This window comes from Serratia sp. 14-2641, from assembly GCF_001692375.1.
GTDB classification, from domain to species: Bacteria; Pseudomonadota; Gammaproteobacteria; order Enterobacterales; family Enterobacteriaceae; genus Chania; species Chania fonticola_C.
This window is the reverse complement of sequence record NZ_LXKR01000028.1, coordinates 57858-115528: the sequence shown is the minus strand read 5'-3', so window position 1 is coordinate 115528 and position 57671 is coordinate 57858. Positions and strand designations below refer to the sequence as shown.

The 57671-nt window shown below is 54.6% G+C and carries 51 protein-coding genes and 1 pseudogene (2 of these 52 cut by a window edge); 43 read left to right on the top strand and 9 right to left on the bottom strand.

From position 1 onward, the window contains the following. The 7 genes from mrcB to A6U95_RS10995 form a co-directional block, all read left to right on the top strand. Positions 1 to 2472 carry the 3' portion of a bifunctional glycosyl transferase/transpeptidase gene (mrcB, locus tag A6U95_RS11025; protein WP_065684522.1) on the top strand. Its footprint begins 30 nt before the window's first position, so 2472 of the gene's 2502 nt are visible here — the last part of the coding sequence; its start codon lies off the left edge, out of view; its stop codon occupies positions 2470 to 2472. A gap of 256 nt (positions 2473 to 2728) precedes the next feature. Beyond that, positions 2729 to 4930 (top strand): ferrichrome porin FhuA, encoded by a 2202-nt coding sequence (fhuA, locus tag A6U95_RS11020; RefSeq protein WP_065684521.1) that lies wholly within the window; start codon positions 2729 to 2731, stop codon positions 4928 to 4930. 47 nt (positions 4931 to 4977) lie between these two features. Next, positions 4978 to 5775 carry a Fe3+-hydroxamate ABC transporter ATP-binding protein FhuC gene (fhuC, locus tag A6U95_RS11015; protein WP_024484359.1) on the top strand — a complete coding sequence of 266 codons (798 nt, stop codon included), beginning with the start codon at positions 4978 to 4980 and terminating at the stop codon, positions 5773 to 5775. Continuing rightward, a complete protein-coding gene (gene fhuD / locus A6U95_RS11010) occupies positions 5775 to 6680 on the top strand; it encodes a Fe(3+)-hydroxamate ABC transporter substrate-binding protein FhuD (RefSeq protein WP_065684520.1) in 906 nt (301 codons plus the stop codon). The genes fhuC and fhuD overlap by 1 nt, the downstream gene beginning before the upstream one ends. Further along, the gene (fhuB, locus tag A6U95_RS11005; RefSeq protein ID WP_065684519.1) at positions 6677 to 8665 is read left to right on the top strand and encodes a Fe(3+)-hydroxamate ABC transporter permease FhuB; all 1989 of its coding nucleotides are present in this window, start codon (positions 6677 to 6679) and stop codon (positions 8663 to 8665) included. Before fhuD ends, fhuB begins: the two co-directional genes overlap by 4 nt. Before the next feature lie 305 nt (positions 8666 to 8970). Beyond that, positions 8971 to 9123, top strand: coding sequence for a Hok/Gef family protein (locus A6U95_RS11000; RefSeq protein ID WP_024484362.1), 153 nt, complete (start codon positions 8971 to 8973; stop codon positions 9121 to 9123). Positions 9124 to 9569: 446 nt separating this feature from the next. After that, positions 9570 to 9686, top strand: a complete 117-nt coding sequence (locus tag A6U95_RS10995) for a Hok/Gef family protein (RefSeq protein WP_198927298.1) — start codon at positions 9570 to 9572, stop codon at positions 9684 to 9686. Between the two features lie 156 nt (positions 9687 to 9842). Here A6U95_RS10995 and A6U95_RS10990 read toward each other — a convergent pair whose 3' ends face one another. The 3 genes from A6U95_RS10990 to metK all read right to left on the bottom strand — a co-directional run bounded on the left by A6U95_RS10990 (position 9843) and on the right by metK (position 12475). Further along, positions 9843 to 10040, bottom strand: a complete 198-nt coding sequence (locus A6U95_RS10990; RefSeq protein WP_065684517.1) for a 4-oxalocrotonate tautomerase family protein — start codon at positions 10038 to 10040, stop codon at positions 9843 to 9845. Positions 10041 to 10162: 122 nt separating this feature from the next. Continuing rightward, entirely contained in the window at positions 10163 to 11083 is a 921-nt protein-coding gene (locus tag A6U95_RS10985; RefSeq protein ID WP_065684516.1) for a LysR family transcriptional regulator, read from the bottom strand. A 237-nt stretch (positions 11084 to 11320) separates the two neighbouring features. Further along, a complete protein-coding gene (gene metK, locus A6U95_RS10980) occupies positions 11321 to 12475 on the bottom strand; it encodes a methionine adenosyltransferase (protein WP_021179751.1) in 1155 nt (384 codons plus the stop codon). On the opposite strand from metK, the gene A6U95_RS31020 reads away from it, so the two are divergent. The 22 genes and pseudogenes from A6U95_RS31020 to A6U95_RS10875 all read left to right on the top strand — a co-directional run bounded on the left by A6U95_RS31020 (position 12474) and on the right by A6U95_RS10875 (position 35890). After that, a complete protein-coding gene (locus A6U95_RS31020; protein ID WP_158006211.1) occupies positions 12474 to 12620 on the top strand; it encodes a hypothetical protein in 147 nt (48 codons plus the stop codon). The two genes, metK and A6U95_RS31020, sit on opposite strands and share 2 nt — an antisense overlap. Positions 12621 to 13369: 749 nt before the next feature. Beyond that, a complete protein-coding gene (gene speA / locus A6U95_RS10975; protein WP_024484363.1) occupies positions 13370 to 15346 on the top strand; it encodes a biosynthetic arginine decarboxylase in 1977 nt (658 codons plus the stop codon). Positions 15347 to 15573: 227 nt separating this feature from the next. Beyond that, positions 15574 to 16074 carry a peptide-methionine (R)-S-oxide reductase MsrB gene (gene msrB / locus A6U95_RS10970; protein ID WP_241810642.1) on the top strand — a complete coding sequence of 167 codons (501 nt, stop codon included), beginning with the start codon at positions 15574 to 15576 and terminating at the stop codon, positions 16072 to 16074. Positions 16075 to 16094: 20 nt separating this feature from the next. Further along, on the top strand, positions 16095 to 16817 hold the full coding sequence (msrA, locus tag A6U95_RS10965) for a peptide-methionine (S)-S-oxide reductase MsrA (protein WP_065684515.1): 723 nt from the start codon (positions 16095 to 16097) through the stop codon (positions 16815 to 16817). Between the two features lie 357 nt (positions 16818 to 17174). Then, entirely contained in the window at positions 17175 to 18431 is a 1257-nt protein-coding gene (locus tag A6U95_RS10960; protein ID WP_065684514.1) for an HlyD family efflux transporter periplasmic adaptor subunit, read from the top strand. Between the two features lie 2 nt (positions 18432 to 18433). After that, positions 18434 to 20596 (top strand): peptidase domain-containing ABC transporter, encoded by a 2163-nt coding sequence (locus A6U95_RS10955; protein ID WP_065684513.1) that lies wholly within the window; start codon positions 18434 to 18436, stop codon positions 20594 to 20596. A gap of 142 nt (positions 20597 to 20738) precedes the next feature. Beyond that, a complete protein-coding gene (speB, locus tag A6U95_RS10950; protein WP_065684512.1) occupies positions 20739 to 21659 on the top strand; it encodes an agmatinase in 921 nt (306 codons plus the stop codon). A gap of 148 nt (positions 21660 to 21807) precedes the next feature. Beyond that, the gene (gene rluF / locus A6U95_RS10945) at positions 21808 to 22680 is read left to right on the top strand and encodes a 23S rRNA pseudouridine(2604) synthase RluF (protein WP_065684511.1); all 873 of its coding nucleotides are present in this window, start codon (positions 21808 to 21810) and stop codon (positions 22678 to 22680) included. Between the two features lie 236 nt (positions 22681 to 22916). Continuing rightward, on the top strand, positions 22917 to 23234 hold the full coding sequence (locus A6U95_RS10940; RefSeq protein WP_021179759.1) for a non-heme iron oxygenase ferredoxin subunit: 318 nt from the start codon (positions 22917 to 22919) through the stop codon (positions 23232 to 23234). Between the two features lie 2 nt (positions 23235 to 23236). Then, on the top strand, positions 23237 to 23545 hold the full coding sequence (locus A6U95_RS10935; protein ID WP_024484370.1) for a recombinase-like helix-turn-helix domain-containing protein: 309 nt from the start codon (positions 23237 to 23239) through the stop codon (positions 23543 to 23545). A gap of 20 nt (positions 23546 to 23565) precedes the next feature. Continuing rightward, the gene (locus A6U95_RS10930) at positions 23566 to 24609 is read left to right on the top strand and encodes an aromatic ring-hydroxylating dioxygenase subunit alpha (RefSeq protein WP_024484371.1); all 1044 of its coding nucleotides are present in this window, start codon (positions 23566 to 23568) and stop codon (positions 24607 to 24609) included. Then, positions 24606 to 25361 carry an SDR family oxidoreductase gene (locus A6U95_RS10925; protein WP_059201723.1) on the top strand — a complete coding sequence of 252 codons (756 nt, stop codon included), beginning with the start codon at positions 24606 to 24608 and terminating at the stop codon, positions 25359 to 25361. Before A6U95_RS10930 ends, A6U95_RS10925 begins: the two co-directional genes overlap by 4 nt. A gap of 37 nt (positions 25362 to 25398) precedes the next feature. After that, positions 25399 to 26193, top strand: a complete 795-nt coding sequence (locus A6U95_RS10920) for an IclR family transcriptional regulator (protein WP_021806232.1) — start codon at positions 25399 to 25401, stop codon at positions 26191 to 26193. 138 nt (positions 26194 to 26331) lie between these two features. Continuing rightward, a complete protein-coding gene (locus tag A6U95_RS10915) occupies positions 26332 to 27273 on the top strand; it encodes a VOC family protein (protein ID WP_065684510.1) in 942 nt (313 codons plus the stop codon). Next, positions 27270 to 28481, top strand: a complete 1212-nt coding sequence (locus A6U95_RS10910) for an FAD-dependent oxidoreductase (protein WP_065684509.1) — start codon at positions 27270 to 27272, stop codon at positions 28479 to 28481. The genes A6U95_RS10915 and A6U95_RS10910 overlap by 4 nt, the downstream gene beginning before the upstream one ends. Positions 28482 to 28574: 93 nt before the next feature. Next, positions 28575 to 29768 (top strand): annotated as a pseudogene (locus A6U95_RS10905) (MFS transporter); the annotation flags it as partial. Between the two features lie 20 nt (positions 29769 to 29788). Next, entirely contained in the window at positions 29789 to 30313 is a 525-nt protein-coding gene (locus A6U95_RS10900; protein ID WP_021179767.1) for a cupin domain-containing protein, read from the top strand. Then, a complete protein-coding gene (locus A6U95_RS10895) occupies positions 30313 to 31131 on the top strand; it encodes an alpha/beta hydrolase (protein WP_065684508.1) in 819 nt (272 codons plus the stop codon). The genes A6U95_RS10900 and A6U95_RS10895 overlap by 1 nt, the downstream gene beginning before the upstream one ends. Beyond that, positions 31128 to 31922 (top strand): SDR family oxidoreductase, encoded by a 795-nt coding sequence (locus tag A6U95_RS10890; RefSeq protein WP_024528296.1) that lies wholly within the window; start codon positions 31128 to 31130, stop codon positions 31920 to 31922. Before A6U95_RS10895 ends, A6U95_RS10890 begins: the two co-directional genes overlap by 4 nt. Positions 31923 to 31935: 13 nt before the next feature. Next, positions 31936 to 32730, top strand: coding sequence for an aspartate dehydrogenase (locus A6U95_RS10885; protein WP_024528295.1), 795 nt, complete (start codon positions 31936 to 31938; stop codon positions 32728 to 32730). Positions 32731 to 32746: 16 nt separating this feature from the next. Further along, entirely contained in the window at positions 32747 to 34216 is a 1470-nt protein-coding gene (locus A6U95_RS10880) for an aldehyde dehydrogenase (protein ID WP_065684507.1), read from the top strand. A gap of 36 nt (positions 34217 to 34252) precedes the next feature. Next, on the top strand, positions 34253 to 35890 hold the full coding sequence (locus A6U95_RS10875; RefSeq protein WP_065684506.1) for a thiamine pyrophosphate-binding protein: 1638 nt from the start codon (positions 34253 to 34255) through the stop codon (positions 35888 to 35890). Positions 35891 to 35946: 56 nt separating this feature from the next. On the opposite strand, the gene A6U95_RS10870 is transcribed toward A6U95_RS10875, so the two are convergent. Next, positions 35947 to 36699, bottom strand: coding sequence for a M48 family metallopeptidase (locus tag A6U95_RS10870; protein ID WP_065684505.1), 753 nt, complete (start codon positions 36697 to 36699; stop codon positions 35947 to 35949). A gap of 235 nt (positions 36700 to 36934) precedes the next feature. Between A6U95_RS10870 and tkt the strand changes: the two genes are divergently transcribed. The 4 genes from tkt to A6U95_RS10850 all read left to right on the top strand — a co-directional run bounded on the left by tkt (position 36935) and on the right by A6U95_RS10850 (position 43486). Continuing rightward, positions 36935 to 38929 carry a transketolase gene (gene tkt, locus A6U95_RS10865; protein ID WP_024528291.1) on the top strand — a complete coding sequence of 665 codons (1995 nt, stop codon included), beginning with the start codon at positions 36935 to 36937 and terminating at the stop codon, positions 38927 to 38929. 252 nt (positions 38930 to 39181) lie between these two features. Beyond that, on the top strand, positions 39182 to 40270 hold the full coding sequence (locus tag A6U95_RS10860; protein WP_065684504.1) for an ABC transporter substrate-binding protein: 1089 nt from the start codon (positions 39182 to 39184) through the stop codon (positions 40268 to 40270). 383 nt (positions 40271 to 40653) lie between these two features. Continuing rightward, positions 40654 to 42423 carry an iron ABC transporter permease gene (locus A6U95_RS10855; protein WP_065684503.1) on the top strand — a complete coding sequence of 590 codons (1770 nt, stop codon included), beginning with the start codon at positions 40654 to 40656 and terminating at the stop codon, positions 42421 to 42423. After that, positions 42416 to 43486: an ABC transporter ATP-binding protein gene (locus tag A6U95_RS10850; RefSeq protein WP_065684502.1), complete on the top strand. Its 1071-nt coding sequence runs from the start codon at positions 42416 to 42418 to the stop codon at positions 43484 to 43486. The genes A6U95_RS10855 and A6U95_RS10850 overlap by 8 nt, the downstream gene beginning before the upstream one ends. Positions 43487 to 43567: 81 nt before the next feature. On the opposite strand, the gene A6U95_RS10845 is transcribed toward A6U95_RS10850, so the two are convergent. The 3 genes from A6U95_RS10845 to A6U95_RS10835 all read right to left on the bottom strand — a co-directional run bounded on the left by A6U95_RS10845 (position 43568) and on the right by A6U95_RS10835 (position 45762). Beyond that, entirely contained in the window at positions 43568 to 44173 is a 606-nt protein-coding gene (locus A6U95_RS10845; protein ID WP_065684501.1) for a LuxR family transcriptional regulator, read from the bottom strand. Between the two features lie 302 nt (positions 44174 to 44475). Further along, positions 44476 to 44955, bottom strand: coding sequence for a hypothetical protein (locus A6U95_RS10840; RefSeq protein ID WP_065684500.1), 480 nt, complete (start codon positions 44953 to 44955; stop codon positions 44476 to 44478). Between the two features lie 6 nt (positions 44956 to 44961). Further along, positions 44962 to 45762, bottom strand: a complete 801-nt coding sequence (locus A6U95_RS10835) for a winged helix family transcriptional regulator (protein ID WP_065684499.1) — start codon at positions 45760 to 45762, stop codon at positions 44962 to 44964. 432 nt (positions 45763 to 46194) lie between these two features. Here A6U95_RS10835 and A6U95_RS10830 point away from each other — a divergent pair, with 432 nt between their 5' ends. The 6 genes from A6U95_RS10830 to A6U95_RS10805 all read left to right on the top strand — a co-directional run bounded on the left by A6U95_RS10830 (position 46195) and on the right by A6U95_RS10805 (position 52308). Beyond that, positions 46195 to 46704: a fimbrial protein gene (locus tag A6U95_RS10830; RefSeq protein ID WP_065684498.1), complete on the top strand. Its 510-nt coding sequence runs from the start codon at positions 46195 to 46197 to the stop codon at positions 46702 to 46704. 280 nt (positions 46705 to 46984) lie between these two features. Then, positions 46985 to 49501, top strand: a complete 2517-nt coding sequence (locus A6U95_RS10825) for a fimbria/pilus outer membrane usher protein (RefSeq protein WP_065684497.1) — start codon at positions 46985 to 46987, stop codon at positions 49499 to 49501. A 31-nt stretch (positions 49502 to 49532) separates the two neighbouring features. Then, complete coding sequence (locus A6U95_RS10820) at positions 49533 to 50243, top strand: fimbria/pilus periplasmic chaperone (protein WP_065684496.1); 711 nt, start codon at positions 49533 to 49535, stop codon at positions 50241 to 50243. A gap of 17 nt (positions 50244 to 50260) precedes the next feature. Next, entirely contained in the window at positions 50261 to 50788 is a 528-nt protein-coding gene (locus A6U95_RS10815) for a fimbrial protein (RefSeq protein WP_083196359.1), read from the top strand. 8 nt (positions 50789 to 50796) lie between these two features. Beyond that, on the top strand, positions 50797 to 51306 hold the full coding sequence (locus A6U95_RS10810; protein ID WP_065684494.1) for a fimbrial protein: 510 nt from the start codon (positions 50797 to 50799) through the stop codon (positions 51304 to 51306). A 42-nt stretch (positions 51307 to 51348) separates the two neighbouring features. Then, positions 51349 to 52308: a hypothetical protein gene (locus A6U95_RS10805; RefSeq protein WP_139102361.1), complete on the top strand. Its 960-nt coding sequence runs from the start codon at positions 51349 to 51351 to the stop codon at positions 52306 to 52308. Between the two features lie 86 nt (positions 52309 to 52394). Here the strand turns inward: A6U95_RS10805 and A6U95_RS10800 are convergent, their stop codons facing one another. Beyond that, positions 52395 to 52682, bottom strand: a complete 288-nt coding sequence (locus tag A6U95_RS10800) for a putative quinol monooxygenase (RefSeq protein ID WP_021806219.1) — start codon at positions 52680 to 52682, stop codon at positions 52395 to 52397. A 459-nt stretch (positions 52683 to 53141) separates the two neighbouring features. On the opposite strand from A6U95_RS10800, the gene epd reads away from it, so the two are divergent. The 3 genes from epd to fbaA all read left to right on the top strand — a co-directional run bounded on the left by epd (position 53142) and on the right by fbaA (position 56629). Beyond that, entirely contained in the window at positions 53142 to 54158 is a 1017-nt protein-coding gene (epd, locus tag A6U95_RS10795) for an erythrose-4-phosphate dehydrogenase (RefSeq protein ID WP_065684492.1), read from the top strand. Positions 54159 to 54230: 72 nt separating this feature from the next. Further along, positions 54231 to 55394: a phosphoglycerate kinase gene (pgk, locus tag A6U95_RS10790; protein ID WP_024485678.1), complete on the top strand. Its 1164-nt coding sequence runs from the start codon at positions 54231 to 54233 to the stop codon at positions 55392 to 55394. 155 nt (positions 55395 to 55549) lie between these two features. Beyond that, complete coding sequence (gene fbaA / locus A6U95_RS10785) at positions 55550 to 56629, top strand: class II fructose-bisphosphate aldolase (protein ID WP_021179781.1); 1080 nt, start codon at positions 55550 to 55552, stop codon at positions 56627 to 56629. An 84-nt stretch (positions 56630 to 56713) separates the two neighbouring features. Here fbaA and A6U95_RS10780 read toward each other — a convergent pair whose 3' ends face one another. Then, the gene (locus tag A6U95_RS10780) at positions 56714 to 57382 is read right to left on the bottom strand and encodes a DUF1345 domain-containing protein (protein WP_065684797.1); all 669 of its coding nucleotides are present in this window, start codon (positions 57380 to 57382) and stop codon (positions 56714 to 56716) included. Positions 57383 to 57612: 230 nt separating this feature from the next. Here A6U95_RS10780 and mscS point away from each other — a divergent pair, with 230 nt between their 5' ends. Continuing rightward, positions 57613 to 57671: the 5' end (the start) of a small-conductance mechanosensitive channel MscS gene (gene mscS / locus A6U95_RS10775; protein ID WP_024531362.1), read on the top strand. It continues 808 nt past the right edge of the window; 59 of the gene's 867 nt are visible here — the first part of the coding sequence; the start codon lies at positions 57613 to 57615; its stop codon lies beyond the right edge, outside the window.

The following is a 57671-nucleotide window of genomic DNA, read 5'->3' as shown; positions in this document are numbered from 1 at the left end:
CGCAAAGGCAAACAACCAAAACGTAATGTGCCGCGTAAACCGGCGCGTCGTCAGCGTGACGACGATTATGAAGAAGACGAGTATCAGGATGAGTATGACGATGATGAGTACGATGACGACGAAGAGGAACAACGCATGCCGCCCAAGGTAAAAGCGAAGTCGCCGCGTAAAAAGCGCCGTTGGCTCGGCCTGCTGATAAAACTGTTCCTGGTGATTGCGGTGCTGCTGGCGATCTACGGAGTTTATCTGGATTCCCAGATCCGTAGCCGCATCGATGGCAAAGTCTGGCAGCTACCGGCGGCGGTGTATGGCCGCATGGTCAACCTTGAGCCGGGTATGCCTTACAGCAAGAAAGAAATGATTGCCCTGCTGGAAGGGATGCAATATCGCCAGGTCAGCCGCATGACCCGGCCTGGAGAGTTTACCGTGCAGGCCAACAGCATCGAGATGCTGCGCCGCCCGTTTGATTTCCCGGATGGCAAAGAAGGCCAGATCCACGCTCGCCTCGATTTCCAAAACAATGGCCTGGCGAAAATCGTCAACATGGAAAATCAGCGTAACTTTGGCTTCTTCCGCCTCGATCCGCGCCTGATCACCATGCTGCAATCGCCGAATGGCGAGCAACGCCTGTTTGTGCCGCGCTCTGGTTTCCCTGATCTGCTGGTCGACACGCTAATCGCTACCGAAGACCGCCATTTCTACGAGCATGATGGTATCAGCTTTTACTCCATTGGCCGTGCCGTGGTGGCCAACCTGACAGCCGGGCGTGCGGTGCAGGGCGGCAGTACCTTGACTCAGCAACTGGTAAAAAACCTGTTCCTGACCAACGAGCGTTCGCTGTGGCGTAAGGTCAACGAAGCCTACATGGCTTTGCTGGTGGATTACCGTTATAGCAAAGACCGTATTCTGGAGCTGTATCTGAACGAGGTGTATCTCGGCCAGAGCGGTAGCGATCAGATCCGTGGTTTCCCGTTGGCCAGCCTGTACTACTTTGGTCGCCCGGTCGATGAACTGAGTCTGGATCAGCAGGCGCTGCTGGTGGGCATGGTGAAAGGGGCCTCGCTGTACAACCCTTGGCGTAACCCAAAGTTGGCGCTGGAGCGTCGTAACCTGGTGCTCAAGCTGTTACAGAACCAGGGGGTGATCGACGCTGAGCTGTACAACATGCTGAGTGCTCGCCCGCTGGGCGTACAGCCGAAAGGTGGGGTGATTTCACCGCAGCCTGCGTTTATGCAACTGGTGCGTCAGGAGTTGCAGGCCAAGCTGGGTGACAAGGTTAACGATCTTTCCGGGGTGAAGATCTTCACTACGTTGGATCCGGTTTCACAGGATGCGGCCGAGAAGGCGGTGGAAGACGGTATCCCGGCGCTGCGTGCTGCGCGTCACCTGAACGATCTGGAAGCGGCGATGGTGATTGTCGACCGCTTTACCGGAGAGGTTCGTGCCATGGTGGGCGGTGCCGATCCTCAGTTTGCCGGCTTTAACCGTGCGCTGCAGGCGCGCCGTCTGGTAGGGTCACTGGCCAAGCCGCCAACCTATCTGACCGCGCTGTCGGAACCGGATAAGTATCGGCTCAATACCTGGCTGGCCGATCAGCCGCTGTCAATCAAACTGCCGAATGGCAGTTCGTGGCAGCCGAATAACTACGATCGCCAGTTCCGTGGCCGGGTGATGCTGGTGGATGCGTTGGCCAACTCGCTCAACGTGCCAACGGTCAACCTGGGGATGTCGGTGGGGCTGGATCAGATCAGCGCTACCCTGCAAAAGTTGGGTATTCCTAAATCGGCGATCACTCCGGTGCCTTCCATATTGCTGGGGGCCATCGGCCTGACGCCGATGGAAGTGGCGCAGGAATACCAGACCATCGCCAGCGGAGGTAACCGTGCGCCACTGTCTGCCGTGCGTTCGGTGATTGCGGAAGATGGTACCGCGTTGTATCAGAGCTTCCCGCAGGCGGAACGCATGGTGCCTGCACAGGCGGCTTACCTGACGCTGTATGCTATGCAGCAGGGTGTGGCACGCGGGACTTCCCGTTCGCTGTCGGTCAAGTTCCCTAATTACAACCTGGCCGCTAAAACCGGTACCACTAACGATCTGCGAGACAGCTGGTTTGCCGGTATCGACGGCAAGGAAGTGGCGATTGCCTGGGTAGGGCGTGACAATAACGGCCCGGCCAAACTGACCGGTGCCAACGGTGCCTTGACGCTGTATCGTCGCTATCTGGAAAACCAGACGCCGCTGGTACTGAAGCTGCAACAACCTGAAGGTATTAGCCAGATGGGTATTGATTCTGCCGGTAACTTTATCTGTGGTGGCAGCAGTTGGCGCACCATCCCGGTTTGGACTGAAAACCCGCAAGGGCTATGCCAGGCAAGCCAGGCCGAGCAGCAACAAACTCAGCAACAACAAGCCGGAGAACAGAAAGATGCCGACGGCGTTGCTGGCTGGATAAAAGATATGTTTGGCAAATAACCCCCAATCGTTATGTTAAGCATATTTATCATTTGATTTTACTGTGTTATCAAGCCCGTAGCGTTCTGTTACGGGCTTTCCTTTCTTTGTTGTTGGTTTTATTTCCACCCTGTTAATGCGGTTACCGCGCCAATCCCATAGCTTTTTTACGGCCGAAATACGCTTGCAGTTCCATTAGCCTTCTGCATAAAATGCCGCGCTTATAATAATTATTATCGTTCACATTCGTTATCAAACCACATCAGAGAAACCAGACATGCCGACCAAGCGTTATTCCCCATCACCGGCCAAATCAGGCTTGTTCCCCGTAAGCGTTTTGGCTGCCACGATCGCGGCTACGCTAACCTTACCTGCGGTTGCAGCCCAGACGACGGCTGCCGCGGATGCCGATACTATTACGGTGGTAGGGGGCGGCAACGGCGGTGCTTCACAGGAAAGCGCCTGGGGCCCAGTTGGCACCATCGTGGCGAAACGCAGCGCGACCGGCACCAAAACGGATACGCCGCTAGTGAAGACCCCTCAATCGGTATCGGTGGTCACGCGTGAACAAATGGACGTTATGCAGCCTTCCTCGGTGAAAGAAGCGTTAGGCTTCACCCCCGGTGTGATGGTGGGCAGCCGCGGCAGCTCCAACGTCTATGATGCGGTTTATATTCGTGGTTTTGGCTCGGTCAACCAGAATATCTATCTGGATGGTTTGAAGCTGCAAGGCGACTATTTTAACGAGGCCGTAATCGATCCTTATTTCCTTGAGCGGGCCGAAGTGCTGCGCGGGCCTTCTTCCGTGCTTTACGGTAAAAGCAGCCCAGGTGGGATTATCTCGCTGATCAGCAAGCGCCCAACCACGGAACCGCTGAAAGAAATCCAATTTAAAATGGGTACAGATAACCTGTTCCAGACTGGCTTTGATTTCAGTAATGCATTGGATGATGACGGCAAGTATTCCTTCCGCCTGACCGGGTTGGCCAAAGACGCTGACGCTCAGCAGGAGATGGCCAAGGAAAAACGCTATACCATTGCGCCTTCATTCAGTTGGCAGCCCGATGAGCATACCAACCTGACGCTGTATTCTTACCTGCAAAACGATCCTAACCTCGGCTACTACGGCTGGTTGCCGATGCAGGGAACGGTGGTCAACGCGCCTTATGGCAAGCTGCCAACCAGCTTCAACGAAGGTGAAAAGAGTAACTTCTATTCGCGCCAGACGCGCATGTTTGGTTACAGCTTCTCCCATGATTTCGATGATACCTGGACCGTACGCCAGAACCTGCGTTATATGCAGTTGCATACCAACCAGAACAATATCTATGGCACCGGCGTAAACGCCGACAACACGACTCTGAACCGTAACTATATCGCTTCGGATGAGCGTCTGAATAACTTCAGCGTTGATACCCAGGGCCAGGCCAAGTTTGCTACTGGCCGCGTCGATCATACGTTGCTGGCTGGCGTAGATTTTATGCGCATGAGTAACGATATTCAGGGCGGCTGGGGTGTGGCGAGTCCACTGGATCTGGCTAACCCGCAGTTTGGTCATTATACCAAGGGAACGTTAAACCCAACCAGTAAGGTCAATGGCCAACGGCAGGTGGGTATTTACCTGCAGGAACAGGCCGAGTGGAACCAGTGGATCCTGACAGCCGGTACGCGTTATGACTGGGCTAAGAGCACCGTTGAGGATCGCACCGACATGGCTACGATCCCCTACAGTGAGCAGAAAGACCACCAGTCTACCAATCGCATCGGCCTGAACTATCTGTTCGACAACGGCATCTCGCCATATGTCAGCTACGCGCAATCCTTTGAGCCGAACGTGGGCGCAGGGTATGACGGCAAGGCCTTTGTGCCTTCCAAAGGCGAACAGTATGAGGCTGGCGTGAAATACATGCCAAAAGATCGTCCTGTCTCAGCCACCATTGCCATCTATCAACTGACCAAGTCAAATAACCTGGTCACGGATGTTGAGCATGCCGATAAAGGTTGGTTCCAGCAGCAAACCGGGGAGATCCGCTCTCGCGGCGTAGAGTTGGAAGGCAAAGCGGCGCTGACGGCTAACGTCAACCTGCTGGCGTCCTATACCTATACCGATGCAGAATACACCGAAGACACCACCAACCAGGGCAATACGCCAGCGATCATTCCTAAGCATATGGCCTCTTTGTGGGGGGATTATACCTTCCACGAAACCGCATTGAGTGGCCTGACGCTGGGCGCAGGTGTACGTTATACCGGCTCAACCTATGGTGACGAAGCCAACACCTTCAAAGTGCCGGACTACACCGTGTGGAATACCGTGATCAAGTATGATTTGGCGCGCTTCAACCTGCCAGGTTCTTCCGTAGCGCTTAACGTTAACAACCTGTTTGATAAAGAGTACGTCTCTAGCTGTTTCGCCACCTATGGCTGTTTCTGGGGGGCAGAACGTCAAGTGGTCGCCACGGCAACCTTCAGTTTCTAATCGGCTAACGGGAGCGGCCTTTGGTCGCTCCCCGCCAAGCAGGGCCTATGCAGGATAAACACCTTAATCGCGATGCTACGTTCCAGCTCGACCGCGTGAGCTTTGCCGTGCCAGGGCGGGTGCTGTTACAGCCGCTGTCATTGGCCTTTCCTCAAGGCAAAGTGTGTGGATTGATTGGTCATAATGGCTCCGGCAAATCCACGCTGCTGAAAATCCTTGGTCGTCACCAAAATCCTACCTCTGGCCAGGCATTGCTTAATGGGCAACCGCTGGGTCAATGGGATAGCAAAGCCTTTGCTCGCCAAGTGGCCTATCTGCCGCAGCAATTGCCTGCAGCGGAAGGGATGACGGTGCGCGAATTGGTCGCCATCGGCCGCTACCCGTGGCACGGCGCGTTAGGCCGTTTCAAGGCTGGCGATCGCGAGCTGGTAGAAGAGGCGATCGGGCTGGTAGGTTTAAAACCCTTTGCCAACCGCCTGGTAGACAGCCTCTCCGGCGGCGAGCGTCAACGGGCCTGGCTGGCGATGATGGTCGCGCAGGATAGCCGTTGTTTGTTGCTGGATGAACCGACCTCTGCGTTGGATATTGCCCATCAGGTTGAAGTGCTGGCGTTGATCCAACGCCTGAGCCATGAGCGTGGCCTGACGGTGATTGCAGTGCTGCATGACATCAACATGGCGGCTCGTTATTGCGATCATCTGGTGGCGTTACGCGGCGGCGAAATGATTGCCCAAGGGTCATCGCTCGAACTGATGCAAGGGCCGGTGCTGGAACAGATCTACGGCATCCCGATGGGCATATTGCCGCATCCAAGTGGCGGTGCACCAGTGAGCTTCGTGTATTAATGCCTACCTCTGCCGATTTTCATCATGACCCGCTGCGCCGGCGTTTATTAACGGCGATGGCATTATCGCCTCTGTTGTTCTCTTTACCGTCGCGTGCGACAGGTTTGCCCGATATCACACGTATCGCGGCATTGGAGTGGCTACCGGTCGAGCTGCTGATCGCACTGGGCGTGATGCCGCAAGCGGTTGCCGATATCCACAACTACAACCTGTGGGTGCAAGATCCTCGGTTGCCGGATTCGGTGATCGACGTCGGTCAACGTACCGAACCCAATCTGGAGCTGTTGCAACAGATCAAACCTTCTCTGATCCTGCTTTCCAAAGGCTATGGCCCTTCGCCACAAAAACTGCAGCCTATCGGCCCGACCATGGAGTTTGGTTTTAACGACGGCAGCGGTAAACCGCTCACCGTGGGCAAAAACTCGTTGCTGCAATTGGCACAGCGGATAGGTCTGGAAGCACGGGCTACCCAGCATCTGCAACAGTTTGATGCTTTCATGCTGGAGGCGCGTAACCGCCTGGCGGGGTATCGGCAACAGCCGCTGCTGCTGTTTTCTTTGCTCGATCCTCGGCACGTGTTGGTGATTGGTCAGAAGAGCCTGTTTCAGGAAGTGATGGATCAGCTAGGCATTGAGAATGCCTGGCAGGGGGAAACCAACTTCTGGGGGACCTCGGTGGTGGGGATCGAACGCCTGGCGACAATAAAAAATGCGCGAGCGATTTATCTCGATCACGGTAATCAAGCCATGATGGATAAGGTCAGCAAGACGCCGCTGTGGCAGGCCTTGCCGTTTATCCGCCAGGGCCAACTGCGGCAGGTGCCAGCGGTGTGGTTCTACGGGGCTACGCTTTCGGCCATGCGTTTTTGCCGATTGCTGGAGCAGGCGCAGGAGACCCGCTCATGAGTGCACGCCTGCGTATCTTGCCGATAGCGCTGATTCTGTTACTGCTGGCCGCGGCGGGGGGCCTGACGCTCTTCAACCTGCTGCATCAACTGCCGTGGGAGCAGTGGTCACAGGCGTTGGTACAGCCAGACATCGACAATGTCGATCAGATGTTGTTCCACTACAGCCTGTTGCCACGCCTGTCAGTCTCGTTGCTGGTGGGAGCCGGGTTGGGATTGGTCGGCGTACTGTTCCAGCAGGTATTACGTAATCCTTTGGCGGAACCCGCCACGCTCGGCGTGGCTGCCGGGGCTCAGCTAGGCTTGACGATTGCCACGCTGTGGATGCTGCCTGGGGGCGAATTGACCCGACAGCTGGCGGCGATGGTTGGTGCCATTGTGGTCGGTGGGCTGGTGTTCGGCGTTGCCTGGGGCAAACGGATGTCGCCCGTGACGTTGATTCTGGCCGGTCTGGTACTTGGGCTGTACTGCGGGGCGGTCAATAGCCTGCTGGCGTTGTTCAATTACGATCAGCTGCAAGGTCTGTTCCTGTGGAGTACCGGTGCGCTAAACCAGCAGGATTGGGGGACCGTGCAGTTTATCCTGCCGCGCTTGCTGTTGGTTGCCGTGCTGGCCGCCTTATTGATCCGCCCACTAACGCTGTTAGGGCTGGACGACGGCGTGGCACGTAATCTGGGCCTGGGCCTGGCATTGTCGCGCTTTGCGGCGTTGGCGGTGGCGATTGTGTTCAGCGCCATGTTGGTCAATGCGGTCGGCGTGATCGGTTTTATCGGCCTATTTGCCCCGTTGATGGCCAAGATGCTAGGAGCCCGCCGTCTGGCGCACCGCATGATGTTGGCACCACTATTGGGGGCATTGCTGCTCTGGTTGACCGATCAGGTGATGATCTGGCTGACGCTGGTGTGGCGTGAAATCCCAACCGGCGCGGCGACGGCACTGATTGGTGCGCCGTTGCTGCTTTGGTTGTTACCACGCTTACGCAGCAGCGCAACTCCGCCGCCGATGGATTTGGGCGACAAAGTGCCTGTCGAACGTGGCCGCTTGCCGATATGGATCCTGCTGGGGAGCGTTTTACTATTGGCCGGGATTGCGGTGGCGCTGATGTTTGGGCAAAACCCCCACGGCTGGCACTGGAGCGTGGGCAGTGAATTACAGGCGCTGATGCCTTGGCGCTGGCCACGAGTGGTTTCAGCCCTGGCGGCCGGGATGATGCTGGCGGTAGCCGGAACGCTGATCCAGAAACTGACCGGTAACCCGATGTCCAGCCCGGAAGTGCTGGGGATCAGTTCCGGCGCGGCTTTCGGCGTGGTAATGATGCTGTTTATCGTCCCTGGTGATGCTTTTATGTGGTTGTTACCCGCCGGGAGTCTGGGGGCGGCGGCTACGCTGTTGATCATCATGATTGCGGCTGGACGTGGCGGATTCTCTACCGAACGCATGCTGTTGGCGGGTATCGCCCTCAGCACCGCCTTTAGCACGACCATTTTCCTGCTGTTGGCCAGTGGCGATCCCCGCATGGGAGGGCTGTTGGTGTGGCTCTCCGGCTCTACCTACTCGGTGGATGCTCCGCAGGCAATACGTACGGCGGCGATTGCTGGCGTGTTGATAGTCTTGGCCCCGCTGTGTAGACGTTGGCTGACAATTCTGCCGTTGGGCGGCGCTACAGCACGCTCCGTAGGGATTGCCCTGACGCCGACCCGGCTGAGCATTTTGCTGCTGGCGGCAACGCTGACGGCGATGGCGACGCTAACCGTCGGGCCGCTGAGTTTTATTGGCCTGATGGCACCGCATATGGCCCGGATGTTGGGATTCCGCCGGGCGCTGCCGCAGATGGTGATTGCTGCGCTGCTAGGCGGCCTGCTGATGGTGTTTGCGGACTGGTGTGGCCGGATGGTGATGTTCCCTTACCAAATCCCCGCAGGGCTGCTGGCGACCTTTATTGGCGCGCCGTACTTTGTCTATCTGCTGCGTAAGCAAACTTCGTAGACTATCTCGGCTTACCACCATTGCCACCAAGGGCTCAGCATTGCTGGGCCCTTGGTTTTTCAGGCAGTTGCAAAGCATTGCGTGGCATTGCGCAAAGTTGGTTTTTAGACGTGAAACAGCCGCCAGTCGGGCTGGTGAGATGAATATACTGCGGGTGGGTGCTCTGGATCTTTGTATCTGGAGCCAATGCGAAAGGTACAAAGAGAAAAGCCCCGAGTCGATAATATCAACCCGAGGCCAACTCTAACGCCGAACAACGTTAGGTTAGCTTCTTATCTGCCGAGAGGCAAGGATAAGGAGGCATGATGCCAAACAGAGGAGATATCGTAAAACTGGTCGTTATCTGTACCACGGTTATCTTGCTGGTATGGATAACGCGCAGCAAACTTTGTGAGCTGCGTATTCGATCGGGCAACACGGAGGTTGCGGCCATTTTGGCCTACGAATCCGAACGGTAAGGCAACCCAACGGCGGGGGCCTGCTCCCGCCCGTTGGTTGTAAGCGTGCAGATCTATGAGCGCCCATCTCTTACAAATTCAAACGGCGGGCTGACGGTTCGTTGTTTGAGTCTGCTCACACATTCATCCTGCTACGCCCGTTCAGGTTAGTTCGGCCTACACATTCAGCAATATTGCCACGGTCATTGAGCGCTGTTTTTTCAGGCCGTTACAATGCATTGCGTGGCACTGCGCAAAGTTGAAAATTAGGGGTGAAACGGCCGCTGGTCGGGCTGGTGAGATGAATATACTGCGGATGGGTGCTCTGGATCTTTGTATCTGGAGCCAATGCGAAAGGTACAAAGAGAAAAGCCCCGAGTCGATAATATCAACCCGAGGCCAACTCTAACGCTCCACAACGTTAGGTTAGCTTCTTACTCGCCGCGAGGCAAGGATAAGGAGGCATGATGCCAGACAGAGGAGATATCGTAAAACTGGTCATTATCTGTACCACGGTTATCTTGTTGGTATGGATAACGCGCAGCAAACTTTGCGAGCTGCGTATTAGATCGGGCAACACGTAGGTTGCGGCCATTTTGGCCTACGAATCCGAACGGTAAGGCAACCCAACGGCGGGGGCCTGCTCCCGCCAGTTGGTTGTAAGCGTGCAGATCTATGAGCACCCATTCTCTACAAACCAAAACGACGGGCTTCTGGCCCGTCGTTTATAACCGTAACTATCAGCTCAACTTTTTAAGCGTTTCGGAAAAGAGTTCCCCGGAAATTGCCCAGTTGTCTGTCGTTACGTCATTGAAAATGACATACACATACTGCGGATCAACTTTTGCGTGTGTGGCGATAGCGTCGGTTACCGCTTTAGCAATTGCAGGTTTAGCGTCGTCACGGCCCTCGAACATCTGAATATTGACTACTGGCATTTTAGAACCCCTATAAGAATGGATGATATGTCAGGTAATCTGACGTTGGAGGGATCCTACTAGGGTAGAGAAAGTGGATAAACTGTCTAAAAGAGCACACAGCGTAGAATAAAAATCTACAATTAGCCGAAGGTTTTTTGTGCGGCTAACGCGATTAATTCATCAATGATAAAGCGTACTCCTGGTAGCAGATGACGGGCTCGAGGCCATATGACATTCAATTCGGTTGGTGAGGGGTTGTATGCTTCAAGTATTGGCACTAATTTACCACTCAGTATATGCGGTCTTAGTAACGCCTCCGGAAATTGAATCACACCGGCTCCGGCGATACAGGCATCTATCATAGCGTCGCCATCACTGATTTGATGAAAAGGTGCGGGTTTAAGTCTGATGTCTTTCCCTTCACCATTCCGAATCAACCAGCTTAAAGGTGCTCCGCCACGCCAGGCTAAAATACAGCGATGGATACTCAGTTCGGCTAAGGTTTCAGGCGTGCCATAGGTAGAAAGATAGGCTGGCGATGCACAGATAATCAGGTGCTGCTCATTCAGCTTGCGGGCTACAAGGTCGGTGGTATCTTTAACCGCCCCGAAACGAATGGCGAGATCAAAACCTATATCCAGAGGGTCGATGATCCGGTCATTAAAGGTAATGGTCAGTTTCAGGTGGGGATAGCGTTTCGTCATGTCCATCAACACCGGCATCATGACCGAACGGCCAAAGGCAGCAGGAAGATCAATTCTGACTGTGCCTACGGGTTCCGTTAGTTTCGAACGTAACGCCATCTCGGCCATCTGTAATGTCTCTAGCGCACTCTGGCAGCTTGCCAGGTATGCTTCTCCTTCTGTCGTAAGGCTGATTTTCCGCGTGGTGCGATGGAATAGAGGAGTACCGAGGTTATGTTCCAGACGCTGAATGCTTTTTCCAATTGCTGATTTGGACACACCTAGCTGTTCCGCAGCTTGAGTAAAGCTACTTGAATTTGCAGCCGTCACAAAATGGATGATGCTGCTGAAAGATTCGGTAGAAATCACGGTTGGCATGTTATCCATCCGGCTGGAAATTGGAGGGCTACTGTAGCGCAAAGCCGTTATTCAAAACAGCGTTGCTCATTTTTCTCCCTCGGATAACATGAAAGTAAATTTACAGTTAACCTTGAGTGGTGCAGTTCAGAAGACTCCGTGAGTTATCGATCCTGGACATCCTGACTTGACTATGTTTAGTCTACAAACGAAAACGGCGAGCCTCAGGCTCGCCGTTGTTAGGTCTACCGCTCAGGCTTACTTCAAGCCAGCCGCTTCACGCAACTGGGCTGCCTTGTCGGTCGCTTCCCATGGGAAGTGTTCGCGGCCAAAGTGGCCGTAAGCTGCGGTTTCACGGTAGATCGGTTGCAGCAGATCCATCATCTGGATCAGGCCATATGGGCGCAGATCGAAGAACTCACGCACCAGCAGGGTCAGTTGCTCGGTTGAGATCTTCTCGGTACCGAAGGTTTCCACCATGATGGAAGTCGGTTCCGCTACGCCGATAGCGTAGGACACCTGGATCTCACAACGATCTGCCAGGCCTGCGGCAACGATGTTTTTTGCCACGTAACGCGCTGCATAAGCGGCAGAGCGGTCAACCTTGGAAGGATCCTTGCCGGAGAACGCGCCGCCACCGTGACGGGCCATACCGCCGTAGGTATCAACGATGATTTTACGGCCGGTCAGGCCACAGTCACCCATTGGGCCACCGATAACAAAACGGCCGGTTGGGTTGATGTGGTATTTGGTGCCTGCGGTCAGCCACTCGGCTGGCAGTACCGGCTTGATGATCTCTTCCATCACCGCTTCTTGCAGATCTTTCAGCGCGATATCATCGGAATGCTGGGTGGACAGCACCACGGCATCAATACCGACGATTTTGCCATCGTCATACTGGAACGTGACCTGGCTTTTGGCATCTGGGCGCAGCCAAGGCAGGGTGCCATTTTTACGCACTTCGGCCTGGCGTTGAACCAGACGGTGGGCATAAGTGATTGGTGCAGGCATCAACACGTCGGTTTCATTAGAGGCATAACCGAACATCAGGCCCTGATCGCCAGCACCTTGCTCCAGCGGATCGCTACGGTCAACACCCTGGTTGATATCCGGTGATTGTTTACCGATGGCGCTCAATACGGCACAGGAGTTGGCATCAAAGCCCATATCGGAATGAATGTAGCCAATCTCGCGCACGGTTTTGCGGGTGATTTCTTCGATATCGACCCAGGCGCTGGTGGTGATCTCGCCGCCAACCAGCACCATGCCGGTTTTCACGTAGGTTTCGCAGGCTACGCGGGCTTTTGGATCCTGTTCCAGGATGGCATCAAGAACGGCATCCGAGATCTGATCGGCAATTTTATCCGGATGTCCTTCTGAAACAGATTCGGACGTGAAGAGGTGTTTAGCCATGGTGTTCTTTACCTTGCAAAAGACGGGTTGGAAATTACTGCACAGCGCTGGAGATCCGGGCATCAAAGCGAAGGGTCTTCCGCTGATGGCGAGATGCATCCTGCAACGCCCCTCAGGCAAAGCCGTTAAGCAGTTTATCAGTTAATCGGTATAGATGGATTAACATCTGGACGTCTATTTTAGGTCAGCCTTTAGCCGGATTGCCAGTAATTTTTTGACCTAACGCTCTTTTGGGCAAACCGCTTGCCGCCATTTTCATCGCTTGAAACAGTTTCTGGCGAATTTTCATTTTGCATTTTGCCCGGGGGTCCGGTATAAACTGCGCGCGCGGTTCATTTGGTGCACAGCGTGTTGCAGAAAATTGAAACTTTCTGTAAACCCCGGCAACGCCGCGCCATGATCTACCGTAGGTACCCACTAATGGGGCCGCCGCTTCATTGAACGTTCACGTTCTTATACTATATAGAGGCTTTGTCGTTCATCGCGAGCGGCATGCGTGGAGGTGGTTGGATTAATGATCCGTTGTCTACTGGTTGTTGGTTCTCAACAGCAGTGCCGTTCTGGCGCGCATTCTTGTGCTATTTCCCGTCTTGTCTCTACACCATCTACCCGATGTTACACACCTCTGGGCGCAACTCAGGATCCTCGGGCCGGTTAACGGCTGTCTGAAGCACTGAACAAGGGTAGCCTGCAGCCAACAGTGGGATGATTCTTTACCCGATTCACGAGGTTTGAACAGGGTGTCTTACAATAAATCTATTGGGTATAAACCGATCGCTGACCACGAACGGCAGGTGAATTCACTGCTAAAATGGGGTGTTTCCGGGTTGTTCTCGCGGGTTGTAGCTGCGATAGTGGCTGACTATATCGTCAGTATGCAAGGTGAGGCGAGTAATGTCTGAAGATATGCCGATCCAACGCCCGTCAGTAGCGGGTGATAATTTATCTTTACGCTCCATGCAGGAGGTTGCCATGAATGATCGTAATGCCAGCAAGATGCTGCGCACTTATAACGTCGCCTACTGGGGCAACAATTACTTTGACGTCAATGAGCTGGGCCACATCAGCGTGTGCCCGGACCCAGACGTTCCGCATGCGCGCGTCGATCTCGCCGAGTTGGTGAAAGAGCGCCAAAAAGATGGCCAACGCCTGCCAGCCTTGTTCTGCTTCCCGCAGATCTTGCAGCATCGCCTGCGTTCCATTAACGCCGCGTTCAAACGTGCGCGTGAATCCTTCGGCTATGAAGGTGGCTACTTCCTGGTTTACCCGATCAAGGTTAACCAGCATCGCCGCGTGATTGAATCACTGGTCAACTCCGGTGAACCACTGGGGCTGGAAGCGGGTTCCAAGGCGGAACTGATGGCGGTACTGGCCCATGCCGGTATGACCCGCTCGGTGATCGTCTGTAACGGCTACAAAGACCGTGAATATGTTCGTCTGGCGCTGATCGGTGAAAAGCTGGGGCACAAAGTGTACCTGGTGATCGAGAAGATGTCGGAAATCCAGATGGTGCTGGAAGAGGCTGAACGCCTGAATGTGATCCCACGCCTGGGCGTGCGTGCCCGCCTGGCCTCACAAGGGGCAGGTAAATGGCAGTCGAGCGGTGGCGAAAAATCCAAGTTCGGTCTGGCAGCCATTCAGGTATTGAAGCTGGTGGAAACCCTGCGTGAAGCGGGCCGCCTGGATAGCCTGCAACTGCTGCATTTCCACCTGGGTTCTCAGTTGGCCAACATTCGCGATATTGCCACTGGCGTTCGTGAGTCTGCGCGTTTCTATGTCGAGCTGCATAAGCTGGGCGTAAACATTCAATGTTTCGACGTGGGTGGCGGTTTGGGTGTGGATTATGAAGGCACCCGTTCGCAGTCCGACTGTTCGGTCAACTACGGCCTGAATGAATATGCCAACAACGTGATTTGGGGGATCGGTGATGCCTGTAATGAGCATGGCCTGCCGCATCCAACGGTGATCACCGAGTCTGGCCGTGCCGTAACCGCCCACCATACGGTGCTGGTTTCCAACGTTATTGGCGTTGAGCGCAACGAATTCTGTGAGCCGGTTCCTCCGGTTGAAGATGCACCTCGCGCGCTGGAAAGCATGTGGGAAACCTGGCAGGAAATGAACGAGCCGGAGAACCGTCGTTCGTTGCGTGAATGGCTGCACGATAGCCAGATGGATCTGCACGATGTGCATACCCAATATGCTCATGGCATGTTGGATCTGACCAAGCGTGCCTATGCTGAGCAGCTGTATCTGAACATCTGCAACAAGATCCAGCAACAGCTCGATCCAAGCAATCGAGCGCACCGGCCAATCATTGACGAATTGCAGGAGCGGATGGCGGACAAGTTCTACGTCAACTTCTCACTGTTCCAGTCGATGCCGGATGCCTGGGGTATCGACCAACTGTTCCCGGTCTTGCCGTTGGAAGGCTTGGACAAGCCGCCGGAAGGCCGTGCGGTATTGCTGGATATCACCTGTGACTCCGATGGCACCATCGATCACTATATTGATGGTGACGGCGTAGCCACCACCATGCCGATGCCTCCGTACGATCCGGAAAACCCACCTCTGCTTGGGTTCTTCATGGTTGGTGCCTATCAGGAAATCCTGGGCAATATGCACAACCTGTTTGGCGATACGGCTTCGGTGGATGTGTTTGTATTCCCTGATGGCAGCGTAGAAACCGAACTGTCTGATGAAGGCGATAGCGTAGCCGACATGCTGGAATACGTGCAGCTCGATCCGATCGCGCTGTTGGCGAAATTCCGCGATCAGGTGAAAGAAACCGATCTTGACGCGGAGTTGCAGGCGCAATTTGTCGAAGAGTTTGAGGCCGGTCTGTATGGCTATACTTATTTAGAAGATGAGTAAGTTATTCCGATAGTCTGACATACTTCCTATCCAGGGGCGCGGCAGAGGCTGCGCCCCTTCATTTTTCCCTCTTAGCCCGTACCCCGCCAAATTAGAAATTCCATTTAAACTTTCAACGTCTTAATGCCGTGTTCTCAGTTATCACAAATTTGTGAACTCTCCGTGAGGATTTGGTCACGACTTTCTCTGTAGTTTGTCATTGTCGGTGAATAGCACCAGAGGTAACGATGATGATCAACAGACGGTATTTTATTCTGGGTGGTGGAGCACTCTCTGTGGCCTATGCCGTAGGCCTGCTGCCTGCACTTTTCTCTCGTTCGGCGATGGCGGAGTCGTTTGCCGTCAACTATACGGCAGAACAATGGCGGCAACGGCTTTCAGCCAGCCAATATGCTGTTTTGCGCGAGGAAGGTACGGAACCCCCTTACAGCAGCCCGCTTAACGATGAGCACCGCGATGGTCAGTTTGCCTGTGCGGGTTGCCAGCAGGCGCTGTTTTCTTCCCACACCAAGTTTGACAGCCATACCGGCTGGCCCAGTTTCTGGCAACCCCTCGAACAGGCAGTGGCGACGCGTAAGGATCGAACGCTGGGCATGGCCCGCGAAGAGGTGCATTGCAGCCGCTGCGGCGGGCATTTGGGGCACGTATTTGACGATGGCCCACAACCCACCGGTTTGCGCTACTGCATGAATGGCATCGCCATGTTGTTCACGCCAAGCTCGGCCTAACCAGAATAGTGAGGAATAACATGAGAAACGTAGACAAAATGCTGCCATCGCTAGGTAAATACGGTATATGGGGCGCGATATTGGTTGCTGCCGGGTTCTGTTTGCAAAGCGTTGCCTGGCCACTGGGTGAGGCTGAGGCGGCGGTAGCGATCCCTGCGCCGGTAAAAGACGAAGCGCCGACGACATCGCGTACGGAAACCGCGATCTTTGCCGGCGGTTGTTTTTGGGGCGTGCAGGGGGTTTTCCAGCACGTTAAAGGCGTGACCAATGCCATATCCGGTTATACCGGAGGTGCGGCACAAACGGCTAATTATGAGGCCGTCAGCGGAGGGGATACCGGCCATGCGGAGTCAGTGCAGGTCACCTTTGATCCACAGCAGATTTCCTATGGGCAACTGCTGCAAATCTATTTTTCGGTAGCACACAACCCAACCGAGCTCGATCGCCAGGGGCCGGACAGCGGCACACAATACCGCTCAGCCGTTTTCCCTCTGACGGAATCACAACAGCAGGTTGCCAAGGCTTATATTGCACAGCTGGATGCCAGTAAGCGTTTTGCCAAACCACTGGTGACCCGCATTGAGGAAAATGGTCATTTTTATCCTGCCGAGGCTTACCATCAAAACTATCTCACGCTTAACCCGGATCAACCCTATATCGTGGTGAATGACTTGCCAAAGGTAAAACAGCTACAGCAGCTGTTCCCAACGCAATATCGTGCAGATCCGGTGCTGGTTAATTAATAAGAGTCTTTGTTGTAATATATTAGGCAGTGGAGTTTTGCCAATAGCCCCAAGCCATCTCCTCGGAGATGGCTTTTACTTATTTATTTTACGTTATCAATCAATTAATAATGGTTGACGATATTGTTGAGTTATTCTGTTTATTTTGGTAATTTCTTTGTTAAAGAAAATCTCTGTTCGAAAATCAAGTAAATAACAGTCTGTCACCTTTAATTAAATAACTAATGCTCAAGTGTCGATTGGTAATCATCGCTATTAACTTCATTTACAGGGAACGGTAATATTTATGGTTAATAATAGATTGCCAGAACAACGTTATATCGCCGTCAAGACGATTAAATTGGCTGATCCAATCACGTGACGCGTCTCTACCGCCAGGCCTATTTTGCTGCCCAGGCCACGCGAGCCGAAGGGGGGATTTTGATTTCCCCCAGCCCGAACATGACGCTTTATGCCTGTGCCAGTGTGCTCTTGGTGGCTGCATTAATCGCTTTTTTAATCGGTGGTGAATATACCCGTAAAGCCCGACTGGAAGGTGTCGTGATGCCTTCAACCGGAGTAGTCAAAGTGGTTGCGCGTACGCAAGGACGGGTTGAAGCATTGCTGATTAATGAAGGCGATGAGGTTGCAGCAGGCCAATTACTCTATCGGCTAAGTGGTGAACGCTATGACGGCAAGGGTTTGGCCACCTTGGCGACGCTAAAAAACTCCCTGGCGCAGCAGTATCAGATGTTGGTGCAGCAACAGCATCAGGAAGTTGCCGCCAATAACATGCAAATACAGGGATTACGGCAGCGGGCTGACCAATTGAAAGAGGAATTGCGCAGCGCCGATGAGGCACTGAAACTCACGTTGCGCCAGGCGGCATTAACCCGCTCGATGATGGAGCGTTATCAACGTTTGGTGCGGCAGAAGTATGTCTCCGAGCTTGAGTATCAGCAAAAGCAGATCGAACTGGCGGCCGCGGAAGGTTATGTCGAAAACCAGCGGCAGGTACAACAGCGCCTGAAGCGTGAGTTGACCTCGGTTGAAACGGATCAGGGGAGTTTGTTGCGGCAGGGGCAAAGCCGCCGGGTGGAGCTGGACCGGTTATTACAAGGGATCCGGCAGCAACAGATAGAGCTGCAATCGCAGGAGGAAAGCACGCTGGTTGCCCCGGTGGCAGGGCGTGTTGCTGCGGTGTTGGTCAAGGCGGGGCAAACGGTCAACCAAAATGAGCCGCTGTTAACGCTGGTGCCACAGGCGGCCCAAATGCAGATTGAGCTGTATGCGCCGAGCAAGTCCGTTGGGTTTATCAAGCCTCATCAGCGGGTTGGCTTGCGTTTCGCGGCCTATCCCTATGAAAAATTTGGCGTGCAGTATGGCACGACGCGGGAGGTGACCCGCATCAGCCTCAGCCCGACAGATGTCATGCCACATAACCCGGTGGTGTGGAAAGAAAATGAGGGGCATTACCGGGTGATTGTCATGCCGGATAAACCCAGCGTGACCGTGTATGGCCGCCAGGAATTACTGCGCACCGGGATGGTGGTGGCCGCAGATATCGAGCTGGACAAGCGGCGGCTATACGAATGGCTGCTGGAACCGTTATGGAGCCTGCAAGGAAAAATATAGCCATGGAATGGACTGAGCATTTGCACCTGAATTTGCATTGGCGCCGCCGCTTGCCGTTGATCCGTCAAACCGAGTCGGCGGAATGTGGGGTGGCTTGTCTGGCAATGGTTGCCGGTTGGCACGGTTACCGTATTGACCTCCCCAGCCTGCGTGCAAGATTCAGTGTTTCGACGCAGGGCATGACTTTCGTGCATTTGATGGAATGTGCTCAGATCCTGAAATTGACAGGTCGTGCGGTACGTTTAGAGCTGGAGGAGCTTAGCCAACTGACCGTACCCTGCATTTTACACTGGGATCTCAACCACTTTGTGGTGCTTAAACGGGTACGTGGTAACGAGATCGAACTGCACGATCCGGCACGCGGGGCGGTTAACATGTCGTTGGTACAGGCTAACCGTCATTTTACCGGTGTCGCGTTGGAACTGACGCCAACCCATGACTTTGAGCCGCGTGACGAACGCAAGAAAGTGCGGCTAACGGAATTGGTTGGCAAGACGGTAGGGTTGAAGGCTGCGCTGGCGCGCATTTTCTGCTTTGCCCTGGCATTGGAAGTCTTGGCCTTGCTGAGCCCGTTGGTCAATCAGATCGTGATCGATGAAGTCCTGGTGGCGCTGGATGATAGCCTGTTGGTGCTGATTGTTATTGCCATGCTGCTGATGAGTGCGACCCAGACGTTGATTGGCCTGGCCCGGCAATGGGCGACCATTACCATGGCGGTCAATTTCAATATGCAGTGGACGGCCAACGTGTTCCATCACCTGCTGCGTTTGCCGATCGACTGGTTTGAAAAGCGTGACATTGGTAACGTCAGCGCCAAGTTTGATGCGGTCGATACCATTCAGGATACGCTCACCACCAGCATCCTTGAGGCGATGCTGGACGTATTGCTGGTGGTCGGTACCTTGGGCATGATGTTGCTCTACAGCGTGTCGTTATCCATGCTGGCGCTAGGCGCAGCGCTGATTTATGGCTTAATACGCGTGCTATGGTTTCGCACCCTGCGTCGGGCGGCAGAGGACAGTTGGACGGCGGGCACCCTGGAATCAAGCCACTTTCTGGAAACGCTGCATGGCATGCTCAGCCTGCGGGTTAACGGAGCGTTGACCCAGCGGGAATCAGCTTGGCGTAACCTGAATATCGCCAGGCGCAATAGCCAACTGCGTGAGCATAAACTGGCCATCGGCTACGACATCATTAACCAGATCATTGGTAGCCTGGTGGGGGCGGCGGTGCTGTGGTTTGGTGCCAATGCGGTGCTGTCGGGTTCGTTCTCGATCGGCATGCTGGTGGCGTATATGTCATTTCAAGGGCGTTTTTCCGCCAGCATCAATGGCCTGATCGATAAGGCATTTGCCTGGCGAATGCTGGATGTTTATAACGAACGGCTGGCAGATATTGTGCTGACCCAGAAGGAGGGCGGTGCTCAGGTGGCAGAATCTCTTACCGTAGCTTTCCCCAAGCAGAGAGAGGATCGCCCAGTTGTGGAACTGGAAAATATCACCTTCAGCTACGGCCAGGGAGGTAACGATATCTTGGCAGGAGCGGCGTTGCGAATCATGCCTGGAGAAGTGGTGGCGCTGGTAGGGCGCTCTGGCTGCGGGAAAACCACCCTGGCGAAGATCCTGCTGGGGCTTTACCCGCCAACTGCTGGGCGGTTGCAGGTGTTTGGCATCGATCATCATCATGCGGGCTATCGGCAGGTTCGCCAAATGATCGGCGCGGTGATGCAAGAGGATCGGCTATTCCGTGGGGCAATACTCGACAACATCACCTTTTTCTCTCAACACAGCGATCTGGATTGGGCGCAACACTGTGCTCAACTGGCACAGCTGCATGAGGATATCATCGCGTTACCGATGGGCTACCAGACGTTGATTGGGGAAATGGGTAATTCGCTGTCGGGGGGCCAAAAGCAGCGCCTGCTGTTGGCCCGGGCATTATATAAACGCCCACGGTTACTGATCATGGATGAGGCAACCAGCCATCTTGATGTCACCAATGAAATCCTGATCGGCAGCACTTTGCGCAACCTGGGCTTAACCATCCTGCTGATTGCTCACCGGCCTGAGACGATAGCCTCTGCCGATCGCGTAGTCGAACTCGATGCTGGCAGGTTGGTTGTTCCTTCTTGTGCATCTGCTGACAACGGGCACCTTGAAGAGTGAACCAATTGCGGCGATAATCTACCCATTGAAACAGACATCGAATAAATCCCTTTCTCGTCGGGCTAACGACGCGGGAGGGATTTTTTTTTGCTACCGCCCAAGCGTCCGGCTACGGGCGAACCGTTGAAAAATGAGGGTAAATATGAGTACCTTAGGCCATCAGCCCGATAATTCCTTAGTGTCCAACGCCTTTGGTTTCCTGCGCTTTCCGCTGAACTTTATGCCTTACGATAGCGATGCAGAGTGGGTGATCACCGGTGTTCCTTTTGATATGGCTACCTCCGGCCGTGCCGGTGGGCGTCATGGCCCTGCGGCGATCCGCCAGGTTTCTACCAATCTGGCATGGGAAGGGGCACGCTGGCCGTGGAACTTTGATCTGCGCGATCGTCTGAACGTGGTCGACTGCGGTGATGTGGTATTTAACTTTGGTGATGCCCAGGATATGAGCGACAAGCTGCAGGCGCACGCAGAAAAACTGCTGTCAGCCGGTAAGCGCATGCTCTCTTTCGGCGGTGACCACTTCGTTACGTTGCCGCTGCTGCGCGCGCATGCCAAGCATTTTGGTAAAATGGCGCTGGTGCATTTCGATGCCCATACAGACACCTATGCCAACGGCAGCAAGTTTGACCACGGCACCATGTTCTTCCATGCGCCGAACGAAGGCCTGATCGATCCAAATCACTCCGTGCAAATCGGTATCCGTACCGAGTTCGATCGTGACAACGGCTTCACCGTACTGGATGCTGCGCAGGTTAACGATCGTGGCGTGGACGATCTGCTGGCGCAGATCAAACAGATCGTTGGCGATATGCCGGTTTATCTGACCTTCGATATCGACTGCCTGGATCCGGCTTTCGCACCAGGCACCGGCACCCCGGTGATCGGCGGCCTGACCTCCGATCGCGCCCTGAAACTGGTGCGTGGTATGCAATCGCTGAACATTGTCGGTATGGATGTGGTAGAGGTAGCTCCGGCTTACGACCAGTCTGAGATCACCGCACTGGCAGCGGCAACGCTGGGCCTGGAAATGTTGTATCTGCAAGCGGCCAAAAAGCAGGGCTAAATCAGTTTGCTGAATGGGTAGGGGTCGCACATAGTCGACCGAAGGGGGCGCGGCATGCTGCGCCCGCTTGGCAGCGGCCCTTACCCGTCAACCCATCATGAAAATATTGCCGTGAAGATAAAGTGTATTTCGCGTTTACGGAGGAACCGTGCTGACTAAACCATCTATACGCCTCAACAAATATATTAGCGAGAGCGGCATCTGCTCGCGCCGCGATGCCGATCGTTACATCGAACAGGGCAATGTTTTTATCAACGGTAAGCGCGTAGCGCTCGGCGATCGGGTATTCGCTGGCGACGTGGTCAAGGTTAACGGGCAGCTTATTGAACCCCGTAACGAAGACAATCTGATTTTTATTGCGCTGAACAAGCCGGTGGGTATCGTCAGTACCACCGAAGACGGTGAGAAAGACAATATTGTCGATTTCGTCAACCACAGTACCCGTGTCTTCCCGATCGGGCGGTTGGATAAAGATTCGCAGGGGCTGATCTTCCTCACCAACCACGGCGATCTGGTGAACAAGATCCTGCGTGCCGGTAACGACCACGAGAAGGAATATCTGGTCACGGTCAACAAACCGGTAACCGACGATTTTATTCGTGGTTTGGGTGCCGGAGTGCCGATGCTGGGCACGGTCACCAAAAAATGCAAGGTGAAGAAAGAAGCGCCCTTTGTGTTCCGTATCGTGTTGGTACAGGGGCTTAACCGCCAGATCCGCCGTATGTGTGAGCATTTCGGTTATGAAGTGACCAAGCTGGAGCGCACCCGCATCATGAACGTCGGCCTGTCTGGGCTGCCGTTAGGGGAATGGCGCGATTTGACGGACGATGAACTGGTTGAGTTGTTTAAGTTGATTGAAGACTCGTCTTCAGAGGCTAAACCCGCGAAGAAAGCGGCCAAGCCCAAGCCTGCGGTAAAAAAACCGGCGAGCGGCGGGCAGAAAACCGCGGATAAAGCGGGCAGTCACGCACCGGCGCGTAAGCGTTTTGCTCAGCCGGGGCGCAAAAAGAAAGGGCGCTAAGTCGGCGCTTTCTGCTAATTAAACGGCCTCAGTCTTGATGACTGGGGCCGTTTTGCTTTGTTTTCACCCCCGCTGCATTTTTTCGTGATCCACTCCGCAGTTGTAACTTTAAAATAACCAATCATTAACATTCTTCCCTTTGCTGGCTTGACGAAAGATTCGCCATATCTATAGTGACTGTATTAAATAAGAAACTGAGTTTCATATATGAAACAATCAGATAGAGGACAGAAGCAATGAGCTGGAAGAACGTGTGCGAAGTGTCTCAAGTTAAAGAAGATTTTCCTTTCTCCGCCAACATTGAGGGAAAAGAGGTCGGCGTCTATTTGATCGACGGTCAATATTACGCGCTGGAAGACGTTTGCCCGCATGCCTATGCCTTGCTCAGCCAAGGGTTTGTCGATGACGGAAAAGTGGAGTGTCCACTGCACGAAGCGGTGTTCGATGTGCGTAGCGGCCAATGCCTGCGCGAACCCGGTGGCCGAGATTTGCAAACCTACCCTACCCGGGTGATCGACAATCAAATCCAAATCACCTTTATCGCGGAGGAATAAGCATGCAGCACATTACCGATTTCAACCCTTGGCTGCCGGATACCCAACAGGTGATCCCGGCGCGTGAGGGCGGCAACGGCCAAATCCACCAACCCGGCCAGTTTCAGAATGTGATCTGGCAAACCCGGGCACGCGTGCCAGACGGGTTTGAAACCTCGCTGGTAGCCGCGCTGGAAGAGATCTTCGAGCAAGGGGCGGAGGAGCTGGAGCAGATCGTCAGTGCGCTCAATCAGCGTCGCCTGTTCGATCGCAGTGGTCAGCCATGGAATGAAGCCACGTTCCGCGAATTCCTACACGTCAACGGTTTCTGAGCCGCACAGGGAGAAGGACAATGACAGCAAACACGACATCCTCCGCGCAGACGGTACAAGACTATCTGGATCAGGGCCTGCGCGGTATGTGGTATCCGGTATTGGCCAGTTGGGAAGTGGGTAACAACCCGGTGGGCATCACCCGTCTTGAACAACAGATCGTGGTGTGGCGCGATAAACAAGGGGCGATCCACGCACTGGAAGATCGTTGCCCGCACCGTGGCGCTCGCCTGTCGATGGGCTGGAATCTTGGCGATCGCATTGCCTGCTGGTATCACGGCGTTGAAGTTGGTGGCGATGGCGAGGTTAAAGATGTGCCAGCGGTAGACCGCTGCCCGTTGGTAGGGCAGAAATGCCTGAAATCCTACCCGGCGAAAGAGGCTTACGGCGCGGTGTTCCTGTATTTCGGCGTCACTGCCGATGAACAGCCTGCCGAACTGAGCTTCCCGCAAGAGCTGGCGGATGAGGCCAACTACAGCAACTTCCTGTGTACCGCCAGCTGGGACTGTAACTATCAATACGCATTGGAAAACGTGATGGATCCGATGCATGGCACCTACCTGCACTCCTCATCGCATTCGATGGCGGAAGGGGATCGCAAGGCCGATATGGCGCTGGAACCCACCGACAGCGGTTTCATCTTTAAAAAGAACGGCCAGATTGGTGTGAACTTCGACTGGGTCGAATTTGGTAGCAGCGGTGCCTATTGGATGCGCCTGTCGATCCCTTACAAAAAGCGTTTTGGGCCGGGCGGCCACTTCTGGATCATCGGCATGGTGGTGCCGGAAGATAAAGATCACTGCCGGGTATTCTTCTGGCGTATCCGCAAAGTGAAAGACTGGCAGCGTGACGCATGGCGCTTTATGTACCGCAACCGTCTGGAAGAACTGCACTGGGACGTACTGGAGCAGGATCGCATCGTGCTGGAGAACATGGCACCGAACGCGCGTGGTCGTGAATACCTGTATCAGCATGACGTGGGCCTCTCCCGCCTGCGCCGTATGATGCAGAAAGAGGCACAAAAGCAGCTGGCAACGCTTAGCGAGCTGGAGGCGGCACAGTGAGCGGCTTGCTGGCAGGGAAACGTATCGTAGTCACCGGAGCGGCGCGTGGGCTGGGGCGCAGCTTCGCCGCTGCGGTGGCTCAGGCCGGGGCCAGCGTGGTGATGTGCGATATCCTGGCGGAAGAGTTGCAGGACAGCGCCGCCAGCCTGCGTGAGCAGGGGGCACAGGTTGAAGCTCAGGTTATCGATCTGGCTTCACCGCAATCCATCACTGCGGCGTTCAGTGCGATTGCCAAGGGTGGCGCGATCGACGGGTTGGTGAACAACGCTGCGATGGCAACCGGTGTCGGTGGCAAAACCATGATGGAATACGACATTGAACTGTGGGACAAGGTCATGCAGGTCAACGTGCGGGGGACCTGGTTGGTGAGCCAGGCGGCGGTGCCATTATTGGCCCAAACGCCGCATGCCAAAATCGTCAATGTTGCCTCGGATACCGCTTTGTGGGGGGCGCCGAAACTGATGGCCTATGTGGCGAGCAAAGGTGCGATCATCTCGATGACCCGCTCCATGGCGCGTGAGCTGGGGCCGCAGGGCATCTGCGTCAACGCCATAGCACCGGGCTTGACGCGCGTTGAAGCGACCGAATACGTCCCTGCCGAACGGCATCAGCTTTACGAGCAAGGCCGGGCACTGGCAGGCGCACAGCATCCGGACGATGTGACCGGTAGCGTGCTCTATCTGCTGTCGCCGCTGGCGGATTTTGTCACCGGCCAACTGATACCGGTCAACGGTGGTTTCGTGTTTAACTGACCGCCTGACGGACAGGCAAACATTTTAGGAGCAGCACATGGCAGACGATCAAGCGTGTAAATATCTGATCCCGGGGCTGGATCGCGGGTTACAACTGCTGCTGGCCTTCGGCGAGCAGCATAAGGAAATGACCTTTGCAGAATTACATCGCCTGGTCGATATGCCAAAGGCAACCGCCTACCGCGTGGTGCAAACGTTGGAGCATCTGGGTTTTTTGGAGCGCAACCCGCGCACCAACACCTTTGCGTTGGGGATCAAAGTGCTGCGTCTGGGCTTTGAATATATCGCCTCGCTGGACGTGGCCCAGGCTGGCCAACCGGTGATCGAGCAGCTGCGCGATCGTAGCCAATGCAGCAGCCATCTGGCGATCCGCGATGGACATGACGTGATCTATATCGCCCGCGTCAGCGCGGCTGGCTCGCAGATCAACCAGGTCAGCGTGGGCACCCGTTTACCGGTTCACCGCACCTCGCTTGGCCGGATGCTGCTGACCAGCACCAGCCGGGAAGAGTTTGAACGCCTGTTCCCGCATGAAGCCTTGCCCGATGCGGCGCCGGGGACACCGGCTAATCGCGAAGCGCTGTGGCAGATGGTGCAGCAGGATAAGGCCCGTGGCTATGTGATTGGCGAATCCTTCTACCGCCACGGCATTTCCTCGATCGTCTATCCGATCTTTAACCGCGAACAGCGGGTGGAAGCGGTGGTCAGCATTATGGTGCCGTCCGATGAGATCCCAAAGGCGGATCGTGAGCGGTTGCGTATGGAAGTCCGGGATGCCGCAGTGAAAATATCGGGCCTGTTAGGCGCGCCACCGCAGGCTAACGTAGGCTAACCGGCCAAACGCTTTGTTATCTGGGCGACGCTATTCGCCCACTACCAATCACTCAGGCAGGGATAAGACTCATGAGCTTCATGGGCCGGGGTCGATCATGCCTGAAAAACGCATTCAGCGAGAACGTGAGGCACAATAATGAGCATAACCGGAATCGAAAAGCTGGAATTTGGCGTCGAAGATCTACCAACGTGCGAAAAATTCATGCAGGACTTCGGTCTGCAACCGACGCTACAGCATTGGGGCGAACCGCGCCGTGAATTTACCACGCTGAGCGGGGCTAGCGTGGTGCTGTATCCGCAAGACAGCGAGGTCTTACCGGCCGCGTTTGAGGCGGGTTCAACCCTGCGCCGCATGACCTGGGCGGTTGAAAGCCCTGCGGCGCTGGCTGCGTTGCAGCCCCTGTTGGCGCAGATGCCAGGCTTTCGCCACGTTGGCGAAGAACTGGAATGCCGCGATCCCAACGGCATGACGCTGCGTTTTGCCGTTACGGCGCAGCAACCGGTGGAGCTGCCCGTTTCGCCGATCAACCAATGGGGCGATGTACGCCGCATCGACCAGCCAAGCCCGGTTTATGCCAAAGCCGAGCCGGTCAATATCGGCCACGTGGTGTTCTTCGTTGAGGATTTGGCTGCTACCGAGCGCTTCTACTGCGAGCTGCTCGGTTTCCAGGTTTCCGACCGCTATATCGACCGCGCCGTCTTCTTGCGCACTCAGGCACGTGGTGGCCATCACAACCTGTTCCTGCTGAAACTGCCTAACCGCCCACGGGGCCTGAACCACGTCGCCTTCACCGTACGCGATATCCATGAAGTGATCGGCGGCGGCATCGCGATGAATAAAGAGCAGTGGAGCACCTTTATTGGCCCCGGCCGTCATCCGATCTCCTCGGCCTATTTTTGGTACGTCAACAGCCCGACCGGCGGTGCCTTTGAGTATTACACCAATGATGACTACCTGACGGAAAACTGGCAGCCGCGTGAGCTGGAGCATTCGCTGGTGTCGTTTACCGAATGGGCGGTCGAAGGCGGTATCGATCACGATACCCGCCGCCAACATAAGAAGCCGGGGGCGGTATGAGCCAACCAACCCGTGCAGGCATTGTGATTATCGGCGGCGGTCAAGCTGGTGGTTGGGCGGCGAAAACGCTGCGCGATCGCGGCTACAACGGCAGGCTGTCAGTGATCAGTGACGAGCCTTATGATTTTTACGAACGCCCACCGCTCTCCAAGGCGGCGCTGCTGGATGGTAGTGCGCCACTCAGCCGCCTGTTCAGTGAAGAAGTGGTGGCCGGGATGAATATCGATTGGCATCGTCCGCTACGTGCCGAAGCCATCGACGGACAGCAGCAAATCGTCACGCTCAGCGACGGCAGCCAACTGCAGTTCGATCAACTGCTGATTGCGACCGGTGGCCGACCACGCCTGCCGGATGCCAACTGGGCCAAGCACCCGCGAGTAATGACCTTACGTTCCTGGGATGATGCGGCACGCCTGCGCCAGGGCCTGCAACAATGCCAAAAGCTGGCGATTGTGGGTGGGGGCTGGATTGGGCTGGAGATTGCCGCCTCGGCCCGCAAGCTGGGCGTTGACGTGACGGTGTTTGAGCGCCAACCCGCGTTGTGTATGCGCAGCGTAGGGGCCAGCGTTTCCCAGGCGTTGTTGGAACTGCATCAACAGCAGGGCGTCACCGTGCATTGCGACTGCGGCGAGATCACGCTTGAAGATCGCGATGGTGAAGCCTGGATTGGCAGTGCCAACAGTGCCGCGCAGCCCTTCGACCTGGTGGTTGTCGGTATCGGTGTTGAGTTGAATCTGGAGCTGGCCCACAGCGCCGGGCTGAAGCTTGAAGGCGGGATCGTCGTAGATGGACAAGGGCGTACCAGCCACCCGGCCATTTTTGCCGCAGGCGATGTTGCGCGCCATCCAACCCTCGGCCTGTGTCTGCAATCCTGGGCCTACGCACAGAATCAGGCGATTAGCACCGCTTGCGCCATGTTGGATGCGTTTGCCGCACCTTACGATGATGTTGCCTGGCTGTGGTCGGATCAATACGACGCCAATATCCAAATCCTGGGCGTTCCTACCGGCGGCGTTCACCAGATAGTGCGCCGCACGCCTCAGTCACAACTGTTCTTCACCCTGAATGCCGATCGGCAACTGGTGCAACTGGTCGCGTTTAACGACGCACGCACCATCAAGCTGGGTAAACGCTGGCTGGCCAGCGGCCGGGTACTGGATCCGCAGCAACTGGCGGATGTGGAATTTTCTCTGATGGCGTTGAAATAACGCCCGACCCAAAGGGAGCGTTTTATGACTACGCAAGATATCGACGCCCGCAGCGGTCGGGTGGGGGATGCTGTTGCCGAAAATTCGCCAACCAGCGTGCGTTGGTCGGTGCCGGCAGCCCTGTTTGCCTGCGTGTTACTGGCGTTTTTCGACAAGATCAGCATTGCCGCGCTGTTTTCTGACCACGAGTTTCAGCAGGCGATGGGCATCGGCTTTGATCCCACACGGCTCGGGCTGCTGATGAGTGCCTTTTTGTTCTCCTACGGCTTCTCTTCGATGCTGTTGAGCGGCATTGGCGATCGGCTCAATCCGGTCAAAGTGCTGATTGGCATGATGGTGACCTGGGGCGTACTGATGGTGCTGATGGGGATGACGCGCTCTTATCACACCATGATGACGCTGCGTATCCTGCTGGGCATCGCCGAAGGGCCGTTGTTGCCAATGGCCTATGCCATCGTGCGCCAGGCTTTTCCGCAGCGCCTCCAGGCACGTGCCACCATGCTGTGGCTGCTGGGGACTCCGATTGGCGCGGCACTGGGCTTCCCGGTCACACTGTTTATTCTCAGCCGCTTTAACTGGGAAACCACCTTCTTCTTTATGGCGTTTCTGACCGTGCCGGTGATGTTGCTGGTGCTGTTTGGCATGCGTCACCTGAACGTGGCACGCCCGGCGGCCAGCACCACCAGTAAACCGGCCGTTGCCGAACGCAAGCAACTGCGCCGCGAACTGTTCAGCACGCCACATTTCTGGATGATTTGCCTGTTTAACATCGCATTTCTCACCTACCTGTGGGGTATGAATGGCTGGCTGCCGAGCTATCTGATCGAAGGCAAAGGCATTCATCTGGAGCACGCCGGATACCTGTCGTCACTGCCGTTTATTGCCATGTTGCTTGGCGAGGTGGTGGGGGCCTGGCTGTCGGACAAGATGGATCGCCGAGCGTTGGCCTGTTTCATCTCGCTGTGCGGTGCAGGGATCGGTTTGGGTGTCGTTCTGTATATGCAGGGCACCTACAGCGTGATCGCCGCCATGTCCTTCAGCACCTTTATGTGGGGAGCCGGCGCGCCAAACATCTTCGCGCTATTGGCCAAGGCCACCAGCAGCCGGGTGAGCGCTACCGCTGGTGGGGTATTTAACGGATTGGGTAATTTTGCCGGCGCATTGGCACCGGTGCTGATGGGGGCTCTGATCGCCGCCACCGGCAATATGGATAACGGTTTGCTGTTCCTGGTGGTGATGGCCTTTGTCGGCTGCGCCATTCTGCTGCCGTTACTGAATAAGTATTGATGCAACGAAGGAGAGACAACATGTCCCAGGTTGAGAATAAAGCCGGCATCAAGCCGCAGGATCTGACAATGGAAAAGTGGGTGGAATCGCGTATCGCCCGTTTTGAAGGCCGTAAATATGACTGGAACGCACTGAAGTTCCAGGCCGATTACGATCCGAAATACCGCCGGGCGCAGATGCGCTATATCGGCACCGGTGCCACCGGCGTAGTCAGCGACACCAACACCATTCCGGCGGGGAACTTTACCTTCTCCACCATGGTGCTGCCGTCAAAATGTGAGGGGCCATTACACCTGCATGACGACGTTGAAGAAGTGTTCTTTATGCTCAAAGGCAAGATCACACTGATGATCCAGGACGGTGAAGAGTATTACGAAACCATCCTGAAAGAGCGCGATCTGATTTCTGTTCCGGCGGGGGTTTATCGCGGCCTGTTCAATCACGGTGAAGAAGAAGCTCTGATGTGCGTGATGCTCGGTACTGCCAAGCCGGAAACCCCGACTTACCCGGCCGATCACCCGTTGTCGAAAGTGAAGCGTAACTGATGAACAGCTTACCGGAACGCCAGCAGGCGGATTGTGGAGGCCAGCGGCTAAGTTGGCGCGAAGCCGGGCATGGCCGGGCAGTTGTGCTGCTGCATGGCATCAGTTCCGGTTCTGCTTCGTGGGTGAAGCAGTTCAGCGATCGCGCCCTGACAGACGGCCACCGCCTGATTGCCTGGGATGCTCCAGGTTATGGCGGTAGTGCAGCATTGGCACAGACAGAGCCAGATGCTGCCGCTTATGCCAACGCGCTGGCGGGGTTGATCGCCGAGTTGCAGTTACAACAGCCGTTGATTGTGGGGCATTCGCTCGGTGCGTTGATCGGCAGTGCCTTTGCCGCTGCCAACCCAGATAGGCTGAGTGGGCTGGTACTGGCCGATCCAGCTCAGGGCTATGCCACTGCGCCGCTGGAAAAACGCCAGCAGGTATATGGCCAACGCAAAAAGATGATCGAAACGCTTGGCCCACAGGGCTACGGCGAACAGCGTGCGGCAGCATTGTTACGTGAAGATGCGGATCCGCAGGATATTGCCTGGGTACGCAGCGGCATGCAGCAACTTAATCCGGCCGGTTTTCTCAGCGCCGCCTGGATGTTGGCCAATGACGATATCAACCGTTACCTGGTGCGCTATCGCGGCCCGTTACAGGTGTGGTGTGGCAGTGTCGATCGCATCACGCCACCGCAGGGGGCCGCAACGTTGGCACAACAGCAGGATGCGACAATGCGTCTGATTGATGCGGCGGGGCATGCCAGCTATCTCGATGCGCCAGCGCTGTTTAACCGCTATTTGCAGGACTTTACGGGGGCAATCCAACCATGAATTTTCAGATTGAGCGGCGAGTGGCGGTGGTCACCGGAGGATCCTCGGGGATCGGTTTTGAGACGCTGCGTTTACTGCTGGCCGAAGGGGCGAAGGTGGCCTTCTGTGGCCGCAATCAGGACAAACTGGCCAGCGCCGAGGCCAGCCTGCGTGAAGAGTTCCCGCAGGCGGAGATCCTGGCGTTACGCTGCGACGTGCTCGACGCCGAGCAGGTTGCCAAGTTTGCCGAGCAGGTCAGCACGCATTTTGGCGCAGTGGATATGTTGATCAACAACGCCGGGCAGGGGTTTGTGGCGCATTTCGATCAGACGCCGCGCGAGGCCTGGTTACATGAGGCAGAGCTGAAGCTGTTCGGGGTGATCAACCCGGTGCAGGCCTTTTTACCGGCGTTGGAGCGCTCGGATATCGCCTCCATTACCTGCGTTAACTCACTGCTGGCCCTGCAGCCGGAAGAGCACATGATTGCCACCTCGGCAGCCCGTGCCGCGTTGCTCAATATGACGCTGACCTTATCCAAAGAGCTGGTGAGCAAAGGAGTCCGCGTCAATTCCATCCTGCTGGGGATGGTGGAATCGGGCCAATGGCGTCGGCGTTTCGCCGAGCGCCAGGATCAACAACAAAGCTGGGAACAGTGGACGGCGGCGATTGCCGAGCGGCGTGGCATCCCGATGGGGCGTTTGGGTAAACCGCAGGAACCGGCACGGGCGCTGCTGTTTTTAGCCTCCCCCATGTCCTCCTTTACCACCGGCGCGGCGCTGGACGTTTCCGGCGGCTTCAATCGCCATCTCTGACGGGACTGAAAAGATGAAGAAGATCATGATGATTGGCTATGGCGCGATGGCAAAAGAGGTGCTGGCGCGCCTGCCGGAGGGCGTGGCAGTCGGTTGGATCGTGGCACGGGAAGCGCATCATGCCGAGATCGACGCCGCATTTGCCGGGCAGGTGCAGGCGTTGACCCATCCTGACCAGTGTACCGGGCAACCTGATTTGGTGCTGGAGTGTGCTAGCCAGCAGGCGGTCGCCGAGTTTGGTGAGGCCATCGTTAAACGTGGCTGGCGGCTGGCAGTGATCTCTACTGGCGCCCTGGCAGATGCCGCATTGCAGCAGCGTTTGCAGCAGTCCTGCGCACGTTACCACGGGCGGCTGATCGTGCTGTCTGGTGCGGTGGCGGGGATGGATGGCCTGGCTTCGGCGCGGGAAGGCGGGTTGGACAGCGTGACCTATCAGTCCAGCAAAAGCCCGGCCAGTTGGCGCGGCAGCCCGGCGGAAAAAATGATTAATCTGGATGCCGTCAGCGAAGCCCAGGTGTTCTTTGAGGGGTCGGCGCGGGAAGCCGCAAGCATGTTCCCAGCCAACGCCAACGTAGCGGCCACCATTGCGCTCCATGGCTTGGGGATGGATGCCACGCGGGTACGCTTGCAGGTAGATCCGCATACTCAACGTAATACTCACCGCCTACAGGTGTGTGGCCAGTTTGGCGAGTTCCAGATTGAGCTGTGCGGCAACCCGCTGGCCAGCAACCCGAAAACATCAACGCTGGCGGCGCTGAGTGCGGTACAAGCCTGCCGCAGTTTGGTGGACGGCGGTTTTATTGCCTGAATGGCAGGAGCAAAGCATGGAAACGTTAAAGATTTTTCTTGCCGGCCGCTGGTGCGAAGGGCGCGGCGAAGAGATGAGTTCGGTTTTCCCGGCTGATGGCAGCGTGAATGCTCGCCTGCGAGCGGCGAACGTCGAGGATGTGAATGAGGCGGTTGCGGCGGCAGAAAAAGCCTGGCGCGAGCCGAGCTGGCGTGGATTGGTGCCGCATCAACGTGCGGCGATCCTGCATCGCGTTAGCGATTTGATTACTGAACAAGTGGAAGCCCTGGCGCAGTTGCAAACCCGTGACAATGGCAAACCACTGGCGGAAACCCGTGGTCTGGTCATGAGTGCGGCGGCTACGGCTCGCTATTTTGCTGCCGCCTGCGAGGTGTTGGAGGGGGAGCTTCCTACCCAGCGTAACCGTGATGCGATGACGCTGAGCCAGTATCAGCCGCTGGGCGTGATAGCGGCGATCACGCCGTGGAACTCACCGATTGCCAGTGAAATGCAGAAGGTGGCTCCGGCGCTGGCGGCAGGGAATGCGGTGGTACTGAAACCGGCAGAAGCCACGCCGTTAATGGCGCTGAAGCTGGCCGAACTGTTTGAACAGGCAGGCTTGCCTGCCGGATTACTCAGCGTATTGCCGGGCAAGGGCTCGGTGATTGGTGAAGCCTTGGCTCGCCATCCGTTGGTGAAAAAGATCTCCTTCACCGGCGGGACTTCCACTGGCCGTCATTTGGCACATATTGCCGCAGAAAAACTGATCCCTACATCGCTAGAGTTGGGAGGCAAGTCGCCCACTATCGTGCTGGAAGATGCGGATCTGGAACAGGCGGCACGTGGCATCTGCTACGGCATTTTCAGCTCGGCCGGGCAGGCATGTATCGCCGGATCCCGGTTGTTTGTGCACCGTTCGCTTTATCAGCCGCTGTTGGCCCGTTTATGCGAACTGACCGCCGGGCTGCGTATTGGTAACCCGCTGCAAGCCGGTGTCCACCTCGGCCCGCTGATCAGCCACAAGCATCGTCAGAGCGTGGCGGACTACGTGGCCTTGGCTCAGCAGGAGGGGGGGCGGGTGCTCATTGGCGGTGAAGCTCCTGCCGATCCGCAGTTGGCTCAGGGCTGCTACTACCTGCCGACCATTATTGAAGGGCTGAGCAATAGTGCTCGCACCTGCCAGGAAGAGATCTTTGGCCCGGTGCTGGTAGTGTTGCCGTTTGATGATGAACAGCAACTGATCGAACAGGCCAACGACTCGATCTATGGCTTGGCGGCCGGGATCTGGAGCCGTGATTTTGCCCGTACGATGGCGCTGGCGGAACAGTTGGAAACCGGCACCGTCTGGATCAATACCTACAAGACATTCTCGATTTCCACACCGTTTGGCGGCTTTAAACAAAGCGGCCTGGGGCGTGAAAAGGGCTTACATGGCATCCAGGCCTATATGCAGCAAAAGAGTTTGTATCTCTCCCTCAGCAATCAGCCTAACCGCTGGAGCGACTGACGTACCCTACGATCAAAGACAATAAGAAGGCAGATGATGAGCGAAAAAATTACGGTTGGTGAGGCGATAGCCCGAACGTTGGAACAGTACGAGGTGGCGGCAATGTACGGCATCATCTCGATCCACAATCTGCCGATTGCCGATGCCGTTGGGCAGCGTGGCGCGATCCGTTTTGTTCCGGCGCGCGGTGAGGCTGGTGCTGTAACCATGGCTGATGCCCACGGGCGCTTTTCTGGCTTGGGGGTGGCGCTGACCAGTACCGGTGCCGGAGCCGGTAACGCCGTCGGTGCGATGATTGAAGCGCTGAATGCCAATACGCCGCTGTTGCATATCACCGGTCAGGTAGAGAAAGCCTATCTGGACGCCGATGCCGGGTTTATCCACGAAACCAAGGATCAACTGGGCTTCCTGCGCGCCTGTTCGAAACAGGCTTACCGGGTGAACTCGCCAGAGCAGGCGGTCGCGGTGATCCAGCGCGCCATTCTGGATGCTCAGACCGTGCCTTGTGGCCCGGTGGCGGTAGAGATCCCGATCGATATTCAGAACAGCCTGGTTCCCGCCAGCCTGGTAGGGAAGGTGGTACTGCCTCCTGCGCTGCCTGCTGCGGATGAAGCTGCGGTTGAACGTCTTTACCAGCAGGTGAAGCGTGCCAAACGTCCATTGCTGTGGGTTGGTGGTGGTGCGTTGGCCTGTCGTGAGGCGGTGAAACAGTTGGCGGATGCTGGTGTGGTAGTGATCTCCAGCACCCATGGGCGTGGGATTTTACCGGATAGCCATCCGCGCAGCCTGCGTGCCTTCCACAACTCGCCAAGCGTTGAGTCTATCCTGACGCAGTGTGATTTGACGCTGGTGGCCGGTTCCCGCCTGCGGAGTAACGAAACTCGTACCTGGTCACTCCCACTGCCGCGCCCGTTGGTACAGATTGATATCGATCCGGCGGCGGCCAACCGTAATTATCTGGCGGATGAGCAGGTTTATGGCGATTGTTCCGCTTTGCTGAGTGCGCTGGCAGCACGCCTGGCACCCGGCGAGAAAGTGAATGCCGAGTGGGATGCCGAGATTGGCCGTGCGGTTGCGTTGGCCGAAACGGCACTGCGCCAGCAGTCTGGTGAATACGCCAAACTGAATGATGCTATCGCCGCCGCGCTGCCGCAGGATGGCCTGCTGGTACGTGATATCACCGTTTCTGGCAGCGTATGGGGTAGCCGCCTGTTCCGGGCCATCTCGCCTTTATGCAATATTCACTCGCTGGCAGGAGCGATCGGCATGGGGTTACCGATGGCGATCGGCACGGCCATTGCCAATCCGCAGCGTAAAGTGGTTGGCTTGGTTGGGGACGGCGGTTTGGCGCTGGGCCTGGGGGAACTGGCAACCATGGCGCAGGAACAGGCCAATATCACCTTGCTGATCATGAACGACGGCGGCTATGGCGTAATGCGTGGCATTCAGGACAAGTATTTCTCTGGACGCCAGTATTATAACGAACTGCATACTCCGGCGTTCTGCCAGGTGGCAGAGGCGATGGGGCTGAAAGCCTGGAAAGTGAGCGATGCTGCGCAGTTTGGTGGCGTGCTGGCGGAGGCGATTAATTACCCAGGGCCATCGGTGGTAGAGGTTGATATGAAAAGCGTTGGGCCGTTGACCTTCGCTGGCCCACCGCAGAAGCTGTACTGACTGCTTACTCAGTTCCCTCTCTCCAGAGGCGTACTCCCAAGAGAGGGAACATAGAGTTACTTACCGGCAGCGATGCGATCGCGAATGTGCTTGGCACGGGCTTCGGAAGTTGGGTGGCTGTCAAACATGCTGCTTTCATGACCACCGTCTAATTTCGCCAGTTTATCGAAACTGGTAGCCAGGCCAGCAGGATTGATGCCGCGTTTTTTCAGCAGATCGAACGAGTAATCATCCGCATCGCTTTCCTGTTTCTGCGAGAACTGGGCATTGACCAGTTTTTCGCCCAGATCGGCCAACTGCGACTGAGACAATGAGGCTGCTACGCCGCCCGCTGAAGATGCTGCGGTACGTAATGCAACTGTCCCATAAGCGACCTGCATGGCTTTACGAGTGTGGCCCAGCGCAACGTGGCCCATTTCATGGCCCAGTACACCTTCAACTTCGTTATCATCCATCATGTCCATCAGGCCGCTGTAGACGCGGATACAGCCGTTAGCCATCGCCCAGGCATTGACGTCTTTGGTCACGTAAACCTTGTAGTTTGCAGGGGTACCGTTGATATTATCCCCCAACGCTGCGGCGATCTTGTTCAGGCGCTTGGTATATTCGCTGCTTGCTGGCGCGATTTGCTCCTGGCTATCCATCTCTGCGCAGGATTTATCACTGAGTGCCTTGACGTCGCTATCGCTCAGCGTCGCCGCCTGGTAGGCCTGGGCACCGGATTGTAGTAGGGTATCGGTATTAAGGTTTTGACAGCCGCTCAATAAAGCAGTAATGCTCAGTGCAATCAAAGAAGTACGGATTTTCATCGTTCTATCGTCCTGTGATAGTAAAGGGGGGTGGTACTGTGTTTTGCTGCCATTATTCTGCGCATAGCCTAGTGTACGACAGGCTTGGCCGAAATAGCGATATTCCGAAATATGTCCCGAACGTGCGCATTAGTGATGAACTCGCTCTCATTCGGTATTAGGGATTGCTGTTTCAATGCCGAGTCTGAGAAAATAGAAATCTTGATCGCTTTTTTAATCCGACCTGGAGTAAAACATGTCCTCTCGTAAAGAGCTTGCCAACGCCATCCGCGCACTCAGTATGGACGCCGTTCAAAAAGCAAATTCCGGCCACCCGGGCGCCCCTATGGGCATGGCAGATATCGCCGAAGTCCTGTGGCGTGACTACCTGAACCACAACCCTACCAACCCGCACTGGGCTGACCGTGACCGCTTCGTGCTGTCTAACGGCCATGGTTCAATGCTGATCTATAGCCTGCTGCACCTCACTGGTTACGATCTGCCGATGAGCGAGCTGGAAAACTTCCGCCAGCTGCATTCCAAAACTCCGGGTCACCCAGAATATGGTTATACCCCAGGCGTAGAAACCACTACCGGTCCGCTGGGCCAGGGGATCGCTAACGCGATCGGTTTCGCCATTGCCGAACGTACGCTGGCCGCGCAGTTCAACCGCCCAGGCCACGAGATTGTTGACCACCACACCTATGCCTTTATGGGCGATGGTTGCATGATGGAAGGCATCTCTCACGAAGTCTGTTCCCTGGCTGGTACCATGAAGCTGGGCAAACTGACTGCGTTCTATGATGACAACGGCATCTCCATCGACGGCCACGTAGAAGGCTGGTTCACCGATGATACCGCCAAGCGTTTCGAAGCCTATGGCTGGCACGTGGTACGTGGCGTTGACGGCCACAACAGCGACTCTATCAAAGCGGCGATCGAAGAAGCCCATAAGGTCACCGACAAACCTTCCCTGCTGATGTGCAAAACCGTGATTGGCTTCGGTTCACCACACAAAGCGGGCACCCATGATTCCCACGGTGCTCCACTGGGCGCAGCTGAAGTTGCGGCTACCCGTGAAGCTCTGGGCTGGAAATATGCCGCCTTCGAAATCCCGCAGGATATCTATGCCCAGTGGGATGCCAAAGAAGCCGGCAAGGCCAAAGAGGCTGCCTGGAACGAGAAACTCGCCGCTTACGCCAAAGCCTTCCCAGAACTGGCCGCAGAGTTCAAACGCCGCACCAGCGGTGAACTGCCAGCCAACTGGAAAGCGGAAGCGAAGAAATTCGTTGAGCAGTTGCAGGCTAATCCGGCCAACATCGCCAGCCGTAAGGCATCACAGAACTCACTGGAAGCCTTCGGTAAACTGCTGCCTGAATTCCTCGGTGGTTCTGCGGATCTGGCACCAAGCAACCTGACCATGTGGTCCGGCTCCAAGTCTCTGGGTGACGATCTGGCGGGTAACTACATCCATTACGGCGTGCGCGAGTTCGGCATGACCGCCATCACCAACGGTATCGCGCTGCACGGTGGTTTCCTGCCGTACTCTGCGACCTTCCTGATGTTCGTGGAATACGCCCGTAACGCGGTGCGTATGGCTGCGCTGATGAAAATCCGCAACGTGTTCGTCTACACCCACGACTCTATCGGTCTGGGCGAAGATGGCCCGACGCACCAGCCGGTTGAGCAGTTGGCCAGCCTGCGCGTGACGCCGAACATGAGCACCTGGCGTCCTTGTGATCAGGTTGAATCGGCTATCGCCTGGCAGTACGGCATCGAGCGCAATGATGGCCCGACCACGCTGGTGTTCTCCCGTCAGAACCTGACCCAGCAGCCACGTACCGCCGAGCAGTTGGCGAACGTTTATCGCGGTGGTTATGTGCTGAAAGACTGTGCAGGTACGCCGGACGTGATCCTGATTGCCACCGGTTCTGAAGTGGGCATCACCGTTGAAGCCGCCGACAAACTGACCGCCGAAGGGCGTAAAGTGCGTGTGGTATCCATGCCGTCTACCGACGCCTTCGACAAGCAGGATGCGGCCTACCGTGAATCCGTGCTGCCAGCGGCAGTTTCTGCTCGCGTAGCGGTGGAAGCGGGTATCGCGGATTACTGGTACAAGTATGTTGGCCTGAACGGCGCGATCGTGGGCATGACCACCTTCGGTGAATCTGCTCCGGCAGAGCAATTGTTCAAAGAGTTCGGCTTCACCGTCGACAACGTGGTAGCCAAGGCTAACGCGTTGTTGAAATAACGACTGAGCTTTAACTGTGCGAGGGGCGAATATTCGCCCCTTATTTTTTGCTCCCCGGCCACTCTCCTTTCTCTCTCCTCAGCCTAGACAACATTAAGAAATCCTTAATGATTGGATAATCATGGCTGTTGCTGTCCAAAAATCGCCCACCATCACAAAACAGCAACATAGCGAATTAACGGCGTTGCTTAACCACCGTCATTCGCTATATGTTAATTTTTGGTTTTATAAATGTAACCAGGAGTTAATGGTATGTTTTTTAAGATTGGCGTATCTATGGCGGCGGCGGCCGTCTTAATCTCTGCTCCGGCCTTTGCGCAGTTCCCGGCAGGCTACCCGGCCGATTATCAAAAGATTGTCGATGCGGCGAAAAAAGAAGGCAAGGTGGTGGTGTATTCCACTACGGATACCAAAGCCGCAGGGCCACTGATCCAGGGGTTTGAAGCGCTGTATCCTGGCATCAAAGTAGAATACAACGATATGAACAGCACCGAGCTGTATAACCGTTATATCAGCGAGCAGGCGGCTGGGGGCACTAGCGGTGACGTGGTGTGGAGTTCTTCTATGGATACCGCGCTGAAGCTGGCCACCGACTATGCGTTGGAATATGCCTCGCCAGAGCTGGGGCAACTGCCTAAATGGGCCGTGTGGAAAGATAAGGCCTATGGCACGACTTATGAGCCGGTGGTGTTTATCTACAACAAGCGCCTGATCCCGCAGAGTGAGGTGCCGGACTCCCATGCAGCGCTGGCTAAGCTGATTGCCAGCCAGCCGGATAAATTCAAAAAGAAAGTCACCACCTATGACATCGAGAAGTCGGGCCTGGGCTTCATGCTCTCGGTGCAAGACTTCAAGGCCGATCCAAACTACTTCGCTACCTTGGCCGATATCGCCAAGGGCGGGTTGGCCGTGCAGTCTTCCACCGGCACCATGATGGAAAGGGTTTCCTCAGGCGAAAACCTGATTGGTTTTAATATCCTGGGGTCCTATGCCGAGGCGAGAGCCAAAACCGACCCTTCACTCGGTATCTCGTATCCCAAAGACTACACGCTGGTGTTGTCACGTGTGACCTTTATCAGCCAGGAAGCGGCCAACGGCAATGCGGCCAAACTGTGGGTGAACTACGTGCTGTCTGAGCAAGGGCAGAATATCCTGGCCAACAAGGCGGATATCCCCTCCATCCGCAACGATATCGAAGGCAAGAACGACATCGATGGCATGACGCAGATGCTGGGTAAGGCGTTGAAACCAATCCCGGTGGACGAGAGCCTGCTGGAATATCTGGAACCTGCCAAACGCCTGGAGTACATCAAACAGTGGCGTACTGCCGCCGCGAAATAATGGTGGAATTGGGGCACGCCAACCATTGTTACCCCTCACCCCACCCCTCTCCCACAGGGAGAGGGAGCTGGTTCTGTGTTGTGGGTGGGGGCAGAAGCCAATCGGTGGCACGAGTGTTGTGAAGTGACACTAAAGTGAAAGTAGCGCATCCAGTTCCCTCTCTTCAAAAAAGAAAAAGGGAGCCAGTTCGGTGCCACGGTCAGGCTCAGAAGTGAATAGGTAGCACAATCAGTCCCCTCTCCCTGTGGGAGAGGGTTAGGGTGAGGGGAACTGCACAGAATCTTTCCTGCGTTCTCCTTCAGCATGAAGCCTGTATTGCTTAAACAGGGAACTCTACCTCGGTGCATCTCAGGATGCAGGGGATATCACCATCGGGACAGTCTATGAAAGCATTGCGCAACAAGTGGCAGAGCCTGCCGCGCGGCTTGGTGGTGCTGATAACCGCGCTGGTTATCTACGTACCACTGTCGTTTATCGTGATCCAAAGCTTCCTTTCCGCGCCGTTTTTCTCGCCTTCCAAGGTGTTCAGCCTTGAGGCCTTCCGGTTTATCTTTACCGACCCCGATTTCTACAAGGCGCTGAAAAGCGGATTTATTCTGGCATTTGGCCTGGTTGTCATCTCCATTCCGTTAGGTGGCGTACTGGCGTTTTTAATGGTGAGAACCGATTTGCCGGGCCGCCGCTTTATTGAACCGCTGATCCTGGTGCCGATCTTCGTTTCGCCGATGGTGTTGGGCTTTGGCTACGTAGTGGCAGCCGGACCGGTCGGTTTCTTCTCGCTGTGGGCAGAATCCTTGCTGGGTTTTGTGCCCTGGAATATCTATGCGATGGGTAGCATCGTGGTGATCGCCGGGCTGACGCATGTTCCCCACGCTTATCTCTATATTTCATCGGCACTGCGCAGCGTCGGTTCAGATGTTGAAGAGGCCGCCCGCACCGCCGGGGCTTCTCCGTTGCAGGTCATGACCGCCGTCAGCTTGCCCATGGTGCGGCCGTCGATCCTGTATGCCAGCGTGTTGCTGTTCTTCCTGGGGCTGGAAGTGTTTGGGCTGATGCTGGTGCTGGGCGACCCGGAAGGCAACCTGGTGCTGGCGACTTACCTGTATCAACTGACCAACAAGCTGGGTACGCCGTCTTACCATCTGATGGCGGCGGTGGCGGTGGTGTTGATCTGCATTACCATTCCACTGGTGATGCTGCAACGGCGTCTGATGCGAACCGCCAACCGCTTTGTTACGGTCAAGGGAAAAGCCTCTCAGGCCCGTGCATTGCCGTTGGGTAAATGGCGCTGGGTTGCCGGTGGCGTGGTGGTCTTGTGGCTTACCGTTACCATCGGTGTTCCGCTGGTGGGTGTGGTGCTGCGCGCCTTTATTTCCAACTGGGGCGTCGGGGTTTCCATTTGGGATGAGCTGTCGCTCAACACCTTCCGCACCATATGGCAGCAACCTAACCTGCTGCGGGCGATTGTCAACTCGATGGCGATCGGCGTGTTTGGTGGTGCGCTGGCGGTGGTGTGTTATCTGTTTATCGGCATTGCGATGCACCGTAAACCTGACGGCGTGACCCGTTTTCTGGATTACAGCGTACTGGTGCCGCGTGCGGTGCCTGGCTTACTGGCAGGCTTGGCTTTCCTGTGGGTATTCTTGTTCCTGCCGATGTGGCTGGATAAATCGCTAAAAGCCGGTTGGCTCTCCGTGCTGCCGATCGCCGAATGGCTGCGTGAAAACCTGGTGGTGTGGTTACGCTCTCTGCGCAGCACCATCTTCAGCGTCTGGCTGGCTTATACCGTGGTGTGGATGGCTTATGGCCTACGGTTGATCTCATCGACGCTGTTGCAGGTTGCTCCCGAGTTAGAGGAGGCTGCACGCAGCACCGGAGCCTCTCGCGGCCAGATCACGCGCCATGTGACGATCCCGCTCTCCCGCTATGGCCTGATTGGATCCTGGCTGCTGATGTTCCTGATCTTCGAACGCGAATATTCCACCGGGGTCTATCTGCTGTCACCGGGTACGGAAACCATAGGTTCCATGCTGGTTTCCCTGTGGGCGGCGGGGGCGATCGATATTGTCGCCGCGCTCTCTTTTATTAACATCCTTCTGGTCGTGTTAGGACTAGGGATTGCCCTGCGATTTGGAGTGAAAATACATGATTGAGCTTTCGGTAGATAATCTGCACCTGACCTACGGCGATAACCCGGTATTGAAGGGCGTCTCGATGCAGCTCAAACGGGGAGAGGTAGTTTCACTACTTGGGCCGTCAGGCAGTGGCAAAACCACTTTGCTGCGAGCGGTAGCCGGGTTGGAAAAACCCACCCAGGGGAAAATCGTTATTGGCAACAATACCGTCTATAACGGCACGGCGCGCAGCGAGATCCCGGCGGAAGAACGCAATCTGGGCCTGGTGTTTCAATCCTATGCGTTATGGCCCCACAAAACCGTGTTTGATAACGTGGCCTATCCGCTGAAATTACGCAAAACGCCTGCAGCGGAAATTACCCAGCGTGTACAGGCGGTACTCGAACAGCTCGGTCTGGGGCAGTTAGGTAAGCGCCATCCTCATCAGCTCTCCGGTGGTCAGCAGCAGCGTGTGGCGATTGGCCGTGCGTTGGTCTATAACCCACCGGTGATCTTGCTGGATGAACCGTTATCTAACCTGGACGCCAAGTTGCGAGAGGAAGCGCGGGTGTTCCTGCGTGAGCTGATCATCAAACTGGGCCTTTCTGCGCTGATGGTAACCCACGATCAGAACGAGGCGATGGCAATTTCCGATCGGATCCTGCTGCTCAATAACGGCAAGATCGAGCAGCAGGGTACGCCACAGGAAATGTACGGCTCGCCTGCCACCCTGTTCACCGCCGAATTTATGGGCAGCAACAACCGTCTGTTTGGCAAGGTGACGGAGATCCGTGAAGGCAACGCGCGGATCGAAGGTAAAGACTGGGGGCTGTGGGGTAAGGCTGGGGCTGGGTTAACCACTGGGCAGGAAGCAACTGCGGTGATCCGCGTTGAGCGAGTACGCTTGGGGGAAGATCCGCAAGGCAATCAGATCTCGCTACCCCTGCTGACCAGTATGTATCTGGGTGACCGATGGGAATATCTGTTCCGCACGGTGGCAGAGGACTTTGCGGTTCGTGCCTATGGTAGTGAAGTTCGTGGCCAAGAAATGTGCACGCTGTCTCTGCCCGCCGAGCATCTGTGGATTTTCCCCAAGGTATAGCGAGGGGGAACGCAGGGCGAAGAGATCGCCCTGCGGACAATGAGATGCACTTAGCGGCGTAGTTGCGTGAACCGGCGGTAATTACCATTTCAGATTTAAAGTTAATCCCCCTCGCAGCAGCCAGTGAAACAATTCACTGGTGCGAGTAAAGTTCAGTTTCTTCATCGCAGACCGTTTATGCGAGTGCACTGTTTTAACTTTCAGTTGCAGAATATTTGCCGTCTGCGACTGGCTGATCCCTTGCCTCAGATAGTGCAGAACCTGGCGTTCACGTTCGGTCAGGCTCTGGCGATGGCAGGCAGGGCAAAGGTGCGTCCTTTCTTGTGGTAGAGAGTTGAACTGCGAGGCCAGTTTTACCATCCTCAGCATGTCGCCGAGGCTTTGGTTACGGTATAGCGTACTACTCTTGGCGATACAGCGGATGGGGGGAGTAAAGCGTCTTTCAGCTTTATCACGTATCACAAAATAGAGCGGTTGAGGCTCGTCAGCAGGAAAGTGCCGACATAAGTTGGTTCTTTCGCCCTGATACAGCGCCTGAAAAATGATGTCAGGTTTATCTGCGGAGTAACCGCTAAAAAAATTAACCTGTGTGTTCATATCGGTAAAATACTTAGTCAGCCCGTACTGCAGACCGGCTAAGAAGTAGCTATCTTGATCGTTTAATGAGATGGTTATTTTTTTCTTCATGGTCAAATTCCATTTAGCGTTGTGTCTATTTAAATTACCGCGAAGATCGTTTGGGACTCTATAAATGCAATGCGCTAGCTATGAGGGATAACTTATCTGTATAACATGGTATACAAACGTTTTTAATATGCCAAATTAACTCACTTAACCTCATTATATTGGCTTTTAATCTTGAGGATTTAATCTTTACTGGCCGATTGTTGGGGGTGTGTGGTTTTTCATGGCATAGCGTTAAGCTTTTATACTATGCCATTTGCCACTAAAGCATGGCAGCAGATTAGTGGCGGGGTTAATATGCGCTGTTAGTCCTGCTTTATGCAGACCAGGAACGGATTGCTAAACCCTCGAATTAATACTGCGTTGTGGAATAAGGGTACTACTTCCGTATAAATATCAACGAGTTCAATTTCCGGCATGACATATTTTCGCCAGATGTAGTCCGGCGTGGTGTCGGCGGGGTGGACTTGTTCATGAGTGAATTGGACATTGTTACCCCCTTTTATTTCTGATGGCGTGATGGAGAAGGCGGTGTTGCGATCCAGCAGATAGCGAGTGTCATTTTCTTTGATCGAGCCGGAGATGTAGAGCATGCCAGATTTTGATGAGGAAAATATGATGGTAGCACTTGCCTTAAGTACAATATTACTTTTTGCTTTCACCTGCAGCGACACTTGCTGAGTATCGCAGCGGAAGGGTTTTCTATCCTGATGATGAACGTTGAAGTACCACAGGCACATCAGTAAGACGGTAAGGAGTAACGCTGCGCCAATAATTTTTTTCATTTCATTTTACTCAATGGTTTTAAATACTTTGCAATGCTGATAATCGCCTTCAGTCTGGTCTTTTTGACAGGCAGCCAGAAAAGTTATCTTCAATAGTTCGTTATCGGGGCGCTCTTCGGTATAAAAAATGTCTTGCCTGACCAGGTCACAATCCAGTTTTTCTGACTCCAGTATCTTTTTTGCCCTGAACTCTGAGCCGGGGACGGGATCTTTTCTGAGAGAGTAAATATCACATTGTTTATAGGTGCTAATTAATTTTAGCTGAGTTGATGGTGCCCTGAGCAGCAAAGCCAGGCCGATGAAACCCAATACAGCCAGCAGTGCCAGGGTAGGTATCATCATGGTTTTTATGGTCAATTTATCTGGCATGGCCAATGGAAGAGTACCGATGGACTTTTCCTCTTTAGGAGCTCCCTCCTTCTCTGGTTTCGTCACCACTTGTTCCACTTTCTTTATCTTGGCATCGGTTTTTTGTTTTGGTGTGGGGTGAATATCTGCTTCCATTCTAAACCCTATCTTAGGTAGGGTTATAATGATGGGTTTTTCTATCCCCAGGCTAACAAATGATTTTCTCAACTCACTGATGCAGTTGTTCAAGCCTGCGTTGGAAGCAGGAAAACCATAATCCTCCCACGCATTTTTCAGTAACGAATCACGGGATAAGTTAACCCCATTGCTTTTGATAAACTCATTAAGTACTCGGCAAGAGGGTTTTGAGAGTTCAAGAGCCGTTTGATTATTATTGTTTAATGCGAGTGTTCGATGCTCCGGATCAAACACAATGATTAAGTTTATGGTGTATTTCATTTTATAATCAACTTCCTAGGTGTTGTTGATGAGATGATTTTTCTGACTAAGATTAATCTTTCTTTATAAATTTAGGAGAAATCTAAGTTAAGTGTGTGTAGATAGTCAAGTGTGACTTTTGAATTTATTTTTCATCAACATTTACGTTCGTTTCTAATGAGTTAGAAATGCTGGGCATTGATGACTTTTCATTCATTTGCGGTATTTAATGTTAATTAATGTGATTTTCTAGATTAAAAACCTAATATTTTGCATAAGTGCAGATTAATTTGCTGTTTATTGCGATCGTACATAATATTTGTCGGGTCGCCGAAAGCTATGTGTATATGTCCTCAGCGTAACGTATTACGACAGGTAAGAACGGTGACGACCAATAATATGGAGGTGCAGGCTCGACCTGTGCTGTTTTTAGTTAGAAAAAAGGAAAAAACGATGAAATTTTCGCAAATTGCTATGGCCACCTTACTGGCGAGCGGTATCTCATTCGGCGCTCAGGCTGCTACCGGAAACAGCGGTACCGTGACGTTCACCGGAGAAGTCAGGGATTCGCCATGCGACCTGGCTGCGGGTCAGGATGGTGCGGATGTCAAGGTAGATTTTAGTCAGCTTTCCATGTCTGGGTTGAACTCAGGCAGAAGCGTCACCAAGGACTTCAAAATCAAATTGGAGAACTGTGTGATGGATAAGAAAACGGCGGAAATCACCTTCAACAGCACCAACCAGATTGCGGGTAAAAACCTGCTGAAAACCAATGGCAGTGCGACCGGTTTGGGTATCAAGATCAACGATATCACCTTTGGTACGGCGTTGGAACTGACGGGTCTGGGAGACGACAATAATACCCTGACGTATACGGCGATGGTGCAGAAAGCCGATGATGCCACTGCGGTCACCGGGGGTGATTTCACCTCTAGCACCAACTTTGTGATTGCCTATAAATAAAGAATTTTTCTGACGCAGGAGATGTGCTCTCGCGTCAGAACGTTTCTTATGCATGGCAGAACAGAGTCACCGTTCTGCCATTGCTATTGTCACCACCAAACACTATTCGCTGTGCGGAGTTAGCGCAAAACTCTTTTTATGCATTGTCTGGATAGACTTTTCCTATGCCTCTGTAGTTATGTTCAAACCCCTCTTGGGATCCTTATTGTGGAGGGGGCGGCAGTGTCTGGTGTAAATGATGTGATGGATTGCTTGTGAAAAGGACTCCGGATAATAACCTATGATTCAGTCACGGTTTATAAAAAATCGCATCACGCTGTCGATATTAATGATGCTAACGGCAGGGAATGCACAGGCTGTCAAATTCAATATCGATATGCTTGATGCGCAAGATAAAACGAATATCGATTTCTCTCAATTTTCTCAGTCAGATTATGTGATGCCGGATGAGTATCAATTGCGGGTCACCGTTAATGGCCAGGGACTGGGCAATGAACGAGTTATCCCATTTTATCTGCCTGAGGGCATGGCGGCCGCAGAGCCAGGTACCGTTAATTTGCCTCAAGCCTGTTTGTCACTGGAAATGGCTGATTCATTAGGGTTGACGGATTCTGCCCGTAACAAGGTCACTGCTTGGCATAACGGGCAGTGCGCCGATTTTAGCAGCCTGCCAGGGGTCACGCTGACTCCTGACCTCGGGGCCAGCGTGTTGAAGATCAATGTGCCTCAAGCTTGGCTGGAGTACAGCGATGATAACTGGCTGCCGCCCTCCCGTTGGGATCACGGTATTCCCGGGATACTGCTGGATTACAACCTGAATGCCTCGGTAACGCTTCCGCAAGGGAACGGCGGCCGACAGCGCAATATCAGCGTTAATGGCACCGCTGGGGTGAATGCAGGGGCCTGGCGCTTGCGGGCGGACTATCAGGGTAGTGATAGCCAGACCTCCGGGCTTAACCCGTCCTCCAGGCGCAACTTTGACCTGACCCGGGTCTATCTTTATCGCCCTTTACCCAGCCTGCAGTCAACGCTGACCCTGGGGGAGGATTATGTTAACTCTGCCCTGTTTGACTCCTGGCGTTATACCGGTGGGAAGCTGGCCAGCGATGAACGGATGTTACCGCCGCGTTTAAGAGACTACGCCCCGGAAATCATCGGGGTGGCTAATAGTAATGCACGAGTTACTGTGACCCAGCAGGGGCGCAAAGTGTATGACAGTACCGTACCGGCGGGCCCTTTCCGTATTCAGAGCCTGGACAGCGCCATTCGCGGCACGTTGGATGTGACCATTACCGAACAAAATGGCGAGCAGCGCAAGTTCAGCGTTTCCACCGCGTCGGTGCCTTATCTGACCCGACCAGGGCAGATGCGTTATCAACTGATCACCGGGCGGCCCAGCACATGGCAGCATAATCTGGAGGGCCCGCCGTTTGTTGCCGGTGAAATGACCTGGGGCATCAGTAACGCCTGGTCAGTCTACGGCGGCGGGACGTTATCTGGGGACTATCAAGCTGTGGCACTGGGGGTGGGGCGTGATTTGTTTGTGTTGGGAACCATGGCACTGGACGTTACCCAGACTGTGGCGAGATTTCCCCAGCACGATGATCGGCAGGGTAAATCCTGGCGTCTAAGTTACTCCAAGTTCTTTGATGAGATGGATACCGATGTGACCTTTGCCGGATACCGTTTCTCGGAGAAGGATTTTCTCAGTATGCAAGAGTATCTGGATGTACGTTACCGGGATGATGCTCGTGGGCGTCAGAAAGAACGCTATCAGATAAACATCAACAAGCGTTTTGAGGGGTTTTCTCTGGGGCTGAACTATGAGAGCCAGACGTATTGGGATCAAGGGGATACTGAGCAGTTTGGCGGAACTGTCGGTACCTATTTTGACCTGCCGTCGTTGGGGTTGAGAAACCTGTCTGTCACTGGCACGGTCACCCGCAGCCAGTATCAGGGGCGTGAGGATAATCTGGTTAACGTGATGATTTCTGTGCCGCTGGGGCTAGGTTCGGTGAGCTATAACGCCAGTCAAAGCCGAGGGCGCTATAACCAGCAGGTCGGGTATTACGGCGTGGCGGGGAATGATAGTTACAGTGTGAATGCCGGGTTGATCAGTGGCGCTCAGGCATCGGCCAATAGTCAGTTCAATGGCATGTACACCCATAATGGCAATATGGCCAAGGTTAGCGCGAATGCGGCTTTTGAAGACCGTGGTACCTCCTCTTTCGGGTTTAATGCCAGCGGTGGTCTGACGGTCACAGGGCTCGGCGCGGCAATGCACCCGGCGGGTTACAACGGCGGAACCCGGCTGATGCTGAGCACCGATGGCATTGCCGGGGTGCCGTTAAACACTTCGGGCGTCAAAAGCAACCGCTGGGGGATCGGTGTGTTGGGTGATGTAAACAGTTATTACCGCACGACTGCACGTATTGATGTTAACACCTTGCCGGATGATGTTGAGGCGGTTCAGGGGGTGGTAGAGGCCTCGCTGACGGAAGGCGCGATTGGTTACCGCCGATTTTCCGTATTGCAGGGGGCTACAGCGTTTGCGGTGTTGCGATTGGCGGATAGCAGTTTCCCTCCCTTTGGCGCGAGCGTGAGAGACCAGCGAGGACGAGAGGTGGGGTTGGTGGGGGAACAGGGGATGGCATGGCTCAGTGGTATTGCCCCCAAGAGTGCCTTGAATGTGGCGTGGGCAGGGGAAGTACAGTGCCAGGTGCAGTTACCAGCGCAGATTGGCGAGTCTAATCTGCTATTACCTTGCCGGCCAACCGCGTCGGATCAGATTAATTAATAAAGAGTACATACTTATGAGAGTTCGCAAGATGGCAACCCGCACCGTTTGGAGTTTAGTGACGTTGTTGGTATTCCCTTTAACGGTTCAGGCGGCGGTCACGCTAGACCGAACCCGGGCGGTATTTGATGGCGCCAGCAAGTCCATCAGCCTGAATATCAGCAACGATAACCAGCAGCAGCCCTATCTGGCCCAGTCCTGGCTGGAAGATGAACAGCAGAACAAGATGTTAACGGGTCCCTTGATCATTACGCCGCCGGTGCAGCGTTTGGAGCCGGGGGCTAAAGGGATCATTCGGGTGAAGGCCACGGGCTCGGTGAGCCAACTTCCCCAAGATCGGGAGTCGCTGTTTTATTTTAACCTGCGGGAAATCCCACCGGAAAGTGAAAAGCCAAATGTGCTGCAGATTGCGCTACAGACCAAAATCAAACTGTTTTACCGCCCGAAGGCATTGAAGCGTGAACCGGGAGCGGTTTGGCAAGATCGGTTGGTCTTACATACTGAAACCGGCGGTTATCGGATAGAAAATCCCACACCGTATTACGTCACGGTGATCGGGTTGGGGGGGAGTGAGCAGCAGTCGCTGGAAGGGGATTTTGACAGCGTGATGCTGGCCCCGAAAAGCAGTGCCCGCGTGAAAAGCGGCATTTATGCCAAACCTTATTTAACTTATATCAATGATTATGGTGGCCGCCCCACGCTGGCGTTTCGCTGCAGCGGTAGCCAGTGTGTCGCTCGTTAAACAGGGTAAAGGGACTTATGAACGGACGATTGATGGGGGGAAGTGTCTGCCTGTTGCTGATGCTATCGCTGGCGAGCCAGGCGACCGATCATCTGGAACTGGTATTTAATGGGGTGATCCTGGTGGCAAACTGCCAGTTTGACCAGGAGGGCAGCAGTCAGAAGGTCTCCTTGCCCAGCCAAAGATTACGCTTTTTCGAACACAACTCACGGACTCAAACCACGCCATTTACCCTTGGTCTGAAAGACTGTACGCCTGCCACGCTGGGGAAGATGGTGAAACTGACGTTTAACAGTACGCAGACCCAACAGGTCAACGGGGTCGCCATGCTGGCTACCACCGGCGATACCGGGCTGGTGATTGGTCTGGAAGACAGTCTCGGTCAGGCGATTGTTCTGGGGCGTGAGGTGAAGGTCGGTACCATTAGCCAAATCGGCTCCGGGGGCATTAACCAGTTTCAGTTTGGTGCCTATGCGTTGGCTCCGGGGGCGGTAAAAGCGGGCGATTACAGCGCGACGGTGACGGTTGAGGCCAGCTATCAGTAGGAGAAAATATGCGACAAAATGGCAGACGATATTGGCGATATGGCCTATTGAGCCTGATGCTGGGGGGGGCAACGGTGCAGGCGGATGTCCCTGTCACCGTCAAGGCGACGATAGTGATCCCGGCGTGCAATGTCACCAGCGAGAGCGGTGAGTCACGGCTGGAAGTACCGTTTGGAGCGGTTAACTTGCAGGATGTCGGCAGCGCCAAAGCGGAAAAGTCGGTCCGCATCAACGTTTCGTGTAGCGGCGGGGCACCGGTGGGCAAGAGTTTGAAAATGTACTTGTCGCCTACCGCCTACGGGGTGATGAACACTATGGGAGCCAACGTGCTGGGAACCTCGCAATCTGGGGTCGGGATAGCGTTATCCCGCAACAACATGGCGTTTACTATTGGTCAATGGCTGCCGATACAGGCTGGGATGTTTACGCTCACCGGGCGGGTAGTTATCCAGGATGGAATGGGTGAAGAGGGCGGAGCGTTTAGCGCCACGGCGTCACTGTTTGCCAGTTATATCTAGATTATGAATATATCTGAGATAAAGAGTGCGGGGAATATACAAATGAGTGAAACGGGCAGCATAAAATACCTCAAGGCGTGGGGAGGCGGGCTATTAATCGGCTTGATGGGCATGGTTCCCGCTTTTGCTGACTACAATGTCGTCGCCGTAAGTGCCATCTCCAGGGTGACGATTAGCGGCAAGACAGAGGTGAGTACTGGGCTGGTAAGCAAGTATGTTATCGACAGTAGCACTGTTTCTGGCACGGTATCTTGTGGTGCTGCAAATTTGCCTTCAGCACAAGCATGGCACTATACGCTGATTGATTTGCCGAAAGAGCCTGAAAATGCTGAACGTCATCGGATTAATGAAAATTTATCTATTTCTGCCACGGCGGATAATAATTCCCATGGTAAGTGGGTAAATAAGAATGCGCAGTATTGTGCTTCAGATGGTATTTTAAATGAAAATGCATCGGGGTTTACTGCGGCTTTTCCTATTACGCTTTCATTTTATATAAAACGGCGTCCTATTGATAATCTGATTACTTTTCCTTCAATGCCATTGGGGGGATATATTCGCAGTTTTGGCAATCCAAGGGGGTTAAATGAAAGGATTTATACTATTCCGTTTTATCTGCAAGGGGGAACGATACAATTACCTAACACGTGCCAGGTGAATCCCACTGCTCTGACGTTGGACCACGGTACGCTGTCAGCAGATAGCGTCTCGCATCGCACTTCTGCACCCATTACTTATACCTGTGACTCGCCGGTGAGGGCGACTTTCTCACTGAGCTATGAGGCTGATGGGAATGGTGCATTGCCGTTGAAAGACACGGCAGGAAAAACCGGCGCGGTCTCTAAGCTGACGATTACCGATCCAGATACTGGGGCTTCAGGCAGAAGCATTGAGGCGGCTATTGGGACATCGAAAACCTTTACGGTCAGCAGCGAGCTTTCTAAAATCACGGGGAGTGGGCAATTGAGTGGCAGCGCCTGGCTCATTGCCATACAGGATTAACTCAATGTGCTGCGAATGTGAGCTGTGAAACGTTCACCGTTGAGTGAGCGGAAAGGGGGCGCCGATCGGCCCCCTAAGAAGCACAATTACAGTTGAGTCAGTTTTTTCACTTCCAGACTCACTAGCTTCCCTTCCAATTCAGCCAGGAAGGCATCGTGGTAAGACATTGCCATATGCTCTTTCAGCGCCTGCTCAGAAGTCCAGCGCTCGATAAAGACGAACGCGCCCGGATGGCCCTGCTCTTCATGCAAATCATATTGGATGCAACCCGGCTCGGAACGGCTCGGGGCGACCATGGCGCGTACCGCTTTATCTACCGCAGCACGGTGTTCTGGCATGGCTTTAATCAGGGCGACTACTTTGATTTCACTCATTTTGGTTCCTTGTAAATAACATTAACCACAAAAGAAAGAGAGTTAGACCCATCAGCATTTGCTTCACCCAACAAACGCTGGGTTCATTATGGAGAACTTGGCGTTACCGGCAAGTCATTTGCGCATTCGGACTCAATTCGGCTAGCGGGGACTGAGGGTAAAAATGTGCGCTAGATCATTTTATTTTCGCAAAGTCTCTTCGACATGACAGGCAGTGCGTTGCACCTGTTCCTTTTGGTAAAACTTTGGTTTATGCTCGGCTGAAGCGTTTCAGTTATCACTGTTGTCAGTGGAAACGCCAGAGTGAGCGGTTGCGATGAGCAATGGGGTTTGACGAATAATGCAAAGCAGCGATTCACAGCAGGCGGTGCGCTAAAGTACTCTAGGCGAGATAATCAGTCTGCGCGATCCTTGACGTTGAACATTACCGCCAGAGATCGCCCTTTTTCAGGGAGTAGCATGACCATCCGCATAGCGATAAACGGCTTTGGCCGTATTGGCCGTAGCGTTTTACGCGCACTGTACGAATCGGGGAGACGCGCCGAAATTTCCGTCGTCGCCATCAACGAACTGGCACATGCCGAGGGGATGGCCCACCTGCTGAAATATGACTCCAGCCACGGCCGCTTTGCCTGGGATGTGCGCCAGGAATGTGACGTGTTGAGCGTGGGGGATGACAGCATTCGGCTGTTACATCAACCCGAGTTGGACCAGTTGCCCTGGGGCGAACTGGGCGTAGATGTAGTGCTGGATTGCAGCGGTGTATACGGCAGCAGGGCAGATGGCGAAGCTCATCTGACGGCAGGGGCAAAAAAGGTACTGTTTGCCCATCCGGGCGGTAACGATCTGGATGCGACCATCGTGTTTGGGGTTAACCACCAAACGCTGCGTGGCGAGCATCGCATCGTGTCCAACGCCTCCTGTACCACCAACTGCATTATTCCGATTATCAAGCTGCTGGACGATGCCTACAGCATTGAGTCAGGCACGGTAACTACCATCCACTCCTCGATGAACGATCAGCCGGTGATAGACGCCTATCATCAGGATTTGCGGCGTACCCGCGCGGCGAGCCAGTCGATTATTCCGGTCGACACCAAGCTGGCAGCGGGCATTACGCGCATCTTCCCGCAGTTTTGCGATCGTTTTGAAGCGATCTCCGTGCGGGTGCCGACGATCAACGTAACGGCCATCGATCTTAGCGTCAGCGTAAGCTCGAAGGTGTTGGTCACAGAGGTAAACCAGCTGTTGCAAAAGGCGGCACAGGGATCATTTCGTGGTATAGTTGACTATACAGAACTACCATTAGTCTCGATTGATTTTAACCATGACCCGCACAGCGCCATCGTTGATGGGACGCAAACCCGGGTCAGCGGACAGCACCTGATCAAGACCTTGGTCTGGTGTGATAACGAATGGGGCTTTGCCAACCGGATGTTGGATACAACACGGGCAATGGCCGCAAGCGGTTTCTAGTAAGGCGCTATCAACGTGGTGTTGATGCGTCGCTCAGGCAACTTTATAGAGAATCAACAAAGAGGGTTCACCATGTCTGTAATTAAGATGTCCGATCTGGATCTGGCGGGTAAACGCGTTCTGATCCGTTCCGATCTGAACGTACCAGTGAAAGACGGTAAAGTGACTTCCGATGCGCGTATCCGTGCCTCCCTGCCGACTATCGAAGCTGCGCTGAAACAAGGCGCCCGCGTGATGGTAACTTCCCACCTGGGTCGTCCTACCGAAGGCGAGTACAACGAAGAATTCTCCCTGCTGCCAGTGGTCAACTATCTGAAAGAGCATCTGAAATCCCCAGTCCGTCTGGCGAAGGATTATCTGGAAGGCGTTGACGTTGCAGAAGGTGAACTGGTTGTTCTGGAAAACGTTCGCTTCAACAAAGGCGAGAAGAAAGACGACGAAGTGCTGTCCAAGAAATATGCTGCGCTGTGCGACGTATATGTGATGGACGCCTTTGGTACTGCACACCGTGCGCAGGCTTCTACACATGGCGTGGGCAAGTTTGCTCCAGTTGCCTGTGCAGGCCCGCTGCTGTCTGCGGAACTGGAAGCCCTGGGCAAAGCGCTGGGTAACCCGGCTCGCCCAATGGTGGCTATCGTTGGTGGTTCTAAAGTTTCTACCAAACTGACCGTGCTGGATTCTCTGTCCAAGATCGCCGATCAACTGATCGTTGGTGGCGGCATCGCTAACACCTTCGTGGCGGCACAAGGGAATAACGTGGGGCAGTCCCTGTACGAACCCGATCTGATCCCGAACGCGCAAAAACTGTTGGAAACCTGCGATATTCCGGTGCCAACCGACGTACGCGTTGCGACCGAGTTCTCTGAAACCGCTGTGGCCACGGTGAAGCAGGCCAACGAGATCCAAGACAACGAGCAAATTCTGGATATGGGCGACGTCTCTGCCGAGCGTCTGGCCGTTATCCTGAAGAACGCCAAAACCATTCTGTGGAATGGCCCGGTTGGCGTCTTCGAGTTCCCTAATTTCCGTCGGGGCACCGAAATTGTTGCACGCGCTATCGCAGATAGCGAAGCCTTCTCCATTGCAGGCGGCGGCGACACTCTGGCAGCTATCGATCTGTTCGGTATCGCTGACAAAATTTCCTACATCTCTACCGGCGGCGGCGCCTTCCTGGAATTCGTTGAAGGGAAACCTCTGCCTGCAGTAGTGATGCTGGAAGAGCGCGCTAAGCAGTAATTCAGATAACGGGGGGCGCAAGCCGCCCGTTTGTTTATGCTCCCCAGCTGAGCTGTGGGGGTAAAAAATCGCTATTTATCCATCGCTACCACTAGCTTGCAGGTTGTAGCTTGCAAGACGACGGGTATACGGCCAACGAAACAGGACAACGTCTAATGTCTAAAATTTTTGATTTCGTAAAACCAGGTGTCATCACAGGTGATGACGTGCAGAAAGTCTTCGCAGTTGCCAAAGAGAACAACTTTGCACTGCCAGCGGTAAACTGCGTGGGTACCGACTCCATCAACGCAGTGCTGGAAACAGCAGCCAAGGTGCGTGCTCCAGTGATCGTGCAGTTCTCTAACGGCGGTGCTGGCTTTATCGCGGGTAAAGGCATCAAAACTGACGTGCCACAAGGTGCTGCGATCCTGGGCGCAATCTCTGGCGCGCACCACGTGCACCAGATGGCTGAACATTACGGCGTGCCAGTGATCCTGCACACCGACCACTGCGCTAAGAAACTGCTGCCATGGTTAGACGGCCTGTTGGACGCGGGTGAGAAGCACTTCGCGGCGACCGGTAAGCCACTGTTCTCTTCACACATGATCGACCTGTCTGAAGAGTCACTGGAAGAAAACATCGAAATTTGCAGCAAGTACCTGACTCGCATGGCGAAGATCGGTATGACCCTGGAAATCGAACTGGGCTGCACCGGTGGTGAAGAAGATGGCGTAGACAACAGCCACATGGACGCTTCTTCCCTGTACACTCAGCCACAAGACGTTGATTACGCGTACGAAAAACTGAACGCTATCAGCCCGCGCTTCACCATCGCTGCCTCTTTCGGCAACGTACACGGTGTTTACAAGCCAGGCAACGTGAAACTGACTCCAACCATTCTGCGCGATTCTCAGGACTATGTTTCCAAGAAACACAACCTGCCGCACAATGCGTTGAACTTCGTGTTCCACGGTGGTTCAGGTTCTACCGCAGCAGAAATCAAAGAAGCGGTCAGCTACGGCGTAGTGAAAATGAACATCGATACCGACACCCAGTGGGCAACTTGGGAAGGTATCCTGAACTACTACAAAAAGAACGAAGGCTATCTGCAGGGCCAACTGGGTAACCCAGAAGGTGCCGACAAGCCGAACAAGAAATACTACGATCCACGCGTATGGACTCGTGCTGCTCAGACTTCCATGATCACCCGTCTGGAACTGGCATTCAAAGAACTGAACGCGGTAGACGTGCTGTAATATCGTCCCTCCGTTCAGATTGACGCTAAAAGGCTCCCTTGGGAGCCTTTTCTTTTTTTACCCAGGCACCCGTCACCTAAGTAGCTACCCCAATAACCCCGCCCCAACGTTAATCGACAGCCCCAGGATCAAGATATTGAAGACAAAGGAGATCACCGATTGCAACAGGGTGATTTTACGCACGTCTGCGGTGCCCACGGCCACGTCGGCGGTTTGTGAAGCTACGGCAATGGTGAAGGAGAAATAAGCGAAGTCCCAGTAGTTTGGCTCGGCCAGTTTGCCGGGGAACAATAGCGGTAACACTTCCGTATTGGCCCGCTGGCGGTAAAACAGGTGGGCGTAGTGCATGGTGAATGCCGTGGGTAATAGCAGCCAGGAAACCACCAGTGTGGAGCCGGTCAGGGCGAGATGCAGCGTTTTCAACACATCGCTGACCTGTTTGGCAGTGCTCAATTCAAACAGGATGGCCAGAATGCTCACTACGCAGCCCAAACTGACCAACGCCAATACCTGGCTTGCACTCTCGTCCTGCTTGCGTGCCAATTGCCGGGTACGTTGTGGCGTAAAGCCCAGCATCAGATGCCAAAGGCATAATAAATAGATCCAGGCCATCACGTTCCAACCAACGATCAACCGTTGCAACCATGGGAGATGAGCAGGAAGCAGCCCGACACACAGAAGCCCTACGCCTACCGAAATCAATAATCTGGGGCGCACTTGCCAATAGTGTTTCAGCGAGGGAAAAATAGCGATCACGATAAGCTCTCCTTGTACCGTAAAATCATTTCAATCATAGCTGATACCAGGTTAACCCGGGATTTATTCAGGTTATACCTGGTAAAACTGGTGGAAAATTTTACCCGTTGCGGTTGGCACTGCGGCAAAATGTTGGTTACCCTTAGCTGTGGTTTGTTTATTGGCCCTGTTTCGCCAGTATATTTTGCTCATTTTCCCCGCATGGGGATGTCAAGTAGGACGTCAGAATGGAAGAACTTAACGTAGTAGAAGGCATTAACAATGCCAGCAGTTGGCTAGTCAACCA

Coding starts and splice junctions, on each gene's coding strand:
- A6U95_RS11000 (WP_024484362.1), top strand. CDS start 8,971: ATGCCAAACAGAGGAGATATCGTAAAACTGGTCGTTATCTGTACCACG.
- A6U95_RS10860 (WP_065684504.1), top strand. CDS start 39,182: ATGTTTTTTAAGATTGGCGTATCTATGGCGGCGGCGGCCGTCTTAATC.
- A6U95_RS10990 (WP_065684517.1), bottom strand. CDS start 10,040: ATGCCAGTAGTCAATATTCAGATGTTCGAGGGCCGTGACGACGCTAAA.
- A6U95_RS10845 (WP_065684501.1), bottom strand. CDS start 44,173: ATGAAGAAAAAAATAACCATCTCATTAAACGATCAAGATAGCTACTTC.
- A6U95_RS10870 (WP_065684505.1), bottom strand. CDS start 36,699: ATGAAAATCCGTACTTCTTTGATTGCACTGAGCATTACTGCTTTATTG.
- A6U95_RS10915 (WP_065684510.1), top strand. CDS start 26,332: ATGAGCATAACCGGAATCGAAAAGCTGGAATTTGGCGTCGAAGATCTA.
- msrA (WP_065684515.1), top strand. CDS start 16,095: ATGAGAAACGTAGACAAAATGCTGCCATCGCTAGGTAAATACGGTATA.
- A6U95_RS10830 (WP_065684498.1), top strand. CDS start 46,195: ATGAAATTTTCGCAAATTGCTATGGCCACCTTACTGGCGAGCGGTATC.
- A6U95_RS10920 (WP_021806232.1), top strand. CDS start 25,399: ATGGCAGACGATCAAGCGTGTAAATATCTGATCCCGGGGCTGGATCGC.
- fhuD (WP_065684520.1), top strand. CDS start 5,775: ATGCCTACCTCTGCCGATTTTCATCATGACCCGCTGCGCCGGCGTTTA.
- A6U95_RS10935 (WP_024484370.1), top strand. CDS start 23,237: ATGCAGCACATTACCGATTTCAACCCTTGGCTGCCGGATACCCAACAG.
- A6U95_RS10825 (WP_065684497.1), top strand. CDS start 46,985: ATGATTCAGTCACGGTTTATAAAAAATCGCATCACGCTGTCGATATTA.
- speA (WP_024484363.1), top strand. CDS start 13,370: ATGTCTGAAGATATGCCGATCCAACGCCCGTCAGTAGCGGGTGATAAT.
- A6U95_RS10805 (WP_139102361.1), top strand. CDS start 51,349: ATGAGTGAAACGGGCAGCATAAAATACCTCAAGGCGTGGGGAGGCGGG.
- fhuC (WP_024484359.1), top strand. CDS start 4,978: ATGCAGGATAAACACCTTAATCGCGATGCTACGTTCCAGCTCGACCGC.
- A6U95_RS10955 (WP_065684513.1), top strand. CDS start 18,434: ATGGAATGGACTGAGCATTTGCACCTGAATTTGCATTGGCGCCGCCGC.
- fbaA (WP_021179781.1), top strand. CDS start 55,550: ATGTCTAAAATTTTTGATTTCGTAAAACCAGGTGTCATCACAGGTGAT.
- A6U95_RS10885 (WP_024528295.1), top strand. CDS start 31,936: ATGAAGAAGATCATGATGATTGGCTATGGCGCGATGGCAAAAGAGGTG.
- A6U95_RS10995 (WP_198927298.1), top strand. CDS start 9,570: ATGCCAGACAGAGGAGATATCGTAAAACTGGTCATTATCTGTACCACG.
- A6U95_RS10940 (WP_021179759.1), top strand. CDS start 22,917: ATGAGCTGGAAGAACGTGTGCGAAGTGTCTCAAGTTAAAGAAGATTTT.
- metK (WP_021179751.1), bottom strand. CDS start 12,475: ATGGCTAAACACCTCTTCACGTCCGAATCTGTTTCAGAAGGACATCCG.
- epd (WP_065684492.1), top strand. CDS start 53,142: ATGACCATCCGCATAGCGATAAACGGCTTTGGCCGTATTGGCCGTAGC.
- A6U95_RS10910 (WP_065684509.1), top strand. CDS start 27,270: ATGAGCCAACCAACCCGTGCAGGCATTGTGATTATCGGCGGCGGTCAA.
- A6U95_RS10895 (WP_065684508.1), top strand. CDS start 30,313: ATGAACAGCTTACCGGAACGCCAGCAGGCGGATTGTGGAGGCCAGCGG.
- A6U95_RS10875 (WP_065684506.1), top strand. CDS start 34,253: ATGAGCGAAAAAATTACGGTTGGTGAGGCGATAGCCCGAACGTTGGAA.
- A6U95_RS10820 (WP_065684496.1), top strand. CDS start 49,533: ATGGCAACCCGCACCGTTTGGAGTTTAGTGACGTTGTTGGTATTCCCT.
- A6U95_RS10850 (WP_065684502.1), top strand. CDS start 42,416: ATGATTGAGCTTTCGGTAGATAATCTGCACCTGACCTACGGCGATAAC.
- A6U95_RS10840 (WP_065684500.1), bottom strand. CDS start 44,955: ATGAAAAAAATTATTGGCGCAGCGTTACTCCTTACCGTCTTACTGATG.
- A6U95_RS10880 (WP_065684507.1), top strand. CDS start 32,747: ATGGAAACGTTAAAGATTTTTCTTGCCGGCCGCTGGTGCGAAGGGCGC.
- A6U95_RS10810 (WP_065684494.1), top strand. CDS start 50,797: ATGCGACAAAATGGCAGACGATATTGGCGATATGGCCTATTGAGCCTG.
- speB (WP_065684512.1), top strand. CDS start 20,739: ATGAGTACCTTAGGCCATCAGCCCGATAATTCCTTAGTGTCCAACGCC.
- A6U95_RS10835 (WP_065684499.1), bottom strand. CDS start 45,762: ATGAAATACACCATAAACTTAATCATTGTGTTTGATCCGGAGCATCGA.
- pgk (WP_024485678.1), top strand. CDS start 54,231: ATGTCTGTAATTAAGATGTCCGATCTGGATCTGGCGGGTAAACGCGTT.
- A6U95_RS10855 (WP_065684503.1), top strand. CDS start 40,654: ATGAAAGCATTGCGCAACAAGTGGCAGAGCCTGCCGCGCGGCTTGGTG.
- A6U95_RS10800 (WP_021806219.1), bottom strand. CDS start 52,682: ATGAGTGAAATCAAAGTAGTCGCCCTGATTAAAGCCATGCCAGAACAC.
- fhuB (WP_065684519.1), top strand. CDS start 6,677: ATGAGTGCACGCCTGCGTATCTTGCCGATAGCGCTGATTCTGTTACTG.
- A6U95_RS10985 (WP_065684516.1), bottom strand. CDS start 11,083: ATGCCAACCGTGATTTCTACCGAATCTTTCAGCAGCATCATCCATTTT.
- A6U95_RS10815 (WP_083196359.1), top strand. CDS start 50,261: ATGAACGGACGATTGATGGGGGGAAGTGTCTGCCTGTTGCTGATGCTA.
- A6U95_RS10890 (WP_024528296.1), top strand. CDS start 31,128: ATGAATTTTCAGATTGAGCGGCGAGTGGCGGTGGTCACCGGAGGATCC.
- A6U95_RS10900 (WP_021179767.1), top strand. CDS start 29,789: ATGTCCCAGGTTGAGAATAAAGCCGGCATCAAGCCGCAGGATCTGACA.
- A6U95_RS10930 (WP_024484371.1), top strand. CDS start 23,566: ATGACAGCAAACACGACATCCTCCGCGCAGACGGTACAAGACTATCTG.
- fhuA (WP_065684521.1), top strand. CDS start 2,729: ATGCCGACCAAGCGTTATTCCCCATCACCGGCCAAATCAGGCTTGTTC.
- tkt (WP_024528291.1), top strand. CDS start 36,935: ATGTCCTCTCGTAAAGAGCTTGCCAACGCCATCCGCGCACTCAGTATG.
- msrB (WP_241810642.1), top strand. CDS start 15,574: ATGATGATCAACAGACGGTATTTTATTCTGGGTGGTGGAGCACTCTCT.
- A6U95_RS31020 (WP_158006211.1), top strand. CDS start 12,474: ATGGTGTTCTTTACCTTGCAAAAGACGGGTTGGAAATTACTGCACAGC.